The sequence below is a fragment of the Stenotrophomonas sp. YJH_SMC_19 genome, assembly GCF_059367915.1.
Window position 1 is genome coordinate 57672 of the sequence record NZ_JCAFRI010000001.1, and the last position, 57516, is coordinate 115187.

At 67.5% G+C, this 57516-nt stretch carries 47 protein-coding genes (2 of these 47 running past the window's edge); 22 read left to right on the forward strand and 25 right to left on the reverse strand.

Annotation, left to right across the window (positions count from 1 at the left end; all coding sequences use genetic code 11):
• On the reverse strand, positions 1-1541 hold the 5' portion of the coding sequence (locus AC5P5R_RS00250) for a serine hydrolase (protein WP_043034840.1). The gene continues 19 nt to the left of window position 1, outside the view; only the first 1541 of its 1560 coding nucleotides appear in the window; the start codon lies at positions 1539-1541; its stop codon lies beyond the left edge, outside the window.
• Between the two features lie 110 nt (positions 1542-1651).
• Between AC5P5R_RS00250 and AC5P5R_RS00255 the strand changes: the two genes are divergently transcribed.
• The 3 genes from AC5P5R_RS00255 to AC5P5R_RS00265 are packed head-to-tail and all read left to right on the forward strand — an operon-like array spanning position 1652 to position 3892.
• Positions 1652-2095 carry a VOC family protein gene (locus tag AC5P5R_RS00255; RefSeq protein WP_012479595.1) on the forward strand — a complete coding sequence of 148 codons (444 nt, stop codon included), beginning with the start codon at positions 1652-1654 and terminating at the stop codon, positions 2093-2095.
• Positions 2092-2910: a DUF72 domain-containing protein gene (locus AC5P5R_RS00260; protein ID WP_043034839.1), complete on the forward strand. Its 819-nt coding sequence runs from the start codon at positions 2092-2094 to the stop codon at positions 2908-2910. The genes AC5P5R_RS00255 and AC5P5R_RS00260 overlap by 4 nt, the downstream gene beginning before the upstream one ends.
• A 34-nt stretch (positions 2911-2944) precedes the next feature.
• Positions 2945-3892 carry a DMT family transporter gene (locus AC5P5R_RS00265; RefSeq protein WP_012479593.1) on the forward strand — a complete coding sequence of 316 codons (948 nt, stop codon included), beginning with the start codon at positions 2945-2947 and terminating at the stop codon, positions 3890-3892.
• Positions 3893-3937: 45 nt separating this feature from the next.
• Here AC5P5R_RS00265 and AC5P5R_RS00270 read toward each other — a convergent pair whose 3' ends face one another.
• The 6 genes from AC5P5R_RS00270 to AC5P5R_RS00295 all read right to left on the reverse strand — a co-directional run bounded on the left by AC5P5R_RS00270 (position 3938) and on the right by AC5P5R_RS00295 (position 13614).
• A complete protein-coding gene (locus AC5P5R_RS00270) occupies positions 3938-5098 on the reverse strand; it encodes an AAA family ATPase (RefSeq protein ID WP_024956273.1) in 1161 nt (386 codons plus the stop codon).
• A gap of 163 nt (positions 5099-5261) precedes the next feature.
• On the reverse strand, positions 5262-6332 hold the full coding sequence (locus AC5P5R_RS00275) for a sensor domain-containing diguanylate cyclase (RefSeq protein WP_012479591.1): 1071 nt from the start codon (positions 6330-6332) through the stop codon (positions 5262-5264).
• A 144-nt stretch (positions 6333-6476) separates the two neighbouring features.
• Positions 6477-7199: a pseudouridine synthase gene (locus AC5P5R_RS00280; RefSeq protein WP_005408708.1), complete on the reverse strand. Its 723-nt coding sequence runs from the start codon at positions 7197-7199 to the stop codon at positions 6477-6479.
• Between the two features lie 34 nt (positions 7200-7233).
• Entirely contained in the window at positions 7234-8898 is a 1665-nt protein-coding gene (locus AC5P5R_RS00285) for a sensor domain-containing diguanylate cyclase (RefSeq protein ID WP_012479590.1), read from the reverse strand.
• A 109-nt stretch (positions 8899-9007) separates the two neighbouring features.
• Positions 9008-11431 carry a putative bifunctional diguanylate cyclase/phosphodiesterase gene (locus AC5P5R_RS00290; RefSeq protein WP_005412713.1) on the reverse strand — a complete coding sequence of 808 codons (2424 nt, stop codon included), beginning with the start codon at positions 11429-11431 and terminating at the stop codon, positions 9008-9010.
• Positions 11432-11649: 218 nt separating this feature from the next.
• The gene (locus AC5P5R_RS00295) at positions 11650-13614 is read right to left on the reverse strand and encodes a DEAD/DEAH box helicase (RefSeq protein WP_012479589.1); all 1965 of its coding nucleotides are present in this window, start codon (positions 13612-13614) and stop codon (positions 11650-11652) included.
• 266 nt (positions 13615-13880) lie between these two features.
• Here AC5P5R_RS00295 and AC5P5R_RS00300 point away from each other — a divergent pair, with 266 nt between their 5' ends.
• Positions 13881-14102, forward strand: a complete 222-nt coding sequence (locus AC5P5R_RS00300; RefSeq protein WP_012479588.1) for an RNA-binding S4 domain-containing protein — start codon at positions 13881-13883, stop codon at positions 14100-14102.
• Positions 14103-14113: 11 nt separating this feature from the next.
• Here AC5P5R_RS00300 and ubiM read toward each other — a convergent pair whose 3' ends face one another.
• The 4 genes from ubiM to AC5P5R_RS00320 all read right to left on the reverse strand — a co-directional run bounded on the left by ubiM (position 14114) and on the right by AC5P5R_RS00320 (position 17540).
• A complete protein-coding gene (gene ubiM / locus AC5P5R_RS00305) occupies positions 14114-15292 on the reverse strand; it encodes a 5-demethoxyubiquinol-8 5-hydroxylase UbiM (RefSeq protein WP_012479587.1) in 1179 nt (392 codons plus the stop codon).
• Between the two features lie 79 nt (positions 15293-15371).
• Entirely contained in the window at positions 15372-15761 is a 390-nt protein-coding gene (locus tag AC5P5R_RS00310; RefSeq protein WP_005412709.1) for an MAPEG family protein, read from the reverse strand.
• Positions 15762-15772: 11 nt separating this feature from the next.
• Positions 15773-16318, reverse strand: coding sequence for a DUF4019 domain-containing protein (locus AC5P5R_RS00315; RefSeq protein WP_005408699.1), 546 nt, complete (start codon positions 16316-16318; stop codon positions 15773-15775).
• A 58-nt stretch (positions 16319-16376) separates the two neighbouring features.
• Complete coding sequence (locus tag AC5P5R_RS00320; RefSeq protein WP_049454703.1) at positions 16377-17540, reverse strand: COG3904 family protein; 1164 nt, start codon at positions 17538-17540, stop codon at positions 16377-16379.
• A 508-nt stretch (positions 17541-18048) separates the two neighbouring features.
• On the opposite strand from AC5P5R_RS00320, the gene AC5P5R_RS00325 reads away from it, so the two are divergent.
• From AC5P5R_RS00325 to AC5P5R_RS00335, 3 genes are all read left to right on the forward strand, one after another.
• The gene (locus tag AC5P5R_RS00325; protein ID WP_099523286.1) at positions 18049-19527 is read left to right on the forward strand and encodes a DNA-3-methyladenine glycosylase 2; all 1479 of its coding nucleotides are present in this window, start codon (positions 18049-18051) and stop codon (positions 19525-19527) included.
• Positions 19524-20015 (forward strand): methylated-DNA--[protein]-cysteine S-methyltransferase, encoded by a 492-nt coding sequence (locus tag AC5P5R_RS00330; protein ID WP_021202265.1) that lies wholly within the window; start codon positions 19524-19526, stop codon positions 20013-20015. Before AC5P5R_RS00325 ends, AC5P5R_RS00330 begins: the two co-directional genes overlap by 4 nt.
• A 427-nt stretch (positions 20016-20442) precedes the next feature.
• Positions 20443-21693, forward strand: coding sequence for an alkaline phosphatase family protein (locus tag AC5P5R_RS00335; protein ID WP_043035680.1), 1251 nt, complete (start codon positions 20443-20445; stop codon positions 21691-21693).
• A gap of 100 nt (positions 21694-21793) precedes the next feature.
• Here AC5P5R_RS00335 and AC5P5R_RS00340 read toward each other — a convergent pair whose 3' ends face one another.
• Both AC5P5R_RS00340 and AC5P5R_RS00345 read right to left on the reverse strand, forming a co-directional pair.
• Complete coding sequence (locus AC5P5R_RS00340; protein ID WP_004150462.1) at positions 21794-21973, reverse strand: 30S ribosomal protein THX; 180 nt, start codon at positions 21971-21973, stop codon at positions 21794-21796.
• A 110-nt stretch (positions 21974-22083) separates the two neighbouring features.
• Positions 22084-22497 (reverse strand): MerC domain-containing protein, encoded by a 414-nt coding sequence (locus AC5P5R_RS00345; protein WP_008264835.1) that lies wholly within the window; start codon positions 22495-22497, stop codon positions 22084-22086.
• A gap of 135 nt (positions 22498-22632) precedes the next feature.
• Here AC5P5R_RS00345 and AC5P5R_RS00350 point away from each other — a divergent pair, with 135 nt between their 5' ends.
• The 4 genes from AC5P5R_RS00350 to AC5P5R_RS00365 all read left to right on the forward strand — a co-directional run bounded on the left by AC5P5R_RS00350 (position 22633) and on the right by AC5P5R_RS00365 (position 28445).
• The gene (locus AC5P5R_RS00350) at positions 22633-24840 is read left to right on the forward strand and encodes a TonB-dependent receptor (protein WP_099497555.1); all 2208 of its coding nucleotides are present in this window, start codon (positions 22633-22635) and stop codon (positions 24838-24840) included.
• A 200-nt stretch (positions 24841-25040) separates the two neighbouring features.
• Positions 25041-25607, forward strand: a complete 567-nt coding sequence (locus AC5P5R_RS00355) for a TetR/AcrR family transcriptional regulator (protein WP_005408692.1) — start codon at positions 25041-25043, stop codon at positions 25605-25607.
• Entirely contained in the window at positions 25607-27280 is a 1674-nt protein-coding gene (locus tag AC5P5R_RS00360; protein WP_049407113.1) for an MFS transporter, read from the forward strand. The genes AC5P5R_RS00355 and AC5P5R_RS00360 overlap by 1 nt, the downstream gene beginning before the upstream one ends.
• A 10-nt stretch (positions 27281-27290) precedes the next feature.
• A complete protein-coding gene (locus tag AC5P5R_RS00365) occupies positions 27291-28445 on the forward strand; it encodes an HlyD family secretion protein (RefSeq protein ID WP_088429117.1) in 1155 nt (384 codons plus the stop codon).
• A 60-nt stretch (positions 28446-28505) separates the two neighbouring features.
• Here AC5P5R_RS00365 and AC5P5R_RS00370 read toward each other — a convergent pair whose 3' ends face one another.
• From AC5P5R_RS00370 to creB, 7 genes are all read right to left on the reverse strand, one after another.
• The gene (locus AC5P5R_RS00370) at positions 28506-28997 is read right to left on the reverse strand and encodes a Fur family transcriptional regulator (RefSeq protein WP_004150412.1); all 492 of its coding nucleotides are present in this window, start codon (positions 28995-28997) and stop codon (positions 28506-28508) included.
• A 34-nt stretch (positions 28998-29031) separates the two neighbouring features.
• Positions 29032-30435: a glutamate--tRNA ligase gene (gene gltX / locus AC5P5R_RS00375; RefSeq protein WP_065183071.1), complete on the reverse strand. Its 1404-nt coding sequence runs from the start codon at positions 30433-30435 to the stop codon at positions 29032-29034.
• A 153-nt stretch (positions 30436-30588) separates the two neighbouring features.
• Positions 30589-32166 carry a M20/M25/M40 family metallo-hydrolase gene (locus tag AC5P5R_RS00380; RefSeq protein ID WP_164281477.1) on the reverse strand — a complete coding sequence of 526 codons (1578 nt, stop codon included), beginning with the start codon at positions 32164-32166 and terminating at the stop codon, positions 30589-30591.
• 170 nt (positions 32167-32336) lie between these two features.
• Positions 32337-32747, reverse strand: coding sequence for a hypothetical protein (locus tag AC5P5R_RS00385; RefSeq protein WP_012479575.1), 411 nt, complete (start codon positions 32745-32747; stop codon positions 32337-32339).
• A 10-nt stretch (positions 32748-32757) separates the two neighbouring features.
• A complete protein-coding gene (creD, locus tag AC5P5R_RS00390; protein WP_043035686.1) occupies positions 32758-34077 on the reverse strand; it encodes a cell envelope integrity protein CreD in 1320 nt (439 codons plus the stop codon).
• A gap of 81 nt (positions 34078-34158) precedes the next feature.
• The gene (creC, locus tag AC5P5R_RS00395) at positions 34159-35619 is read right to left on the reverse strand and encodes a two-component system sensor histidine kinase CreC (RefSeq protein ID WP_164281476.1); all 1461 of its coding nucleotides are present in this window, start codon (positions 35617-35619) and stop codon (positions 34159-34161) included.
• A 3-nt stretch (positions 35620-35622) separates the two neighbouring features.
• The gene (gene creB / locus AC5P5R_RS00400; protein ID WP_080047689.1) at positions 35623-36348 is read right to left on the reverse strand and encodes a two-component system response regulator CreB; all 726 of its coding nucleotides are present in this window, start codon (positions 36346-36348) and stop codon (positions 35623-35625) included.
• Between the two features lie 35 nt (positions 36349-36383).
• Here creB and AC5P5R_RS00405 point away from each other — a divergent pair, with 35 nt between their 5' ends.
• From AC5P5R_RS00405 to AC5P5R_RS00420, 4 genes are all read left to right on the forward strand, one after another.
• Positions 36384-37241, forward strand: coding sequence for a 23S rRNA (adenine(2030)-N(6))-methyltransferase RlmJ (locus AC5P5R_RS00405; RefSeq protein ID WP_164281475.1), 858 nt, complete (start codon positions 36384-36386; stop codon positions 37239-37241).
• A 95-nt stretch (positions 37242-37336) separates the two neighbouring features.
• The gene (locus AC5P5R_RS00410; RefSeq protein WP_004150340.1) at positions 37337-37882 is read left to right on the forward strand and encodes a GNAT family N-acetyltransferase; all 546 of its coding nucleotides are present in this window, start codon (positions 37337-37339) and stop codon (positions 37880-37882) included.
• A 149-nt stretch (positions 37883-38031) separates the two neighbouring features.
• The gene (gene mfd / locus AC5P5R_RS00415) at positions 38032-41496 is read left to right on the forward strand and encodes a transcription-repair coupling factor (RefSeq protein WP_164281474.1); all 3465 of its coding nucleotides are present in this window, start codon (positions 38032-38034) and stop codon (positions 41494-41496) included.
• Positions 41497-41540: 44 nt separating this feature from the next.
• The gene (locus AC5P5R_RS00420) at positions 41541-42158 is read left to right on the forward strand and encodes an HD-GYP domain-containing protein (protein ID WP_033835529.1); all 618 of its coding nucleotides are present in this window, start codon (positions 41541-41543) and stop codon (positions 42156-42158) included.
• Between the two features lie 477 nt (positions 42159-42635).
• Here AC5P5R_RS00420 and AC5P5R_RS00425 read toward each other — a convergent pair whose 3' ends face one another.
• Positions 42636-44729, reverse strand: a complete 2094-nt coding sequence (locus AC5P5R_RS00425) for a M13 family metallopeptidase (protein ID WP_005412666.1) — start codon at positions 44727-44729, stop codon at positions 42636-42638.
• 161 nt (positions 44730-44890) lie between these two features.
• On the reverse strand, positions 44891-45640 hold the full coding sequence (gene gpmA / locus AC5P5R_RS00430) for a 2,3-diphosphoglycerate-dependent phosphoglycerate mutase (RefSeq protein WP_099497557.1): 750 nt from the start codon (positions 45638-45640) through the stop codon (positions 44891-44893).
• A gap of 94 nt (positions 45641-45734) precedes the next feature.
• Here gpmA and nfi point away from each other — a divergent pair, with 94 nt between their 5' ends.
• Positions 45735-46409 (forward strand): deoxyribonuclease V, encoded by a 675-nt coding sequence (gene nfi / locus AC5P5R_RS00435; RefSeq protein WP_049397958.1) that lies wholly within the window; start codon positions 45735-45737, stop codon positions 46407-46409.
• A 38-nt stretch (positions 46410-46447) separates the two neighbouring features.
• Here the strand turns inward: nfi and AC5P5R_RS00440 are convergent, their stop codons facing one another.
• On the reverse strand, positions 46448-47428 hold the full coding sequence (locus tag AC5P5R_RS00440; protein ID WP_164225464.1) for a cation diffusion facilitator family transporter: 981 nt from the start codon (positions 47426-47428) through the stop codon (positions 46448-46450).
• 221 nt (positions 47429-47649) lie between these two features.
• On the opposite strand from AC5P5R_RS00440, the gene AC5P5R_RS00445 reads away from it, so the two are divergent.
• Positions 47650-48576 carry a hypothetical protein gene (locus tag AC5P5R_RS00445; protein WP_005408676.1) on the forward strand — a complete coding sequence of 309 codons (927 nt, stop codon included), beginning with the start codon at positions 47650-47652 and terminating at the stop codon, positions 48574-48576.
• Between the two features lie 45 nt (positions 48577-48621).
• Here the strand turns inward: AC5P5R_RS00445 and AC5P5R_RS00450 are convergent, their stop codons facing one another.
• Positions 48622-50871 carry a TonB-dependent siderophore receptor gene (locus AC5P5R_RS00450; protein WP_049397963.1) on the reverse strand — a complete coding sequence of 750 codons (2250 nt, stop codon included), beginning with the start codon at positions 50869-50871 and terminating at the stop codon, positions 48622-48624.
• Between the two features lie 287 nt (positions 50872-51158).
• Between AC5P5R_RS00450 and AC5P5R_RS00455 the strand changes: the two genes are divergently transcribed.
• On the forward strand, positions 51159-52574 hold the full coding sequence (locus AC5P5R_RS00455) for a GGDEF domain-containing protein (RefSeq protein ID WP_100438057.1): 1416 nt from the start codon (positions 51159-51161) through the stop codon (positions 52572-52574).
• Positions 52575-52656: 82 nt separating this feature from the next.
• On the opposite strand, the gene AC5P5R_RS00460 is transcribed toward AC5P5R_RS00455, so the two are convergent.
• Positions 52657-53874: an MFS transporter gene (locus AC5P5R_RS00460; protein WP_423164505.1), complete on the reverse strand. Its 1218-nt coding sequence runs from the start codon at positions 53872-53874 to the stop codon at positions 52657-52659.
• 75 nt (positions 53875-53949) lie between these two features.
• Here AC5P5R_RS00460 and AC5P5R_RS00465 point away from each other — a divergent pair, with 75 nt between their 5' ends.
• The 4 genes from AC5P5R_RS00465 to AC5P5R_RS00480 form a co-directional block, all read left to right on the forward strand.
• The gene (locus tag AC5P5R_RS00465) at positions 53950-54399 is read left to right on the forward strand and encodes a winged helix-turn-helix transcriptional regulator (protein WP_062606841.1); all 450 of its coding nucleotides are present in this window, start codon (positions 53950-53952) and stop codon (positions 54397-54399) included.
• 73 nt (positions 54400-54472) lie between these two features.
• The gene (locus AC5P5R_RS00470) at positions 54473-55600 is read left to right on the forward strand and encodes a metallophosphoesterase (RefSeq protein ID WP_138927391.1); all 1128 of its coding nucleotides are present in this window, start codon (positions 54473-54475) and stop codon (positions 55598-55600) included.
• Between the two features lie 131 nt (positions 55601-55731).
• Positions 55732-56415 carry a response regulator gene (locus AC5P5R_RS00475; protein WP_005408670.1) on the forward strand — a complete coding sequence of 228 codons (684 nt, stop codon included), beginning with the start codon at positions 55732-55734 and terminating at the stop codon, positions 56413-56415.
• On the forward strand, positions 56412-57516 hold the 5' portion of the coding sequence (locus AC5P5R_RS00480; RefSeq protein ID WP_049446810.1) for a sensor histidine kinase. The gene runs 275 nt beyond the window's last position; 1105 of the gene's 1380 nt are visible here — the first part of the coding sequence; it begins with the start codon at positions 56412-56414; its stop codon lies off the right edge, out of view. Before AC5P5R_RS00475 ends, AC5P5R_RS00480 begins: the two co-directional genes overlap by 4 nt.

Below are 57516 nucleotides of genomic sequence, written 5' to 3' on the forward strand. Positions count from 1 at the left end.
AGCAGGTCCTGGAAATCGAAACTGAAATCGGTCAGGTCGGAAATCGGCTGCATGCGCACCTCGCGCACCTTGCCGTCCGGGTCCAGGCTGAAGTTCACGAACGCGTCGGCGTTGAGCGAACGGTCGTCCCAGCGCACGATGAAGGTGTCGTGCTGCCAGTGCTCCAGGCGTCCGCTCAGCTGCGCGGTCTTGGCAAAGCGCAGGCGCAGTCCCTTGCCCTCGGCACTGACCTGCATGTCGCCATACCAGCGGTCGCGGAACATGCCTGTGTAGCCGGCCAGCGCCAGCGACGGCCTGCTGCCCTTGTCGCGCGCGCTCTGGTGCTTGGCCCACGCCTCGTCGGCCTTGTCCTGTCCCTTGGCCACGGCCTTGGCATAGGCGTCCACCCAGTCATGCTTTTCACCGCCCAGGTAGGCATCGAGCACACTCAGGGTGATCGCATTGAACGCCGCGCCCACTTCCTGATTGGTCAGCACCACCACGCCCAGTTTCTCGCCCGGTACCAGGGTCAGCCGCGAAACCATGCCCGGCCAGCCACCGGTGTGCCAGACCAGCTTCTGCCCGCGGTAGTCGCTCAGGCTCCAGCCTTCGCCATAGCCGGCGAAGTTGGCCCGCGCCGGTGCCAGCTCCGGCACGCTCGGCGCCGGGATCGACTGCGGCGTGATCATCCGCCACATCTGCTGCTGGCTCTTCTCGGAGAACAACGGCGTGCCGTCGGCCAGTTTGCCTTCGGCCAGCTGCACCTGCATCCAGCGCGCCATGTCGTGCGCGCTGGAATAGATGCCGCCGGCGCCGGCATTGTTCGACCAGGTCAGCGGCGCGACGGTGCGCAGGTCCTTGAAATCGTACTTGGCGTGGCCGACCGCGGCCTTGTCGCCCGGCTTCAGGTGATCGGCGTTGTAGCGCGTGCCGGCCATGCCCACCTTGTCGAAGATGCGGGTCTGCAGGAACTGCTGGTAACTCATGCCGGAAACATGCTCGATCACCTGCTGGGCGACCGCGTACAGGATGTTGTCGTACGCATAGCCCTCGCGGAATCCACCCTTCAGCGGCACCTTGCCCAGCCGTTCCACCACTTCGGCATTGCTGTAGGAGGTGGTCGGCCAGAACAACAGGTCACCGGCGCCCAGGCTTAGTCCGCTGCGATGCGACAGCAAGTCGCGGATCGTCATCTGGCCGGTCACGAACGGATCGGACATGCGGAAAGACGGCAGGTGGTCGATCACCTTGTCGTCCATCTTCAGCTTGCCGTCCTCGGCCAGCAGGTTCAGCGAGGTGGCGGTGAACGCCTTGGTGTTGGACGCAATGGCAAACAGCGTATCGGCCTGCACCGGTTCCGGCTTGCCCTGCTCGCGCACGCCCCAGCCGCGCTCCAGCACCACCTCGCCATCCTTGACCACCGCCACCGCAATACCGGGCACGTCGAACTGCGCGCGCACGCGCTCGACGGTTGCATCCAGCTCCTGCAGCTGCGCCGGGGTGGCAGCGCTCGCCATGGTCGTGCACGCCAGCAGCACGGCTCCTCCAATCCAGGGTTTCATCCAGCACGATCTCCGAACAGGGGTGGCGGCCATGTGCAGGCCGTCACCGGGGTTTCGCGGGATGGTAACGTTCTGCGTTGCACCCTGCCCTGTGCCATAGGAGGGGTGTCATGGGCGAGAACGGCCAACCGAGCAGCGGCTCCACCATCATTCCGTGCCTGCGCTACCGCGATGCGCAGGCTGCCATCGACTGGCTGCAGCGCGCCTTCGGCTTCCATGCCCAGGCCGTCTACGCCGATGGCAATACGGTGTTCCATGCGCAGCTGACCTTCGGCACCGGCATGATCATGCTGGGCTCGGCCAGCAACCAGAGCGCGTGGAGCGAGCATGCGGCGATGCCTGATGAGGTCGGCGGCCGCCAGACGCAGAGTGCCTGCGTGATCGTCACCGATGCCGACGCGCACTACGCCCGGGCCAAGGCCGCCGGTGCCCGAATCGTCATCGACATCGCCGACCAGGACTACGGCGGTCGTGGCTATGCCTGCGCCGACCCGGAAGGCTACCTGTGGTGGTTCGGCAGCTACGACCCGTGGCGCGCGGACCACGGCCAGTGACCGCCGGAACGATCCGCTGCGGCATCGGTGGCTGGGTGTTTCCCGAATGGCGCGGCGGCGTTTTCTACCCCGTGGGCCTGCCGCAGCGTGAAGAACTGGCCCATGCCAGCCGTGCCCTGCGTTGCATCGAAATCAACGGCACCTTCTACCGCACGCCCACCGCCGCGCAGTGCGCGCAGTGGGCCGCACAGACGCCGGAAGGCTTCCGGTTTTCGATGAAGGCGCCACGCTACCTGGTGCAGCGCCGCGACCTGTCCAGCACGGTCGAGGCGGCCGCGCCCTTCCTGCAGGCGGCGACCGCGCTCGGTGACCGGCTGGGCCCGCTGCTGTGGCAGTTCGATCCACGGCATCCGGCCGACGCCGAAGCACTGGAACGGCTGGTGGCACAGCTGCCGAAGCAGCTGGACGGGGTGCCGCTGCAGCATGCGCTGGAGGTCCGCAACGCCGAGGCACATGGCCCGGCACTGGTCGACGCCGCCCGCCGCCATGGCGTGGCGCTGGTGATCGAGGACAGCGACGAGGCGCCATTGCACGGCGATGTCAGTGCCGGCTTCGTCTATGCGCGAATCAAGCGCAGCCAGGCCCGCTTGAACGAGGGCCTGCCGGCGCCCGTGCAGCAGCGCTGGGCCGAACGCGCACGCCGCTGGTCACGCGGTGAACCAGTGGATGACCTGCCCTGCCTGGCCGCGCCAGCTCCGGAAACCCCGCGCGAGGTCTACCTGCTGTGCATCGGCGCGGGCAAGGCACGCAACCCGGCGGCGGCGATGGCACTGCAGCGGCGGGTTGACCAGGGCAGCGATCCCACACGCGGGTAGCGCTGCGACGTTCGCCTTGCCTCACAATAGGCGGATGAGCACACCCGACACCCGCAAAGCGCTGTGGCAGATCCACTTCTGTGTCCTGCTGTGGGGCGTCACCGCCATCCTCGGCAAGCTGATCACCCTGCCCGCATTGCCGCTGGTGTGGTGGCGCATGCTGCTGGTGACGGCGATGCTGGCCCTGCTGCCGCGGGTCTGGCGCGGGCTGCGCACCCTGCCCCTGCGGCTGGTGGCCGGTTACGCCGGCATCGGTGCGCTGGTCGCCCTGCACTGGCTGACCTTCTACGGCGCGGTGAAACTGGCCAATGCCTCGGTGGCCGCCACCTGCATTGCACTGGCGCCGGTGTTCACCTCGATCATCGAACCCTGGGTCGCCAAGCGGCCGTTCCAGCTACGTGAACTGGCGTTCGGCCTGGCGGTGCTGCCGGGTGTTGCGCTGGTGGTCGGTGGCGTGCCCGATGGCATGCGCCTGGGTGTCTTGATCGGCGCGATATCGGCGCTGCTGGTGGCGGTGTTCGGCTCGCTCAACAAACGCATGGTCAGCCACGCCGATCCGCTCACGGTCACCGCACTGGAGCTGGGTGCCGGCACCCTCACCCTGACCCTGCTGGCACCGCTGATGCCCTACCTGCTGCCAGCACTGGCCAGCCCGCTGTGGGTGGTCCCGAATCTGCACGACGGCATCCTGCTGCTGGTGCTGGCCGGGTTCTGCACGCTGCTGCCGTTCGCCCTGGCCCTGGTCGCACTGCGCCACCTGAGCGCCTATACGGTGCAGTTGGTGACCAACCTGGAACCGGTCTATGCGGTGGTGCTGGCGGTGGTGCTGCTGCGCGAGCAGCACGAGGTCACGCCGTGGTTCTACCTGGGCGTGGCCATCATTGTCGGCGCGGTGTTCCTGCATCCGCTGCTGAACCGCCGCAAGCCGGTGCAGCACCCGGAAATCCTTGGCACGGCCGAAGCACGCAACATCGCCGATTGAATGCATCCGCGCATGGCGTGGATCTACCGGATCCGGATCGATGACTCAACGCTGCGGCCAATGCCAGGCCGGCGCATCCAGCAGGCCCTGCCCGCTCAGCAGCGTGCGGCCCTGTTCCTTGTGCAGATGCAGCGAGTGGCAGCCCGGCGCCTGCTCCAACGCCGCGATCAGCCGGCTGGCGTGTGACACCACCCACACCTGGCTGCGCGCACTGGCGGCGATGATCAGCCGCGCCAGCGCCGGCAGCAGGTCCGGATGCAGGCTGGTCTCCGGCTCGTTCAGCACCAGCAGCGGCGGTGGCCGCGGCGTGTGCAGTGCCGCGGCCAGCAGCAGGAATCGCAGGGTACCGTCAGACAATTCGGCCATCGACAACGGCCGCAGCAGCCCGGGCTGGTGGAATCGCAGGGCCAGTCGACCGTCCAGCTCTTCGAAGCCGACCGTGGCGCCGGGGAAGGCATCATCGACACTGCGTGCCAACGCAACCGGATCTCCGATCTCGAGAATGGTCACCCAGGCCGCCGCCAGATCCCGCCCGTCGTGATGCAGCACCGGCGTGCGCGTTGCCATCGCCGGTTGTCGCGCCGGGGCATCGGCGTCGCTGCGGAAATGATCGTAGAAGCGCCAGCGACGGATGTACTCACGCAGGGCGATGGTTTCCGGCATGCGCTGCGGATCGCCGACCTGGGTGAACAGGCTGTCGAACAGCGACAACCGGTCATCCACGAGATCCCAGCCGTGCGCATGGCGTTGCCGCACCATTGCCCCACGGCGATCGACCAGCAGGTTGGCGCTGCGCAGGAACGGCCCGGCCCAGATCGCCTCCGCCTTGATCTGCGGATCCAGCGCAAACGCGGAACGGCTGGGTGGCGGGTAGCCCAGGTCGATGGCATAGCCGAACTCGTCGGTGGTGAATCCCAGCTTCAGCCCCACTGACGCCTGCCGGGGTCCGCCCTGCAGCGGGATCTCGCCGGCCGCAACCCGGCGATCGATGGATTCGGGGCCGGCCCACAGCGCCGAACCAAGCCCGCCTTCGCGGGCCAGCACCGCCGCGACGCCGCCCTGGGCGGTTTCCGCCAGCAGGCGCAGCGCGCGGTACAGGCTGGATTTGCCACTGCCGTTGTCACCGGTGACCACGTTCAACGGCTGCAGCGGCAGTACCAGCCCGTGCAGCGAGCGATAGTGGGCGATGGCCAGGGTCTGCAGCATGGCTGGTGTCCGTGGAAACAGGGACGTCATGCTGGCCGGTTCTGATCGCAGGAGCTGCGACGCCAAGTGAAACGGGAAGAGCATCCACGCATGGCGTGGATCTACTGGAGCGGCATCGAATCATCCACGCGTCGCATGCGTTCAGCGCGCGAACCGCCGTGTTTCAGCCCGCCAGCTCCACCCGGTTGCGACCGTTGCCCTTGGCCCGGTACAGCGCCTTGTCGGCGCGCGCCAGCATCTCATCCACGCTTTCACCGGGCTGGTGCTGGGCCACACCAATGCTGATCGTGACCGGGAATCCCAGCGGCAGATCCGCCACGGCCAGGCGCAGGAACTCGCATTGCAGTTCGGCCGTGCGCAGATCAGTGCCCGGCATCACCGCCACGAACTCCTCCCCGCCATAGCGCGCGGCCATGCCACGGCCGGCAAAATGCGAACGCAGCAGCACACCCAGCTCAGCCAGTACCCGGTCGCCGGTGGCGTGGCCCTGGAAGTCATTGATGTGCTTGAAATGATCGATGTCCAGCAGGGCCACGCAGGCTACTCCCGGCTGCCCATCGATCTCCGCCACCGCCTCTTCCAGTGCCGCTGCCATCGCGCGGCGGTTGGGCAGGCCGGTCAGCGCATCGGTTCGGCTCTGTTCGGCCAGGTCGGCATTCTGCGCCAGCAGCACGTCCTGGTACTCCGACAGCAGGCGCTCGTAGTCATCGCGTTCCAGCATGTGCTTCTGGATGTCGAGCGCGAAACGACGCAGCTCCATCACCAGCATCACCTGCCGTGACAGCGCGGCCAGCGCCTCGGCCTTGTCGCTGGGCAGGTGCTGCGGCTGTGCATCGAACACGCACAGCGTACCCAGCGGCAGGCCATCGGAACTGATCAGCGGCGCACCGGCGTAGAAGCGGATGTGCGGGTCGCCGGTCACCACCGGGTTGTCGTGGAAGCGGATGTCCTGCAACGCATCCTCGACCACCATGATTTGGTGCGGCTGCAGGATGGCGTGGCCACACATCGATTCGCTGCGCAGGTTTTCCGCCGCGTCGATGCCCTGGATCGACTTGAACCATTGCCGTTCGACGTCAATCAGGGTCACCGCCGCCATCGAGGTACCGCAGACCGCCTTGGCGATCGCCACCAGGTCGTCGAATGACTTCTCGCGCTGCGAATCAAGGATCCGGTAGCGGTACAGCGCCTGGAGCCGAAGGGCTTCGTTGGCAGGCTTGTCGGGCTTGATCATGCAGCGTCACGTTCCGGCAGGTCACTGCAAAGTCTAGCTGATGCCGGCGCGTAAACCGCACAACGGGTAGTGCCGGCCGCTGGCCGGCATCCCGCGCTCTCTCGATGCCTGGAGCAGCCGGCCAGCGGCCGGCACTACCGCGCGTTACCAGTCCAGCTGCTTCGGCAGCAGGCCCTGCAGTTCCTGCTCGGTCAGGTTGCGCCACTGGCCCGGCTTCAGCGCGCCGATCTTGATGTTGTCGATGCGCACGCGGCGCAGCTGGGTCACGCGATAGCCGAATTCGGCGGCCATCAGGCGGATCTGCCGGTTCAGGCCCTGCTGCAGGGTGATACGGAAGCCGAACTTGGCGATGCGCGAGGTCTTGCACGGCAGCGTCATCTGGTCGTGGATGCGCACGCCGCGCGCCATGCCGCGCAGGAACTCATCGGTGACCGGCTTGTTCACCGCCACCAGATATTCCTTCTGGTGGCCGTTTTCGGCGCGCAGGATCTGGTTGACGATGTCGCCGTTGCTGGTCATCAGGATCAACCCCTCGGATTCCTTGTCCAGGCGGCCGATCGGGAAGATGCGCTGTTCGTGGCCGACGAAGTCGACGATGTTGCCCTTGACCGAAGTTTCGGTCGTGCAGGTGACGCCTACCGGCTTGTTCAGTGCGATGTAGACGTGGCGGCGGGCGCCGGGCTTGCGTGCCACGCGGGCGCGCAGCGGCTGGCCGTCGACCAGCACCTGGTCTTCCTCGCCCACCACCGCGCCGGTACCGGCCGGATGGCCGTTGACGGTAACGCGGCGCGCGGCGATCAGGCGATCGGCCTCGCGGCGGGAGCAGAAGCCGGTGTCGGCGATATGTTTGTTGAGTCGGGTGGTCATCGGCCCATTATCCGGCATCGCCGCCCGCTGCGCTTCATGCCAGGGCGGGCGGATCGAGCTCCTCGCCGTCGAAGACCCGGTTGCGGCCCGCCCGCTTTGCCACGTACATGGCATGGTCGGCGCGCCGCAGCAGCCCGGCCAGATCGTCTTCGCCCGGTCGCCACTGCGCCAGGCCGATGCTGGCGGTCACCTCCAGCCCCGGCACCTGCAGGGCCTGGCCAGCCTCGGTGATGCGCTGGCGCAGGCGGTCCAGCCGTGCCGACGCCGCCTCGCGCGGCATGCCGGGCATCAGCAGCAGGAACTCTTCGCCGCCCATCCGCACCACTTCGTCCTGGCTGCGCACCGCCGCGCGCAGGGCACGCGCCACCGCCACCAGCACCTGGTCGCCCACTGCGTGGCCGTGGCGGTCGTTGATGTCCTTGAACAGGTCGATGTCGAGGAAGCCGATCACCAACGGGCCGCGCTCACGGTCCACCCGTTCCAGATGGCGGGCCAGCTGCTGCAGTCCGGCGCGACGGTTGGGAAGCCCGGTCAGGCCATCGGTCTCGGCCAGCTGGCGAAGTTCATCACGCTGCTGGCGCAGCCGGCCCAGCCGCTGGTTCAACGCATACGCGGCCATCATCAACAGCCAGGTCACCGCCAGCTGCAGCGCCTCCACCCGGTATTCCAGCAGCCACGCCGCACCACAGGCATCGGCGATGATCAGTACCAGCATCGGTGCCAGCGCGGCCAGACCCGCCTGTGCCCAACGGTCGCCGCGCCAGCGTGCCCAGACGCCGACCATCAGTGCCAGGCCACATCCAGACAGATAGGACACCTGCAAGCCCTTCGCGACCCAGGCCAGATGCTCCCAGCGCAGCCACGGCACCAGCACGGCCAGCGCCATCAGGGTCCACAACACCGCCAGCTGGGCCGGGCGCGATCGAGGCAGCACGCGGTCGCCTCCGTTCAGCCGCCACAGCGCCGGCAGCACCAGTGCCTGGGTCGCAGCGGTCAGCGCCAGCAGCCACCAGGCGCCGTGCTCGCCCACCGGCAGCCAGGGTTCCGGATAACCGCTGAGCCCGCCGAGGATGGCCTGCCACAGCACCATCACGGTGGTGCCGGCGATGTAGACCAGGAAACTGCGGTCCCGGGTGGTCAGGAAGGCCATCAACGCCGACAGCGCCAGCGCGATCGCCACCGCGATGCAGGCCGCGCGCACCAGCAGGCGGGCGGTGTCGTTCTGCTGCACCGGGCTGGGCGCGCCCAGCCGCAGGGTCGGCACCCAACGTGCCTTCAGCGGTGTCTGCCAGGAGACCAGGAACGGCTCATGGCTGCCGGCCGGCGGCACGGCCACCAGGCCGATGCCAGCCCGGAAACGTGAATCGCGGGTGCGCGCATCGTGCATGTTGCCGCAGATCTCGCGGTCGCCATGCTGGACGCGCACTTCACCGGCAAAGACGTTGAACACGTCCAGCGCCTGCGGTTGGCCTGACCAGCCCTGCGGCGGAGCCGGTACCAGCACCTGCTGGCGGGCGCCGGACAGCATCTGCGGCGTGCATGCGCGGTGCGGCGTCGGCTCGTCGGTAGCGCCGCCGACCAGGAGATAATCATGGCCCGACACGGCCTCTGCAGCCTGAAGCGGCCACGGCAACGCCAACCACACCATCAGGACGGCCAGCACCGATCCTGTTCCATACCGCCACTGCCTGCCGCCCACGCCACGTCCTGTTCCTGCTTACGTCCGCGCCCACTGCGCGCCGCCCCTGGCGCGCATTATCGCAGCCGGGCACGCCACGCATGTGTAGACCAAAGTCGGCGCCCGCGGTTCAGCCAGCCGCCGGCGGCCCCTTCACCGCGACCAGCCGTACCGGGCGCAGATCGACCAGGGTCAGCCGCTCCAGCGGCTGCGGCCGTTCGATGGCATAGCCCTGCAGCCCCTGCACGCCAAGCCGGGTCAGCGCACCGGCAACCTCGGCGGTCTCCACCCACTCGGCCACCACTTCCATCTGCAGCTCGCGCCCGAGCTCGCTGATCGCGCGCACCGTGGCGTGGCTGACCGGGTCGGTATCCATGTCGCGCACGAAGGCGCCGTCGATCTTCAGGATGTCCGCCGGCAACTGGCGCAGGTAGCCGAAGGAAGACAGGCCGGAGCCGAAGTCATCCAGCGCCATCCGGCACCCCCGTGCCTTCACCGCATCGATGAAGGCGCGGGCCTGGCTGAGGTTGCTGATCGCCGCGGTCTCGGTGATCTCGAAGCACAACTTGGAGGCCAGCGCGCGGTTGCGCTCGAGCAGGTCGCAGACGAAGGCGAGGAATCCCGGCTCGGCGATCGACTGCGCGGACACGTTGACGTTGCACAGGCCCAGCTGTCGCACGTGCGCCGGGCACACCTGCAGGTGGCGGAACAGCAGCCCGAGCACGTGCCGGTCCAGCGCCACTGCCATGCCATAGCGCTCCACCGCCGGCATGAACTGGCCGGGCAGATGCAGGCTGCCATCGGTACCACGCATGCGCACCAGCACCTCGTAGTGCAGGTAGGACGGATCGCCCACGCGGGCGATGCGCTGTGCATACAGCAGCATGCGATTCTCGGCCATCGCCAGGCTGACGCCCTGCAGGCGCTCGGCCTCCTGCCGCCGCTCCTCCAGCGCCATGCGGTTCTCATTGAAGCAGTGCACGCGGTTGCGCCCGGCCTGCTTGGCGGCATAGCAGGCGCTGTCGGCGGCACTCATCAACCAGTTCACGTCCGGCGCATCTGCACTGACCTCGACCACGCCGATGCTGCAGCTCAGCTGCGGGCTGCCCTCGCTGATCGGAAACGTGGCCTGGCCCAGGTTGCGGATCACCCGCTGCAGCACCCGCTTGGCTTCGTCCTGCCCGGCATGGGCGAGGAACACGGCGAACTCGTCGGCGCCCAGGCGGCCGACCCAGTCACCGTCACGCACGGCCGCCACCAGATAGTCGGCGAAACTGCGCAGCATCTGGTCACCGGCGGCATGGCCGAAGCTGTCGTTGACCAGCTTGAAGTGGTCCAGGTTGATGTAGCACAGCGCATGCGTACCGCCATCACTGCGTACCTGCAGCAGCGCACGCTCCAGCAGCCGCTCGATCTCGCGGCGGTTGATCAGGCCGGTCAGCGGATCGTGGCTGGCGTGATGCTCGATCTCACGTGCCAATGCATGGTTCTGGCTGACATCCTCGATGATCGCAAACACCGACAGGCCGCCTCCCGCGCTGCGCACGCCGGTGCCACTCCAGCGCCCCCACACCAGGCTGCCATCGCGGCGGCAGAAGCGCAGTTCACTCGGCCGCAGCTGCCGGTCCCAGTCGATGCGGCCGACGCCATCGATGACCAGTTCGCCTTCCATCAACAGATCGCCGAGCGACATCTGCAGCAGCACGTCGCGTCGGTAGTCGAGGATGTCGGCCATCGCCTGGTTGGCTTCGATCACCTTGCCGTCGGTGTCGAGCTTGAGCATGCCGACATTGGCCTGGTAGAAGGCCGCACGGAAGCGGCTTTCATGCTCGGTCAGGTCCTTGCCGACGCGGCGCGCGAGGGCCACCGCCATCAGGCTGATCGCCAGCACCGACAACCCGCCGACCACAAGCGTGGCGATCCGTACCATCGTGGCCATGCGCAGCAACGCTTGCGAAAATGCCTGCGCCTGCACCTGCAGCCGCCGGTCCAGATCACGCAGTTGTTGCAGGTACCGATCGCGGTCCGCCGCTGGCAGCACGCCTTGGGCGTGCCCCGACTGCAGCTCGGCAACCAGCCGCTGCACGGCCAACAGATCATCGTCGGTCTGTCGCCACAGCGTGGTTGCTTCCCGGAATGCACCGATGTCGCGTGCATAGCGGAACGAGAACACCAGGCGCGGGATATCGGCGCGCGCGTTGCCACCCTGCAGGAAGCCCTGCCTGGCCTTTTCCTCGTCCGGTACCGCCTGTTCCAGCGCCAGCCGGGCCTGCAGATCGCCCAATGGAATCCGCAGCGCCTGGCGCGCGTCATCCAGGTCCTGGGCATGGCCACGCGCCAGGTAGCGGCTCAGCGCAGCGGTTGCATCCTGCTGCCCTCGTGACCAGTACCCCTGGCCGGCAATCCAGGCCGTCGAGGCTGCCTGCAGTTCCTGGATCAACGCGGACAACGCGACCAACCCGATCGCCATGCCCGTCAACAACGCAAAGCGCAATCCCAGCCCACGGGTCATCGGCACCCGCCGGCTCTGCTGGTCCGTGCCACTTCTACCCATCCCGGATCCCCCCGAATGTGCTGCGGTGACAACCTGCCTTGGAACCGGCCCAGCCTATGACCGGCAATGTGTGGGCCATGCGAAAAAGGGGACGGAGGGGATTAAGTCGTTTTCGGCATAAGCGCATGGCCTGCCATTTACGACTTAATCCCCTCCGTCCCCTTTTCCTGTACGCCAGCCCGGGGGCTGGCGTTGTTATGGACGGCTGCGGGTGCGGCTTAGAAGCTGCGCGGGCCGCGCGGCTTGAAGCCGTCACGACGCGGCGGCCGGCTGTCGCGGTCACCGCCGCGGTCGCCACCATGGCCACCATGGCCACCCGGACCACCCGGGCCACCACGACGCGGACCACCCGGGCCGCCCGGGCCGCCCGGGCCACGCTTGTCGAAGCGCGGCTTGAACGGACGCGGGGCCGGGTTGGTGTCTTCACCCGGAGCCAGCGCACGCATCTGCAGCTGCTGGCCGGACACCCACACCTTCTGCAGGTGCGACAGCACGTCCGGCGGCATCTGTGCCGGCAGGTCCAGCAGCGAGAAGTCGTCGTGGATGTCGATGCGGCCGATGAAGCGGCTTTCCAGGCCCGCTTCGTTGGCGATGGCGCCGACGATGTTGGCCGGCTTCACGCCATGCTGGTGGCCCACCGAAATGCGGTAGGTCTCCATACCCTGCTCCGGTGCTCCACGCGGCGGAACCTCACGGCGCGGACGCTGCTCGAAACCACCTTCGGCGTCGTCGCGACGCGGGCCACGCTCGAAGCGCGGACCACGCTCGTTGCGGTCGAAGCGATCGCCACGCTCCGGACGGTCGCCACGGTCGAAACGCTCGCGCGGGGCGCGCTCTTCACGCGGGGCACGCACCGGCGGCTGCAGCAGGAACGGGGTGTCACCCTGCAGCATCTTGGCCAGCGCGGCGGCGATCTCGATGGCCGGCACGTTCTGCTCGTTCTCGAAGCGCTCCAGCAGCTGGCGGTAGAAGTCCAGGCCGCCGGCACCGAGGGTTTCGGTGATGCGCGTGGTGAACTTGTTGATGCGGTTGTCGTTGACCGCTTCCACGCTCGGCAGCTGCATCTCTTCGATCGGCTGGCGGGTGGCGCGCTCGATCTGGCGCAGCATGCCCTTCTCGCGCGGGGTGGCGAACAGGATCGCCTCGCCGCTGCGGCCGGCACGGCCGGTACGGCCGATGCGGTGCACGTAGCTTTCGGTGTCGTACGGAATGTCGTAGTTCAGCACGTGGCTGATGCGCTCCACGTCCAGGCCGCGCGCAGCCACGTCGGTGGCAACCAGGATGTCCAGCTTGCCTTCCTTCAGCATGGCGATGGTGCGCTCACGCTGGGCCTGCTGCATGTCGCCGTTGATGGCGGCAGCGGCCAGGCCACGGGCCTGCAGCTTGCTGGCCAGTTCTTCGGTGCCGGCCTTGGTGCGCGCGAAGATGATCATCGCGTCGAACGGCTCGACTTCCAGGATGCGGGTCAGCGCATCCAGCTTGTGCATGCCGCTCACCCACCAGTAACGCTGGCGGATGTTGGCCGAGGTGGTGGTCTTGGCCGCGATGGTCACTTCCACCGGGTCCTGCAGGTAGGTCTGCGCGATGCGGCGGATCTGCGGCGGCATGGTGGCCGAGAACAGGGCCACCTGGCGCTGCTCCGGCAGCTTCTTCAGCACCGCTTCGACGTCGTCGATGAAGCCCATGCGCAGCATTTCATCGGCTTCGTCCAGCACCAGGGTCTTCAGCTCGGACAGGTCCAGGGTGCTGCGGTCGAGGTGGTCGATCACGCGACCGGGGGTACCGACCACGATATGCACGCCACGGCGCAGCGCCGACAGCTGCTGCCCGTAAGGCTGGCCGCCGTACACCGGCAGCACGCGGAAGCCCGGGATCTTGGACGAGTAGGACTGGAACGCCTCGGCGACCTGGATGGCCAGTTCGCGGGTCGGCGCCAGGATCAGGGCCTGCGGCTTGATCTGCTGCAGGTCGATGTTGGACAGTACCGGCAGCGCGAACGCGGCGGTCTTGCCGGTACCGGTCTGGGCCTGGCCCAGCACGTCGCGGCCTTCCAGCATCGCCGGGATGGTGGCGGCCTGGATCGGCGACGGGGTTTCGTAGCCGATGGCGGTGACCGCCTGCATCACGGGCTCGGACAGGCCGAGCTGCGCGAACTGCAGCGGCGCTTGGGAATCTTGGGACATGGGGAACTCCGAAGGCACTGCCGTCTTCCTGGCAGTGCGATAAAAAAGGGATGGTCCGCGCTTTGGGCGCCCTTCTTATCGCGTGCCCTGGCGCTGCTCGGTCGGAGGAGATTTCACTCGCTCAGAGCGGGATGATACCGCATTGATGCTGAACGAGGCGTACAGCTTTCCGTGCGCGTGCCGTCATGCCCCGTGCTGGCGCACAATACGCGCCCTCTTCCCGGCCCGGCCGCTGGCCTGCGCCCTCTTCCCAGGAACCCCGCTCCATGCAGATTCTCGAATTCGACCTCGACGGTGACTACGTCGAACTCAAGCAGCTGCTCAAGCTGGCCGACCTGGTCACCAGTGGCGGCGAGGCCAAGATGGTCATCAGTGACGGCCAGGTGCGGGTCGATGGCGAAGTCGAACTGCGCAAGGCCTGCAAGATCCGCGCAGGCCAGGTGGTCGAGTTCGCCGACAGCCAGATCCGGGTGCTGGCCGCCGGCTGATGTGAGGCTGTTCAGGCTACGCGCTGGGTCAGGTGCGAGGCAATCAGCTGCCTGAACGGTGCCACGCCCTGCGCCAGGCGCAGGCCGGCCGCCCGCAGCAGTCGCGCCGGGCGGCGATCGTCGGTGTACAGGCTGGCGATCGCATTGGTGGCCTCGTACAGCGGCCGCGACGCCAGCCGGTGACCCCGTTGGTAGCTGGCCAGCATGCCGGCGGCGGCAATGTCGGCACCGCGACGCTGCTGCGCGACGATGCCCTGCGCCAGCCGCTGTGCGCTGGCCAGGCCCAGGTTGAAGCCATGCGCGGTGACCGGGTGCATGCCGACGGCGGCATCGCCGATCAGCGCCGAACGCTCGCCAACAAAACGGTGCGCGTACACACCTACCAGCGGATACGCCTGCGGCGTGGCCACCGGCTGCATCCGACCCAGCCGATGTTCGAAGCAAGCACTGATGGCCTCGCCGAAGGCCACCTCGTCCATCGCCAGCAGCGCGTCGATCTGCCGCGGCGGCAGCGTGATCACCGCCGAGGCCTGGCCCTCGTTGAGCGGCAGCAGCGCCATCGTGCGGCCGTAGCCGAACCATTCCCAGGCAGTGTGGCGATGGTCGCGCTCGACCTGCATGCGGCACACCAGCATCGACTTGCCGAAGTCGCGCATCTGCGCACCGATGCCGAGCATGCGGCGGGTGGCGGAGAAGCGGCTGTCAGCGGCCGCCAGCAGCCGCGCATGCAGTTGGCTGCCGTCATCGAGTTTGACCACATGGCCCTGTGCATCGGCTTGCACGCCTTGCACCTTGCGCCCGTCGAACAGTTCCACGCCGTCCTGGCCCTGCACCGCATCCCATGCGGCACGGCGGATCAGATGGTTGGGTACCAGCCAGCCCAGCGGTTGGCCGTCGACTTGGGTGCTGGCGAAGGTCAGCGCGAACGGCGAGCCGCCGTTCATCACCTTGGCATCGCGCAGTTCAGCGACTTCGGCCTGCGGCAGGCGCTGCCACAGCCCCAGCTGCTCCATGCTCTGCCGCGAGGCATGGGTCAACGCGATCTCCCTGCCATCGAAGGCGGCCTCGGCCAGGGCCTGGCGCGGCTGCACTTCGACCAGCCCGACCTGCAGCCCGCTGCCGGCCAGCGCGCGCGCGAAGCACAGACCTGCCGGTCCGGCGCCGACCACCACCACGTCCATCCTGCGCATGCGCGCCTCCTGCCGTTGATTCAGTCCGCGCCAGCATAGCGCCGCGCACCTGAGCGGCCTTGATCTGGATCAGGCCGACTTACAGAAGTGCGAACACCAGCGCCAGGATCGACAGCAGCGACACCAGCCACACCAGGCTGCGCACGTAGGGCACGCCTGCGGCGTACAGGGGCAGATAGACCACACGCGCCCAGAAGTAGGCCTGCGCCGCCAGTGCAGTGGTGTCGTTGCCGCGACCGGCCACGACCACCGCGATGGCGGCGGCGGCGAAGAACGGGAACGTCTCCAGGAAATTGGCCTGCGCACGCTGCAGGCGCCCGGCCAGTGGGCTGACCGGCTTTGCGTCGCCATCGCGTGCCGAGGCATTCCACTTCATCCCGCGCTCGCGGGTGACCACGGTGGAGGTGGCGAAGATGTAAACGAAGCCGAGCAGGACCGACCAGGCCAGCATCGTCAATTCAGTTGCCATCATTCATCTCCTCAGGGTGCCGACGCACGCAGGCTGTAACCGGCCAGGCGCCACACCTGGTCCTCGTCGAAACGGAACGAGACCAGCTCGCGCACCGGCTGCGCGCTGTTGGCGAAACGGGTCGGGAAACTGACGTTGATGTACAGCCCTTCCGGCACCGCGGCACCTGCGCTGTACTTGACCCGGGTGATGGTGGGCTGGCCACGCCCGGCCAGCGCACCCAGGCGCGTGCGCTCGGTGGTCAACTGGCTGACGAATGCGGCCTTCGGCACCGCACGACGCGCGACGGCGGAGGCGCCATCCCACAGTTCGCCGGCGCGGTTGGCATCGACCAGCTGTGCGGCTTTCAGTGCAGCAGCGCCCATCTCGGCATCCTGTTTCTGCACCTGGGCCTGCTGTGCAGCGGTCAACGCCGGGGCACCGGCGGTGGCTGGCTTCGCAGCCGCTGGCGAGGCCGGGGCCGGGCGTGCCGGAGCCGGTGCCGGCGTGGCCGGCGCAGGTGCCTGCGCCAATGCGGTCAGGGGCAGCAGGGACAGCAGCAGGAGCACGCGCTTCATGGACACCGCCGGTTTTCTGGAGAGAACCGCAGTCTACGCCAGCGCGGTGACTATGCCGTCAGCGTGCCGGGGCGTTGCCCTCCACCGCTGCCGCATCAGCCTGCGCGGCGGGCGCGGCGGTGTTCACTGGCGCCTGTTCGGCCACCGGTGGCGGCTCCGACGGTGCCGGTGGCAGCGTTGCCACATCGATCTCCGACAGTGGGCTTTCTTCCGGGCACACCGCATCCGGGAAACCGAAGCGCTGCTTCAGTGCCTGGCCGCAGCTGTTGATCGATTCCATGTCGGCGCCTTCGCGCTTGCACTGCTGGTCGAAGGCAATCAGGAACGCGTCCTTGCGTTGCACGAAGTCGTCACCACAGGCCCGCATCTGCTTGATCCGTTCCAGATCGTCCTGCACCGCGTTGGTGCCGTCCAGGCCGTACTGGCGCAGCTCATCCTGCGTCAGCAGGCGCAGGCTGCGGTTGGGCACGGTCATCATCAGATCGGCCACACCCACCGCCACGCCGTTGCGCTGCAGGTAGTCCTTCACGTTGTCGTAGACCTCGTGCAGCTCGCGATTGAGTTCCGCGCGCGAGGTGGCCTTCGAGCTGATCCGCATCATGCGGTGGATGCCGACCTTGCCCGACAGCAGGCGGTTGTCACCGGCAGCCAGCACGAACACGCAGGCACTGTGGCAGATCGAGCCCTCGCGCACCCAGATCGTCCAGCCCGATTCACCGATGCTGTCGCCGGCGACAATCGCCGATTCCACCTGGCCTCCGCTGGAATCCAGGTCGAGGATGCGCTTGTGGATCTTCTGTTCGTCAGCGACCACGGCCAGTCGCCACATCATCTCGGCAAAGCCCGGATTGATCTTGCCGGCGTAACGCACGCGCATCAGGCCACGTTCGGCGCACGGCGTCAGCGCCTGGGTGATCTGTTCGCGCTGCAGGCCCTCCAGCTCGACGCCATCGCCCGCCTCACCGGCGTACTCGGTACTGCAGCTGACCCAGGCGCGGCCATTCTCCAACTGCGCCTGCGGCCACGGCCGATCCGCCCGGCTGCGCGGCGGCGCCGGCGGTGGCGGTGCGTCAGCCGCATTGATCGACACCATGTTCTCGCCATCGCTGGCCGGCGCGCGCGCGGCCTTGTCGGCGGCGGTGACATTGCCCGGATTCTCCAGCTGGCTGCAGCCCGCCAGGGCCAGGCACAACAGGGGCAACCAGCGGAGTTTGGCGGACATCGGGCAACCAGTCTTCACGTGAGCAAGAGCCACAGTCTACCCGTCCGGGACGCGCATTCAGCGCGTGGCACTGAACCCCTTCTGACCCTTGGGAAAAGCGTGTCGACCAAGGTCGACACCTACCAACAGCCGCGCAGAACGCCGTCCCGACAGGTCGCAGGAACCTGTCGAAGGCGGGGTGGGTCCGGTTGCAGGGGCGTGAGCGCCATGGATGGCGCGACCGAGCTTACATGGGTGAGGGCGCTTTGCTTGCGAAGCACTGCTTCGCAAGCGCCCGAACGCACAGCCGCCAGCGGCGGCCGGGCCCCGGAGGGGTACTTGCAGCGTCCCCTGCAACCGGACCCACCCCGCCTCCCCACAGGAAACCAGCTTCTGCCGTTGCCGTTGCCGTTGCCGGCCAGCGGCCTGCACTACCGCGGGTGCCGGGCGCAGCCCTGCCAGATCCCCCTTCAGCATCCATGTCCGAATGTGGCGAGTATCGCCGTCGCCAGAGGCCTAGACTGGCGCCATGGACACCGCCCTCGCCCTCGACACCGCCGCCTGCGACCGCGCCCGCCTGGCCCGTGACGCACGCTTCGACGGCGTTTTCTTCACCGCCGTGCGCAGCACCGGCATCTATTGCCGCCCCGTCTGCCCGGCGCCGCCGCCGAAGCCACGCAACATCACCTACTATCCGACCGCTGCCGCGGCCGCTGCTGCCGGCTACAGGCCGTGCCTGCGCTGCCGCCCCGAACTGGCACCGCAGGCCCAGCAGGCACTGGCCGGGCAAACCGTGCAGCGCGCCCTCGCCATCATCCACGGCGGCTTCCTGCAGGAGCAGCCCGTTGCAGACCTCGCGCAGAAGATCGGCCTCAGCGCGCGCCAGCTGCAGCGCCTGTTCGTCGAACATCTTGGCGCAACACCCGGACAGATCCATGCCACCCACCGCCTGCTGCTGGCCAAGCAACTGCTGACCGAAACCACGCTGCCGGTGACCGATGTTGCGCTGGCCGCCGGCTACAACAGTCTGCGCCGCTTCAATACCGCCTTCCTGCAGGGCTGCGGCATGGCACCGACGGCGCTGCGTCGCCAGCACCAGCCGCTGGCCGCCGATGACGGCGGCCTGGTACTGCGGCTCGTGTACCGCCCACCGTTGGACTTCCCGCGCATGCTGGCCTTCCTGCGCAAGCGCAGCCTGCCTGGCATCGAACTGATCGGCGAAGACAGCTACCAGCGCGTGCTCGGCACACCCGAGCGCCCCACCCTGCTGCGCGTCACCGCCGACCCGAAGCGCCCGGAACTGCGTCTGCAGCTGGGTGCGGTCGACCCGCGCCTGATCCCCGACATCGTGCGCCGTGTGCGTCGTGTGTTCGATCTGGACGCCGACCTGCAACAGGTCCATGCCGCCCTGGGCGAGGAACCGCTGCTGGCACGCGGCATCGCCGAACGCCCGGGGCTACGCGTTCCGGGCGGCTGGGATGGCTTCGAGGTCGGCGTACGCGCCGTGCTCGGCCAGCAGGTCAGCGTCGCCGCCGCCACTACCTTTGCGCGGCGTCTGGTGGATGCGTATGGGGCGCATCTGCCGGGCATGCCGTTCGAGTTCAATCGCCAGTTCCCAGCGCCCGAGGTGCTGGCCGAGGCGCCGCTGGAATCGATCGGCCTGCCGCGCAGCCGCGCCGCCACGGTGCGTGCGCTGGCCGCTGCATGTGCCAGCGGCCAGCTCGACTTCGGACCCGGGCAGGCCCTGGAAGACTTTGTTGCGCGCTGCGTGGCATTGCCCGGCATCGGCCCGTGGACCGCGCAGTACATCGCCCTGCGCGGGCTCGGCCAGCCCGACGCCTTCCCCGCCGGCGACCTGGTGCTGCAGCAGGTGCTCGGCCACGCACAGGGCCAGCGCCTGAGCGAACGTGCAACTGAAGCGCGCTCGCAACCGTGGCGCCCGTGGCGCGCCTACGCCGTGCTGCACCTGTGGCACCTGTCCGGCACGTTCGTTGGAGAACCGACATGACCCTGTTGTTTGATCGCTTCGACAGCCCCATCGGCGTGCTGACCATCGCCGGTGACGAACGTGGCCTGTCACACGTGCTTTTCCCCGAAAACCGCCATCCGGCACGCGGACGCGATGACTGGCACTACGCACCGGATGCGCTGCCGGAAGCGCGCGAACAGCTGCTGCAGTTCCTGCACGGCGAACGCAGCAGCTTCGACCTTGTGCTGGCGCCACGTGGCACGCCGTTCCAGCTGCGGGTGTGGCAGGCGCTGGCACTGATTCCGTTCGGCCAGACCTGGAGTTACCTGCAGCTGGCGCAGCACCTTGGCCAGCCCAGTGCGACCCGCGCGGTCGGCGCGGCCAACGGGCGCAATCCGCTGCCGATCATCCTGCCCTGCCATCGCGTGATCGGCAGCAACGGCGCATTGACCGGTTTCGGCGGCGGACTGGAAACCAAGGCGGCACTGCTACGGCTGGAACAACGCCAGGCCCCGCTGTTCGCCTGAGAGGGCTGGCCGGGCTGCGCCCGGCACCCGCAGAGGCTAGAGCAACAGCAACAGCAACAGCGGGCTTCCTGGGGGGAGGCAGGGTGGGTCCGGTTGCAGGGGACGCTGCAAGTACGTCCCTGTAAGCTCGGTCGCGCCATCCATGGCGCTCACGCCCCTGCAACCGGACCCACCCAGCCTTCGACAGGTTCCGGCGATCTGTCCGGACGTCATTCTGCGCAACTGTTGGTAGGTGTCGACCTTGGTCGACACGGTAGATCCACGCCATGCGTGGATGGAAGCATCAGGAATTATGTCTGGAGAAAAGCCCCCTTCCTGTTGAAGGGGGCGCGCCGACAGGCGCGGCGATAAGGAAAAATGCGCGGACACGGGGCGCGATAGCGCGCCGTGTCTTGGGCGCGTCATTGCGCGGGCTTATCATGCGTGGATGACTTCCGTACGCCTGACCTGCGCGCTGGCGCTGCTGCTGCCATTGGCCGCCTGCACCACCGCGCCCGCCCCTTCCGCCTCCGTTCCCGGTTCCGCCGCTGCGGCTTCGCCTCCGAAGCTGCTGCTGATCTCCATCGACGGCCTGCGCGCCGATGCGCTGGACCGTGGGCTCACTCCGAACCTGCAGCGACTGATCGACGGCGGCGTGCGTGCACGCTGGATGACGCCGTCCTATCCGTCGCTGACCTTCCCCAACCACTACACCATCGTCACCGGCCTGCGTCCGGACCACCACGGCATCGTCAACAACAGCATGGACGATGCAACCCTGGGCCGTTTCGAACTGAGCAACCGCGACGCGGTCACCACCAGCGGCTGGTGGGGTGGCGAACCGATCTGGGTCAGTGCCGAGAACGCTGGCGTACGTTCGGCCACCACGGCGTGGCCGGGCAGTGAGTCTGAAATCCGCGGCGTGCGCCCCAGCAAGTGGCGCGTATACGACGGCAAGGAACCGCTGGAGCAGCGGGCCGGCATCGTGCTCGACTGGCTGGCACAGACCGATGCTGATGCACCGCGCCTCACCACGCTGTACATGGAACACGTGGACAAGGCCGGCCACAACTACGGCCCCGGGTCGAAGCAGTACGCCGACGCCATCGTGCGCGCCGACCAGATCGTCGGCCAGGTGCTCGACGGGCTGCAGCAGCGCGATCTGGCCAAGACCACCAACGTGATCGTCGTGTCCGACCACGGCATGGCCAGCGTCGCCGACGGCAACGTGATCGCGACCGAGTCGATGGCCGACCCGGCCATTGCACGCAATATCAGCCAAGGCCAGTCGGTGGGTTTTGCGCCGGTCGCCGGCCGCGAAGCGGAAGCCGAACGCGCCCTGCTCGGACGCCACGCGCACTACGAATGCTGGAAGAAGGAGAACCTGCCGGCACGCTGGCACTACGGCACGCATCCGCGGGTTCCGGCCATCGTCTGTGTCATGGATGAAGGCTGGGATGCCCTGCATCAGGAGAAGATCGCCAAGCGTGCGAAGCAGGATCGAGGTTCGCATGGCTACGACAACGCACTGCCTTCCATGCGCGCAGTGTTCGTGGCCGGCGGCCCGTCGTTCCGCCAGGGCCTGGTGATCGATGGCTTCGACAACGTCGATGTCTATCCGCTGCTGGCCCACCTGCTGCTGGTACCGGCCGCGCCGAACGATGGCAATCCGGAAACGCTGAAGAAGACACTGCGCTGATGCGGTTGTAGAGCCGAACCCACGCTCGGCTCACCGGGCAGGCATAAAAAAACGCGGCGCCAGGCGCCGCGTTTTTCATTGAACCGGTCGTTCGACCGGATCAGGCCTTGGCGACGGCCTTCTTCGCCACAGCCTTCTTCGCCGGAGCCTTGGCCACGGTCTTCTTGGCAACCGGAGCGGCGGCGCCTACGGCGACCTTGCTGGCGGTGTGCGAACGGGCGTTGCCATAGCTGGCGTTGTAGCGCTTGCCCTTGGCGGTCTTGCGGTCACCCTTACCCATGTCTTCAACTCCTCAAATGTGAAATCTGGTTACCCCGTACTGACACGGGTTCGGCGGGGCCGCCTTGCTGGGCGCCCCCGCGCACGATCGAAAATCCTATCACGGAGCGCCTAGTGCGCGCAGCTGGCGTCGTGCACGTGACCGTGGTTGAGGCGCAGGTTGACCAGATGGGCCACACCCACCAGCAGGCCACCGATGGTCATCACCACCGCGTGCGGCACCGCATTGTGGTGCAGCGGGTCATACAGCACGCCGGCCCACAATGCGACCAGGCCGGGAATCAGGAAGCCCAGCGCACGCAGCGCACCGTGCCGGCGGTAGCCCCAGACCAGGCTGAACAACCCCAGCAGGGTCACGAACACCACCAGCGCCTGTTCCACGCCGTCGCTCAGCCAGAACGACAGACCCAATGAAGGCGCTGCGGCCAGCAGCACCGGGATCACCGCGCAGTGCACCGCGCACAGCATCGAACCAGTGGCGCCGAAACGGTCGAGCAGGTGGCGCAGGCGTGAGGACAGGGACATGACTTCCAGCAGGGTCGGCGAATCGTTATGGAATAATATAACATCCCTCTCCGACCCGCACGGTTTCCCTCCCCCTGTCCCATCGACTGGATTCGTGCGCCCCGCGATTGATACATTGTAACAAAGGACCCGTCCATGCCCGCCCACACCCCTCGGCTCAAGCCGCATTCCCTGGCCCTGGCGCTCGCCGCCCTGCTGCCGTCCGTCGCCTTTGCAGCCGGCCAGGACACCGCCCATCGTGACCGCCACCTGACCGAGCTGTCGTCGGTGCAGGTCACCGCGTCGCCATTGCAGGGTGATGCCGAATCCCTGGCGCGCCCGGTGGAGGTGCTGGCCGGTGAACGCCTGGACGAGCAGAAGGCCGGCACCCTCGGCGATACCGTGGCCAAGCTGCCCGGCGTGCAGAGCACCTTCTTCGGCCCCGGCGTCGGCCGCCCGATCATCCGTGGCCAGGAAGGCCCGCGCGTGGCCGTGCTGTCCAACGGCATGGGCAACATGGATGCGTCCACGGTCAGCGCCGACCACGCCACCAGCATCGAACCGTTCCTGGCCGATCAGATCGAAGTACTGAAGGGCCCGGCCACGCTGCTGTTCGGCAGCGGCGCCATTGGTGGTGCGGTCAATGTGGTCGACGGGCGCATCGCGCGCGAGCTGCCTGAGCGGCCGCTCAGCGGTCGTGCCGAACTGCGCGGCAATTCGGTGAACAACGAGCGCAGCGGCATGTTCCGCCTCGATGGCGTCAGCGGCAACGTCGTGCTCCATGTGGATGGCCTGGTCCGCAATGGCGACGACTACCGCATTCCCGGCTACGCGGTGATCGACAGCCTGGAAGACCACCACGACGACCACGATCATGATCATGCGGGCGAGGAAGGCGAAGAGCCGCGCCGCGGCCGCCTCGACAACAGCTCGATCCGCACCCGCGCCGGTGGCGTCGGCGCAACGTGGCTGGGCGACGGCGGCTACTTCGGCGTATCGGCCAGTACCTACCGCACCAACTACGGCATTCCCAATGGCGCGCACGTGCACGCCGATGGTGACGATCATGGCCATGACCACGGTCACGACCATGGCGACGAAGAGGAAGGCGGCGACGAGCACGACGTGCGCATCGACATGGTGCAGAACCGCTTCGAGACCAAGGCCGGCATCTACAACCCGGTCTCGTTCCTGAAGAACATCAACGCACGCGTGGCCTACACCGACTACGAACACGTGGAGCTGGAAGCCGGTACGCCGTCGACCCGCTTCACCAACCGCGGCATCGAAGCGCGCCTGGAAGCGGTGCAGCAGCAGATCGGCGGCTGGGACGGCGCCTTCGGCCTGCAGTTCGGCAACAGTGATTTCGGTGCCAAGGGCGAAGAGGCGTTCGTTCCGGATACCGGCACCAAGAACATCGGCCTGTTCGTGCTGCAGGAAAAGCAGTTCGGCCCGTTCAAGCTGGAACTGGGCGGCCGCCACGATCAGGTCAAGCTGGACCCGAGCGGTGACTACCGCCGCCGCACGTTCGGCGCCACCAACCTGTCTGCCGCTGGCATCTGGAAGCTCAACGATGCCGTTGACCTGCGCATCGGCGTGGACAGCTCCGAGCGAGCACCGACCAACGAAGAGCTGTATGCCGCCGGCGCGCACATCGCCACCCGTTCGCTGGAAATCGGCGACGCCAACCTGAAGACCGAGCGCGGCCAGCGCGTGGAACTGGGTATCCACACCCACAGCGAGCACCTGGACTTCTCCGCGTCGGTTTACCAGACCAGGTTCAAGGACTTCATCTACCTGGCCGACACCGGCATCACCGAGGGCCTGCCGGTGCGCACCTGGACGCAGCAGGATGCGGTGTTCCGCGGTGCCGAGGCCGAAGCGCTGGTGCACCTGTTCGAGGGCGGCGCCGGTGACTGGGATCTGCGCCTGTTCGGCGACTACGTGAAGGCCAAGCTGGATGGCAGCGGCAGCCGCAACCTGGTCATCGCCGTGCCGCATGGCGACCACAACCACAACTACACGGTGGAACTGGCCAACACTGGCTATCTGCCGCGTATCGCACCGGCCCGCGTCGGCGCCGACCTGCGCTGGTCGAAGGACGGCTGGCGCGCTTCGGTCGGTGCGGTCCGCTACAGCCGCCAGAAGGACGTCGCCCAGAACGAAGCCCCGAGCGACGGCTACACCCTGGTCGACGCGCACCTGGCCTACCGCTGGGATCGCAACGCCAGCAACAGCTACGAGGTGTTCCTGGATGGCAGCAACCTGACCAACCGCGAAGTGCGCCCGCATACCTCGCTGCTGCGCGACTACTCGCCGCTGCCAGGCCGTGGTGTCGCATTCGGCATCCGCGCGTTCTTCTGATCGCGCACGGGGGGGTCGGAGTCCTTTTCGAAGGAAAGGGCTCTGACCCCCACGCCATTCCGCGGGGGCCTTCGGGCCCCCGTTTTCATTTCGACCCACTCCATCACGCATCCGTCACAAAGATGTGCGTACCACAACAAGCGGACAATCCCGTCACCCAATGTCTCGCCAATCGGACACTTTTGTCCGAAAATAATTCCATGACTGCCCAACGTGCCGATGCTGCTGCCCGCCGTGCCCTCATCCTCGATGCCGCCGATCATGTGTTCGGCCAACATGGTGTCACCGCCCCGCTGGACCTGGTGGTCGAACGCGCCCAGGTAGGCCGCGCCACCCTGTACCGCAATTTCCCCGACCGCACCGCGCTGATCCAGGCGCTGCTGCAGCGCACGGTCGACCGCATCCGGCGCCAGGTCGAGCAGCTCGGTGACCGCGACGACGCCCTGTTCGAGGTGTTCGAGGGCATGGCCCAGCGCATCATTGATTCGCCGGCATTGGCCGATTACTGGCGTGCGGTCGATTCGGACGTGCCGTCCATGCGCGCCGCGCGCGAGACCGTGCGCGACCTGCTGGAGGAACCGATCGCGCGCGCCAAGGCCGCCGGGCTGTGCCGTGCCGACCTGGAAAAGACGGATATTTCACTGATCTCGGGCATGCTGGGTGCGGCCCTGCGCGGCAAGACCCGCGACGAGCGCGCCCAGTTGGCCGGGCGCGCCCTGCAGCTGCTGCGCGGGGGTCTCCAGGGAGCAACCAGCGAGGCTCGCTGATGGTCCAGCCGTATCTGAAGCCGGTTCCGGATTGGGAGGAGCACGAAAAGCCGACCATGCCCGGTTCGGCATCGATGCCCTGGCACCCGCCGTATCGGCGCGCGGCCTATGCGCTGGTATCACTGCTGGTGGCGATCACCGGCGGCCTCGGCAATGCGCTGGTTACCGCCAACCTGCCGTTCCTGCAAGGCCAGCTGGCACTGACCCCGACCCAGGGCAGCTGGCTGGTGGCGGCCTATGCCATGGTGAATGTCACCGCCAACCTGTTGGCCTTCAAGTTCCGCCAGCAGTACGGCATCCGCCTGTTCGCCGAGATCGGGCTGGGCCTGTACGCAGCGCTGGCGGTACTGCACCTGTTCGTCGGCAGCTTCGAGACCACGATGCTGACCCGCGCCGCCAGCGGCTTCGCGGGTGCGGCCTGTTCGACACTGGGCACGCTATACATGCTGCAGGCGCTGCCGCGCCGCTTTACCGGCAACCTGCTGGTGGTCGGCGTCGGCCTCTCGCAGCTGGCGGTGCCGATCGCCTGGATCGTTTCACCAGGCCTGGTCGATACCGGCCAATGGCATCAGCTCTACTCATTCGAAGCCGGGCTGGCACTGTGCGCGTTCGCGGCAGTGGTGGTGCTGAAGCTGCCGCCCGGCATCCAGGTGAAGGCCTTCGAACCGCTGGACTTCCTCACCTTTGCCCTGCTCGCACCGGCCGTCGCGCTGCTGGTGATCGTGCTGGCGCAGGGCTACACCCGCTGGTGGCTTAACACGCCGTGGCTGGGCTGGGCCCTAGTCGCCTCGATCGTGCTGTCCACCACCGCCTTCGTCATCGAGCACTACCGGCGCAATCCGCTGCTGCAGACACGCTGGCTGGCCAGCCTGCCCGTACTGCATTTCATCGTCGGCGCCTTCCTGATCCGCTTCCTGACCACCGAGCAGTCCTACGGCGTGGTCAACCTGATGCGCACGCTCGGCATGGGCCCTGATCAGTTGCGGCCGCTGTTCGTGGTGATTCTTGCCGGCGTGATCACCGGTATCGCCGGCACTGCACTGACCTTCGGGCCCAAACGGCTGATCCCGCAGCTGCTGATGGCGATCCTGCTGCTGGGCGCCGCCGCGTTCTTCGACCAGCACCGCACCAGCATGGATCGGCCGCACGACTTCTACGCCAGCCAGTTCCTGGCCTCGGTCGGTGCCGGCATGTTCATGGGCCCGTTGATCATGCTCGGCATTTCCGCCGCGCTGAAACAGGGCGTGGACCACATGATCACCTTCCTGGTGACGCTGTCGATCACGCAGACGCTGGGCGGCCTGGCCGGCTCGGCCGTGCTGGGGACCTTCCAGCTGCATCGCGAGCAGCTGTATTCCAGCGCGCTGACCAGCCAGCTCGACCCGGCCGACCCGGTGGTGGCACAGCGCCTGCGCATCCAACAGCAGCTGTACGTCGCCCAGATCACCGATCCGGTGCTGCGCAGCGCGCAGGGCAGCGCGCAGTTGGCGCAGACGACGCGCCGCGAAGCCAACGTACGCGGCTTCAATGATGTGTTCACGCTGAGCGGTTGGTTGGCCATCGGCTTCCTGTGCTGGTTGCTGCTGCTGTCGCTGCGCACCGCCGTGCTCAAGCAATGGCGCAAGCGCCACCCCACTTCCCCCGCTGTGGCCACGCCGGCCGCGCCCCGCTGAGTTCTCGACCATGCCTCCCGTCCCGCCCCGACCCGACGACGCCGACAACGTAACCCCACCGCCGCCGACCGACGCGGCGCCTGCCCCTACGCCGGTAGAACCCGCTGTCGCGCCGAAGTACCTCAAGCCCAGCGCGCGCAGCGTGGTGGTGATGGTGGTGGTGGCCCTGCTGGGCATTGCGCTGATCCTGCGCGCCTGGCACCTGTGGCCGTTCACCAGCAGCGTGATGGTGACCGACAACGCGTATGTACGCGGACAGATCACGGTGATGGCGCCACAGGTCAACGGCTATGTAACCGAGGTGCTGGTGAAGGACTTCCAGCACGTGAAGGAAGGCGAGCCGCTGCTGCGCATCGATGACCGCATCTATGCGCAGCGGGTCGCCCAGGCGCAGGCGACGCTGGACAGCGCACGCGCGGCCCTGGCCAACTCGGACCAGTCGCAGGCGCAGAACCGTGCGCAGATTGCCTCCGCCCGCGCCACGTTGTCGGCCGGGCAGGCGGAGCTGCAACGCTCACGCAACGAGACCAAGCGCTACGAGGAACTGGCTGCGCAGCAGCTGGTGTCGATCAACGATCGCGACAAGTTCCGCACCGCGCAGGCCTCGGCGCAGGCCAGCGTGCAGCAGTCGCAGGCGCAGATCCGCATCGCCGAGGAGACCCTGGTATCGACCCAGGTAGCGCGCAAGAGCCTGGAGGCCCAGGTGGAGAGCGCGCAGGCGCAGCTGGAACTGGCGCGCATCGATCTGGCCAACACGGTGATCCACGCGCCGCGCGACGGCCAGATCAGCGAAGCCAGCGTACGCGTGGGCCAGTACGTCGCCGCCGGTTCGCAGCTGCTGTTCCTGGTACCTGACACGCTGTGGGTGGTGGCCAACTACAAGGAAGGCCAGACCTGGGGGATGGCGATCGGCCAGCCGGCCACGTTCTCGGTGGACGCGTTCCAAGGCCAGGTGCTGCGGGGCCGCGTGCAGGAGATCGCGCCCGCCACCGGGTCGGAATTCAGCGTGCTGCGCCCGGACAATGCCAGCGGCAACTTCACCAAGGTGGTGCAGCGGCTGCCGGTGCGGATATCGATCAACAAAGGCCAGAAGCTGGCCGCGCAGCTGCGCCCCGGCATGTCGGTGATCGTGCGGGTGGATACCCGGTCCAAGCCGATGGACTAGGACGCAGGCCCTGTCGCACCGTTTCCAAAATGCCGGCCAGCGGCCGGCACTACCGTTGCGTTAGCCGGCGCAGCGCGCGCAGAGGCCATGCACTTCCAGGGTCTGCGCCTGCGGTTGGAAACCCAGCTCCTTGGCACGCTTCTCCAGCTGGGTGACGATCTCGCGGTCTTCCAGCTCCACCGCGCTGTGGCAGCTGTTGCAGATCAGGAACGGCACCGAATGCGCGGCGCTGCTGGGATGGTGGCAGGCCACGAAGGCATTCACCGATTCCAGCTTGTGCACGAAGCCATTGGCCATCAGGAAGTCGAGGGCGCGGTACACGGTGGGCGGGGCGTCAGCACCCACGCCCTTGCCGTTGCGCACCCACTCCAGCAGCTCGTAGGCCTTGACCGGCTTGCCGGCCTCGGCGATCAGCTTCAGTACGTTGGCGCGGATCGGGGTCAGGCGCAGCCCGCGTTCGCGCGAGACGCGCTCGACCACCGCCACGAAGTCCGATGCGTCGTGGACGTGGTGGTGCGGGGCGGTACAGGCGGTGGCGGTCTTGGCGGGCATGCGTGTTCTCCGGTTCGGGCCTGGCAAGGATGCCTCAGGCCGTTGCTACCTTGGTGATGGCCACATCAATGCGTTTCAAGGCCTGCTCGCGGCCGGCCAGGTAAACGGTATGGGAAATGTCAGGACTGACCTGGGTGCCGGTGATGGCCACGCGCAGCGGCTGGGCAACCTTGCCCATGCCGATTTCCAGCGCTGCGGCCGCGTCGTGCAGGGCGACGCCCACCGACTCGGCGGTCCATTCCGGCAGGGCGGCCAGCAGCTCGCGGGCCTTGCCCAGCGCCACCTCGGCACCGGCCTTGAAGTGCTTGGCCACCGCTGCTTCGTCGTACTCGGTCAGCGGCTGGTACCAGACCACGGCCTTCTCGGCCATTTCCTTCAGGGTCTGCACGCGTTCACGCAGGGCGATCACCACGTCCTCCGGGGCCGGGCCAGCGGCCACGTCCAGGCCCAGCTTCTGCAGCTGGTAGACCAGGTGCGGCACGATCGCGGCCACGTCCTCGGTCTTCAGGAAATGCTGGTTGACCCAGCCCAGCTTGGCCATGTCCAGGCGCGAGGCCTTGGAATTGCAGTCCTTCACGTCGAACAGGTTGATCAGTTCCTGGCGGCTGAACAGCTCCTGGTCACCGTGCGACCAGCCCAGGCGGGCCAGGTAGCTCAGCAGCGCGTCCGGCAGGTAGCCGGCGTCCTTGTACTGCATCACGTCGGCCGCGCCGGTGCGCTTGGACAGCTTGGCGCCCTGCTCGTCCAGGATCATCGGCATGTGGCCGAACTTCGGCACCGGGGCCCCGATGCCTTCGTACAGGTTGATCTGGCGCGGGGTGTTGTTGATGTGGTCGTCGCCGCGGATGACCTCGGTGATGCCCATGTCCCAGTCGTCCACCACCACCGCGAAGTTGTAGGTGGGGTAGCCGTCCGGGCGGAAGATGACCATGTCATCCAGCTCGCTGTTGGCGATCTCGATACGGCCCTTGATCAGGTCGTCGAACACCACCGTGCCTTCCAGCGGGTTCTTGAAGCGGATGACGCGGTTCGGATCATCCCTGCGCGGCAGGCCCAGGTCACGCGCGGCACCGTTGTAGCGCGGCTTCTCCTGCCTGGCCATGGCGGCCTCGCGCATCGCGTCAAGCTCTTCGCGGGTCTCGTATGCGTAATACGCCTTGCCGTCGGCCACCAGCTGTTCGGCCACTTCCAGGTAACGGGCGACGCGGTCGGTCTGGTAGATCGGGCCTTCGTCATAGTCCAGGCCCAGCCACTCCATCGCCTCCAGGATCGCGTCGATCGCGCCCTGGGTGCTGCGTTCACGGTCGGTGTCCTCGATGCGCAGCACGAACTCGCCGCCACGGTGGCGGGCCTCCAGCCAGCAGTACAGCGCAGTGCGGGCACCACCGATGTGCAGGTAGCCGGTGGGACTGGGGGCGAAGCGGGTGCGGCAGGTCATGGACGGCTCGAGGAACGGGAATCCCCCGATTTTACCAGCCCTCCGCCCCCGACGGAAAAAGGGGACGGAGGGGATTAAGTCGCGCTTGCCCAGCCTGAGGCGCTGCAACCGGGAAACGGAGGGGAGAAACGACTTAATCCCCTCCGTCCCCTTTTAGGGTTCCACCTTGCGCGGGAACGGCTGCTCGCGCATCGCGGCGTTGTAGGCGAACGAGGCGACGATGGCTGCGGCCTGCTTGAGGTCCTCCGGTTCGGCGTGGTCCCAGGTGTCCAGGTGGCTGTGGTGGACATTGGTGAAGTAGTCCAGCCGGTCCTGGATGAACTGGAAGCCCGGCAGGCCGATGCGGTCGAAGCTGATGTGGTCGGTGCTGCCGGTGTTGCGGGTGGCCACGGTGGTGGCGCCCACGTCATGGAACGGCGCCAGCCAGGCTTCGAAGATCGGCATCGCCGCCAGGTTTTCCTGCGCATAGATGCCGCGGAAGCGGCCCGAGCCGTTGTCCATGTTGAAGTAGACCTGGAACTTGCCGTAATCGCGGGTCTTCTGCAGCGCGCCGGTGGGCTCGCGCAGCGAGGCCGGCAGCGCCTTCTGCGCCGGGTCGGTGGGTTCCGGGAAACGACCGAAGTGCTTGGCCACATAGGCCTGCGAGCCGATCAGGCCCTGTTCCTCACCGCTCCACAGCGCCACGCGGATGGTGCGCCTGGGCTTGGCGCCGGTGGCCTTGAGGATGCGCATCGCCTCCATCATCACCGCCACGCCAGCCGCGTTGTCGGCCGCACCGGTACCGCTGTGCCAGGAATCCAGGTGCGCGCCGATCATCACCACTTCATCGGGCTTGCTGCTGCCACGGATCTCGGCCAGCGTGTTGTAACCGGGCTGGTCGGCCTCATCGGTGAAGCGTGCTGCCACATCCACGCGCAGGCGCACCGTCTGCTTGGCCTCCAGCGCGCGCACCAGCGGATTGAAGTGCTCGCTGATCATCGCCAGCTCGGGGATGCCCACCGATTCACCGGCCTTGCGCGAACCACCACCGGCAACCCGGATGATGCCGTTGTCCCAGCTGCTGATGCTGATCGAGGCCAGCGCGCCCTCTTCCACGAAGAACGCATTGACCTTGGTCGCCAGCTGCTGGCGTTCCTGGTACTCCTTGACCCGCTTGGCACGCTCGGCGGTGGCGTCCTTGTCCTTGGGCAGGGTGAACTCCTGCAGGCCTTCCAGCGAGGTGGCGTCGTGGCGATGCGAATCCGCCTCGGTGCCGCGCTTGTACTCGCGCGCCTCGCCCAGCAGCACGATCTTGCCGCGCAGCTTGCCGCGGTACTTCTCGATGTCTTCGGGCTTCTTGATCTCGACCTGGACCAGCTCGCCTTCAACCGGCCCCTTGGTGCCCGGCGTCCAGGCCTTGGGCAGTGCATGCAGCGGCTGCACGCGGTCGCCCAGCATCTCCACGCTCGCCGAAGTGAACTCCCAGCCGCGCCCGAAGTCGTCGAAGGCCTCGTCGTGGACGTTGTCCAGCTTCCATTCGTTGAACTTGCCACGGGTCCACGCATTGGCGCGCCCCATCGCCGGCGAGTTGGTCAGGCGCGGGCCGATGCGCTCGGTGAGATAGCTGAAAGTGTCCATCACCTGCGAACGGTGGAAGGCCTCCTGGCGGATGCGGCTGACCATGTCCAGGTCCACCGTCTCGCGCTGCTGCGCTCCTGCGTTGCCACCCATCGCCAGCGCTGCGGCCAGCATGCCCCACTTCAACACATCGCACCCCTGCCCTTCGGCTCGATCATCAACTCGTCGAGTCTAGCCAGCGGGGGCGCGGGGATACCGTCCCATCGGTCATGGGCGGGATGGAAGCGTGCGAACCAAGGTTCGCACCCACAGGAGAGTGGTTGGTTCGCACCTGCCACGCCACATCACCCACTCCATCCCAGCCACAACTGCGCCCGTTCCGGCAGCAGCAGCAACCAGTGCCGCCGGTCGATGCTGCTGCAGCCGTACACCGCCGCGTGTGCCGGCCAGTCATCCGGAAGGCCACCGATACCGATCTCGGCCAGCGCCTCCGCCCCGGCCTTCCATGGCCGGTAGCGCGGCACCCGGCCAGCCACCGCGCCGCGTCCCTGCCGCGCGCCCTGCAGCCAGCGCAATCCCTGCCCCTGCAATCCTTCGCAGGTCACCGCCGCCAGCTGGAAGCGGACCAGGCCGGGGGCGATCCGTGCCCCCGGCAGGGCCGCCAGCACGCCATGTGCCTGCAGCAGCGCATCCACTTCCAGCAGGGCCGGAATGCCCTGCCGTGCCCGTTGCCGCAATCCCTGGCGCCAGCCCATGGCCTGCTCCTTACTTCAGTTCCGCGCCGAGCGCGTACCAGTCGACCCGGCGGGTCACCCACATCGCCAGCGCCAGGATCACGAACAGCAGCAGCGACCCCATCAACAGCGCGTTGTTCTCCGACACCAGCAGGCCATACAGCGCGCCGTACAGCACGGTCAGCAGCGCAGCGAAGCCGAGGCCGCGCTTCCAGTGGCCCAGCACATTGGCCAGGTACACCGCCTGCAGGCCAATACAGGCCACGGCCGATACCAGGTAGGCCTTCCAGAACGCGATGTGCTCGGACAGGCTGATCAGCAGCAGGAAGAAGATCGCCAGCGCCAGGCCCACCATCAGGTACTGCAACGGGTGGATGCGCAGCGACTTGATCAGCTCGAACAGGATGAAGCCGACGAAGGTGAGCAGCACGAACAGCACGCCGTATTTCGAGGCACGGTCGGCCTGGGTGTAGGTATCGACCGGATCGACCAGCGACACCGTCACCGCCTGCGATTCGACCGCACCATCATTGCGCAGCTGGCGCTGGGCATCGGAGGCCAGCGAGGACACCGCCCAGCGTGCATCGAAGCCCTGCGCATCGACGCGTCGCTCATTGGGCAGGAACGCACCGCTGAACGACGGATGCGGCCAGCTCGAACGCAGCGCGATGTGGGTGTCATCGCCCACCGGCACCACCGACAGCATGCGGCTGCCATCCAGGCGCAGCTCCAGTTCAACCGTGCTGGCAGCCAGCGTGCCGCCCTGATCCGCAGCGAAACCGGCCACCGGTGCGTGCAGGCCTCGCCCCACCTCGCTGGCCGCGCCAACGCCCGGCAGCAACCGCAGCTGCTTGCCATCCACGCGCAGGTTCGGCGTACCCACCAGGCCCCGCACATCGGATACACCAACCGCGACATACGGCTGGCCGTAACTGCGGCCGGCCTTCACCGGATAGTCGTCTGCGGCGAAGGTCGCCTTCATCTGGCCGTTCCAGCTGTACACCGGCACCTTGAACAGGCCCACTTCGCGCTGGCTCGGCAGCATCTCGCCGCCCACCTCCAGCGACGCCGGCATCTGCAGCCAGTGCCCCTCGGTGACCTGTATCTCGGTCTTCTTGACGCCCAGCGGGTCGACCAGTTCAACCTGCTTGCGTTCCACCCATGGCACCACCCGCACCGGGCCCACCAGCTGCTGTGCACCGGCGCGGCTGTCGGCCACCCGCGAGAACGCCTCGTCGCGGTATGCGCTGCGTTCGTTGATGACCCCGCGGATCATGGTCAGCGGCACCAGCAGCAGCAGGGTCAGCCCGCCGACAATGGCGAACCTCAGCAGCATCTTCAGGGATTTCATGGTCCATCCTCGTTGGAGAGGGCTGCAGGATGGACCGCTGGGGTGAGCAGGGTTTGTGGCGAATTTGAAGCGAGTGTGAAGTCAGCGGCGCGGGCGCTGGCCCGGCGCACCCGATGGCAGCCACAGGCTGGCCACGGTGCCGCCGCCCTCGCGGACGTCGACACTGGCGCGTCCATCGTGCAGGCGCGCGACTTCCTGCACGAATGGCAGGCCCAGGCCGGAACTGCGCCGCCCGCTGCCGGGCCGCGCCAGCGAATAGAAGCGTTCGAACACCCGCTCGCGCGCATAGTCCGGGATGCCGGCGCCGCGGTCGGCCACCTGCAGGCGCACGCCCTGCCCGTCCACCTCGGCCTGCAGCGCGATCTCCGCGCCGGAGGGCGAGAAGGCAATCGCGTTGTCGATCAGGTTGTGCAGCGCCTGCCGCAGCAGGTAGCCGTCGCCCTGCACCCGCAGGTCGGGCACGTTGCCGATGTGGACCCGCACGCCGGCCGCCTGCGCGCGCACCTGCGCGGCCGCGGCCGCATCGGCCAGCAATGCCTGCAGCGCGATCGGATCGCGGGTCTGCAGCCAGCCGTGCTGTTCCACTTCGGCCAGCGCCAGCAGCTTGTCGATGGTCTCGGTCAGCCGTTCCTGCTGGTCGACAATGCTGCGCGCGAAATGCACGCGGTCCGCTTCGGGCAGCGGCTCCTGCAGCAGTTCGGCGGCACCGCGGATCGCCGCCAGCGGGCTCTTCATCTCATGCGTCAGCGACTGCACGTACTGCTCGACGTAGGCCTTGCCTTCGAGCTTGCGGCGCATCGTTTCCAGCGCCTGGCCGAGATCGCCGATCTCGTCGCGACGGCGCCGTGGTGGTGGCACCGGTTCGCCCGCGCTGACCGCGCGTGCATAGCGGCTGAGCTGGCCGAGGCCAGTGGTCAGCCACATCGTCACCAGCACGCCGACCAGCGCCGACAATCCGATGAGCCAGGCACCGCGCTCGATGATGGCGCGCTGGCTGGCGGCGATGAACGGATCGATGCTGCGGTTGGGCTGGGCCAGGCTGAGCACGCCGATCAGGGTGCGGCCATCGGCCGGGTCGTATACCGGCGCCGCCACATGCATCACCGTATCGCCTTCCTCGCCCGGAATCTCGGGGCTGGAACGGGCACCGTATTCGCCACGCAGGGTGCGGTAGACATCATTCCAGCGCGAATTGTCGCGGCCAAGGTCACGGCCCAGCGAGTCGTAGATGACGGTGCCTTTGGCATCGGTGATGGTCACCCGGTAATCCAGCGAGCGCTTCGGGAACCGCCAGACCATTGCCTTCAGGTCGCGCTGCCGTGCCTTGGCCAGGTTGCGGGTGAAACTGCCGCTGCGGATGGTGCCGTCCTTGACGTCGGCGGCGGCCATCTCGGCCAGCACGTTGGCCGCATCGACCAGGGTCGATTCCATCGCCTGGCGCACACCCGGCTTCACTTCGTTGACGAACACGCGCATCACGAAGAAGGCCGCGATGCCGGTGATCAGGAAGAAGCCCAGGAACAGCTTCAGCACCAGGCGCATCGGCTAGACCTCCAGCGCGTAGCCAAGGCCACGGTGGGTGCGGATCGGGTCGTCGCTGGCACCGGCCGCGCGCAGCTTGGCACGCAGCGTCTTTACATGGGTATCGACGGTGCGGTCGGCACTGTCGGCGCTGCTGTCCCAGCCACGGTCCATCAGCTGGGCACGGCTGAGGATGGCACCGGGTCGCTGCAGCAGCGCCTCCAGCAGCGCGTACTCGTAGCGGGTCAGGTCCAGTGCCTGGCCACGGAAGCGGATGCGCCGGCCTTCGCGGTCGATGGCGAACGCGCCATGTTCCTGCCAGCCTGCATCGGCGCTGGGCGCTGCGATGACCGGCGCCGCACGGCGCAGGCGTGCACGCACCCGCGCCACCAGCTCGCGCGGCGAGAACGGCTTGGTCATGTAGTCGTCGGCGCCCAGTTCCAGGCCGAGCACCCGGTCCACTTCATCGTTGCGGGCGGTCAGGAAGATCACCGGCAGCTGCGCCACCGGCCCGGGCTGCGCGCGCAGCCGTCGGCAGACCTCGAAGCCGCCCAGGTCGGGCAATCCCACGTCCAGCACCACCACGTCGATATCCCCGGCCTGCAGCCGCTGCAGCGCCTCCCCGCCCAGCAGGCAGTGGCTGGCGGCATAGCCCTCGCTGCGCAGCGCATAGAGCACGGTTTCGGCGATGGCGGCTTCGTCCTCGACTACCAGGACATGGGCAACGGGAGCTGTCATGGCGCGCAGCATAGCCGCTGCGGCCGCCGCCCCGTACACTGCCGCCCATGAACTATCGCCACGCCTTCCATGCCGGCAACCACGCCGATGTGCTCAAGCACATCGTCCAGCTGGCCCTGATCGACAGCTTCAAGCGCAAGGACAGCCCGTTCTTCGTGCTCGACACCCACGGCGGTGCCGGCCGCTACCTGCTGGCCAGCGAAGAGAGCCGCAAGACCCTCGAGGCCGAATCCGGGATCATGCGGCTGATGGCCCAGCCCAAGCTGCCGGAGGTGGTCGAGCGCTACCTGAAGGCGGTCCAGGCCGACAACCCGGTGGGCGCGCTGACCAACTACCCGGGCTCGCCGCTGCTGAGCGCACAGGCGATGCGTGCCCAGGACCGCATGGCGGTCTGCGAGCTGCAGGAAGCCGAAACGGCCACGCTGAAGGCCCTGTTTGCCCATGACAGCCGCGTCGATGTGCGCGCTGGCGATGGCTATGCCCTGCTGCGCTCGCTGCTGCCGCCGAAGTTCAACGGCAGCAAGATCGGTCGTGGCCTGGTGCTGATCGATCCGCCGTACGAGGCGCAGGACGCCGAATACCAGAACATCCTGGCTGCCCTGGCCGAGACCCTGGCACGCTGGCCGCAGGCCACCTGTGCGGTCTGGTTCCCGATCAAGCAGCGCCGCACCATCCTGCATTTCCTGCGCAAGGCCACTGCCCTGCCGGTCAAGTCGGCGATGACGATCGAGTTCCTGGTGCGCCCGGACGACTCGCCGCTGCGCCTCAACGGCAGCGGCATGCTGCTGCTCAACCCGCCGTGGCAGTTCGACCGGGTGGTCGGCCCGGCCCTGCCGGCGCTGCGCCAGCACCTGGGCGAACCGGGGGCCAGCACCCGCCTGAATTGGCTCAAAGCCCCCGAATAACGGCCTTCACGAGGCTGTACCGCCGTGAGCCTTTCGTTCACGGAATGCAGCCCCGGTGATGCCACAATCGATGGACCACCAAGGAATCACCCGGTATGGCCACTCGCAACCGCATGCCGCCCTGGCATGAGATCTTCAAGGCTCCCAGCGGCCACGAGCTGCTGATCCGCCCCATCCGCCCGGAAGACGGCGCACCGCTGCAAGCGGCGTTCAGCCTGTTCGGGCCGGAAGAAATCCGTGATCGTTTCCTGCAGGCGGTGACCGAGCTGTCACCGGAAACCACCCAGCGCCTGACCCACCCCAATCCCAAGACCGAGATCACCCTGGTCGCAGCCGAATCCCTGCCCGCTGGCGAAGCGGTGGTCGGCGCGGTCGCCCGGGCCTCGATCATCCCCGGTACCCGTGAAGCCGAGTACGCGATCCTGATCAGCCGCTTCCTCATTGGCCAGGGCCTGGGCCGGCAGCTGATGCGCAAGCTGGTGAAGTGGGGCCGCGGCAAGTACCTCGACCGCCTGTACGGCGACGTTGCCGCCGAGAACGAGCCGATGAAGCAGCTGGCCGCCTCACTGGGCTTCAAGCCGGTGCCGCACCCGACCGGTGCCGAAGGCCTGGTGCGGATGGTGCTGGAGCTGGACAACTGACGGATGCGCCGGGCCCTGCCCGGCCATGCCTCCCGGTAGTGCCGGCCGCTGGCCGGCATTGTGTTCCCCCAACGGCACGTGAGGCCGTCGGCAAACGGCCGGCACGACCCACCGGGCTTCGATCGGGCTTCTGCTAAAATCCGGGGTCCATGTCGCGTACCTCATACCCCGCCCCGCCGCTGCCGCGCGCCGGCCAGCTCCGCGCCTGGTGGCGCGCCCCCGCCTCGCCGACCGCCCTGGCCTGGTACCTGGCCCAGGCCGCGCGTGCGCATGACGCCCCGCTGCTGGTGATCGCCCGTGACAACCACGGTGCCAACCAGCTCGAAGCCGACCTGCAGACCCTGCTTGGCGGTGACCCGGCCCTGCCGGTGGTCGCCTTCCCGGACTGGGAAACCCTGCCGTACGACCGCTTCAGCCCGCATCCGGACATCATCTCGCAGCGCTTGTCCGCCCTGCACCGCCTGCCGGCGCTGAAGCGCGGCCTGGTGATCGTGCCGGTGCAGACCCTGCTGCAGCAGCTGGCCCCGCGCAGCTATGTGATCGGTGGCAGCTTTGACCTGAAAGTCGGCCAGCGCCTGGACCTGGAAGCCGAGAAGCGTCGCCTGGAAAGCGCCGGCTACCGCAACGTGCCGCAGGTGATGGACCCAGGTGACTTCGCGGTGCGCGGCGGCCTGCTCGACGTGTTCCCGATGGGCGCCGACGAGCCGCTGCGGGTAGAACTACTGGACGAGGACATCGACTCGATCCGTGCCTTCGATCCGGAAAGCCAGCGTTCGCTGGACAAGGTCGAGGCGGTGCACATGCTGCCCGGCCGCGAAGTGCCGATGGACGAGGCCAGCATCGCACGCGTGCTGGCCACGCTGCGCGAGCGTTTCGATGTGGATACCCGGCGCAGTTCGCTGTACCAGGATCTGAAGTCCGGGCTGGCCCCGGCCGGCGTCGAGTACTACCTGCCGCTGTTCTTCGAACGCACCGCAACCCTGTTCGACTACCTGCCCGACGGCAGCCTGCCGGTGGTCTGTACCGGTGCGTATGAAGCGTCCGTCGCGTTCTGGGCGCAGACCGCGGACCGCTATGAGCAGCGCCGCCATGATGTGGAGCGCCCGCTGCTGCCGCCTTCGGCGTTGTACCTGTCGCCGGAGCTGCTGCGCGAGCGCCTGAACGATGCCCCGCGCATCGAGGTGTGGTCGGCTGACCACGCGCGCATCGCCGATGCCCACGCGCTGGGTGACCAGCCGCTGCCGCCGCTGCCGGTGGCCGCGCGCGAGGCCCCCGCTGGCGACGCGCTGAAATCCTTCCTCGGCCACTATCCGGGCCGGGTACTGATCGCCGCCGATTCGCCCGGGCGTCGCGAGGCCCTGCTGGAAGTGCTGCAGGCCGCCGAGCTGAAGCCGCCGGTGGTGGCCGACCTGCCCAGCTTCCTCGCCGACGATGCGCGCTTCGCGATCGCGGTGGCACCGCTGGAAGATGGCTTCGCACTGGACGATCCGCGCATCGCGGTGCTGACCGAGCGCCAGCTGTTCCCCGAGCGCGCCGGCAGCAGCCGCCGCACGCGCCGTGCCGGCCGCGAGCCGGAAGCGATCATCCGCGACCTCGGCGAACTGACCGAGGGTGCACCGATCGTGCACGAGGACCATGGCGTCGGCCGCTACCGTGGCCTGATCGCGATGGACGTCGGCGGCATGCCCGGCGAGTTCCTCGAAATCGAATACGCCAAGGGCGACCGCCTGTATGTGCCGGTCGCCCAGCTGCACCTGATCAGCCGCTACTCCGGCGCTTCAGCGGAAACCGCGCCGCTGCATTCGCTCGGTGGCGAGCAGTGGAGCAAGGCCAAGCGCAAGGCCGCCGAAAAGGTTCGCGACGTCGCTGCCGAACTGCTGGAGATCCAGGCCCGTCGCCAGGCGCGTGCCGGCCTGGCACTGCAGGTGGACCGTGCGATGTACGAGCCGTTCGCAGCCGGATTCCCGTTCGAGGAAACCCCCGATCAGCTGGCCGCCATCGACGCCACCCTGCGCGACCTCGCCAGCAGCCAGCCGATGGACCGTGTGGTCTGCGGCGACGTCGGCTTCGGCAAGACCGAGGTGGCGGTGCGTGCGGCATTCGCCGCCGCCAGTGCCGGCAAGCAGGTGGCCGTGCTGGTGCCGACCACGCTGCTGGCCGAACAGCATTACCGCAACTTCCGCGACCGCTTCGCCGATTACCCGCTGAAGGTCGAGGTGCTGTCGCGCTTCAAGAGCACCAAGGAGATCAAGGCCGAGCTGGAAAAGGTCGCCGCCGGCACCATCGACGTCATCGTCGGCACCCATCGCCTGCTGCAGCCCGACGTGAAGTTCAAGGACCTGGGCATGGTCATCGTCGACGAAGAGCAGCGTTTCGGCGTGCGCCAGAAGGAAGCCCTGAAGGCGCTGCGCGCCAACGTGCACCTGCTGACCCTGACCGCCACGCCGATCCCGCGCACCTTGAACATGGCCATGGCCGGCCTGCGTGACCTGTCGATCATCGCCACGCCGCCGCCGAACCGGCTGGCGGTGCAGACCTTCATCACCCAGTGGGACAACGCGCTGCTGCGCGAAGCCTTCCAGCGCGAGCTGGCACGTGGCGGCCAGCTGTACTTCCTGCACAACGACGTGGAAAGCATCGGCCGCATGCAGCGCGAGCTGTCCGAGCTGGTGCCGGAAGCGCGCATCGGCATCGCCCACGGGCAGATGCCCGAGCGCGAGCTGGAAAAGGTGATGCTGGACTTCCAGAAGCAGCGCTTCAACGTGCTGCTGTCGACCACGATCATCGAATCGGGCATCGACATCCCCAACGCCAACACCATCATCATCAACCGCGCCGACCGCTTCGGCCTGGCCCAGCTGCACCAGCTGCGTGGCCGCGTGGGCCGTTCGCACCACCGTGCCTACGCCTACCTGATCACCCCCGACCGCCGCGCGATCACCCCCGACGCTGAGAAGCGCCTGGAAGCGATCGCCTCGATGGACGAGTTGGGCGCCGGCTTCACCCTGGCCACGCACGATCTGGAGATCCGCGGTGCCGGCGAACTGCTCGGCGAGGACCAGAGCGGGCAGATGGCCGAGGTCGGCTTCAGCCTGTACACCGAGCTTCTGGAGCGCGCGGTACGCAGCATCAAGCAGGGCAAGCTGCCCGACCTGGATGCCGGCGAGGAAGTGCGTGGTGCCGAGGTCGAGCTGCATGTGCCGGCATTGATCCCGGAAGACTACCTGCCGGACGTGCATACCCGCCTGACCCTGTACAAGCGTATTTCCAGCGCGCGCGACAGCGATGCGCTGCGCGAACTGCAGGTGGAGATGATCGATCGCTTCGGCCTGCTGCCGGATGCGGCCAAGCACCTGTTCGCCATCGCCGAGCTGAAGCTGAAGGCCAATACGCTGGGCATCCGCAAGCTGGACCTGGGCGAAAACGGTGGCCGCATCGTGTTCGAGTCCAAGCCGAACATCGATCCGATGGCGGTGATCCAGCTGATCCAGAAACAGCCAAACCTCTATGCCATGGAAGGGCCCGACAAGCTTCGCATCAAGCATCCGCTGCCGTTGCCGGAGGACCGCTTCAACGCGGCCCGCGCCCTTCTGACCACCCTCGCCCCGGGTTGATCGCCCCCGAATACCCCGCACCGGTCCCCACCCGGTGCGGGCGGATGACCATGTTTCCTGACGCCGTACCCGCCCCCGACCTGCTGCATGCACAGGCCTGCCTGATCGATGCCCTCTCGATGTCGCTGCAGATGCGCGACGCTTACACCCGCCACCATTGCGACCGCGTTGGCCTGCTCGCGCAGCGCCTGGCCACGCACTGCGATCTGGATGACGATGCCAGTGCGCAGATCGGCCTGGCAGCGCGCTTCCATGACATCGGCAAGATCGGCATTCCCGATGAGGTGCTGCTGGCCCCGCGCCGGCATACCGACGAGGAGCGCGCGATCATGCGCGAGCATCCGGTGCGCGGTGAGCATATCTTCCTGGCCACCGGCCGCAGCGATGCGGCACCGGTTGCGCGGCTGATCCGCGCCCATCACGAGGCGTTCGATGGCAGTGGCTATCCCGATGGGCTGCGCGGCGAGAGCATTCCGTTGGGCTCACGCATCGTCACCGTTGCGGATGCCTATGACGCGATGACCAGCGTGCGTCCCTACCGTGCCGCGATGGAACACGAGACGGCTCTGCGCATCATCGACGAGCAATCCGGTGGCCTGATCGATCCTTACGTTCTGCAACGCTTCCATCGCCTGCTGGCGCAGGAACCTGAGCTGGCCTGAGATCTTCCCGCACGTGAAACGACCCGGCGGTAGAGTCGACTGTTAGTCGACCGCTCTTCGGATCGAGAAAATCCCGCGCTGCGCGCGATAGTCGACTGACAGTCGACTCTACCAAGCGGATTCCGTCGAACCGGTTGGTCGACTCCCGGCACGTGAAACGACCCGCCGGTAGAGTCGACTGTTAGTCGACTGCCCTTGGTCCAGATCGAGAAAATCCCGCGCTGCGCGCGATAGTCGACCAACGGTCGACTCTACCAAGCGGATTCCGTCGAACCGGTTGGTCGACTCCCGGCACGTGAAACGACCCGGCGGTAGAGTCGACTGTTAGTCGACTGCTCTTCGGATCGAGAAAATCCCGCGCTGCGCGCGATAGTCGACTGACAGTCGACTCTACCCGTCCCCTCATCGCTGTCGGCCTGAAAAACAAAAGGCCCGGCGCTCGCCGGGCCTTTCGCATCACGCATCACGGGTGATCGGTTACCAGATCACCACGCGCTTGTCGTCGGCACGCACCATCGCGTCGCCTGCCTTGCACTGGAACGCCGCAGCGAAGGACGGCATGTTCGACGGTGCACCGTTGGCTCGGAAGTTGGCCGGCGCATGCGGGTCGGTGTTCAGGCGTACGCGCAGCTCACCGTCGGTGAAGTTGCGGCGCCACACGGTGGCCCAGTTCATGAAGAAGCGCTGGTCCTGGCTGTGGCCATCCACTTCCACATTCGCCTTCGGGTCTTCCTTCAGCGCCATCTGCAGTGCGTCGTAGGCCACGGTCAGGCCACCCAGGTCGCCGATGTTCTCGCCCAGGGTCAGCTTGCCCTTCACGAACACGCCCGGCACCGACTCGTAGCCATCGAACTGTGCAACCAGCTGGTCGGTACGCTCGGTGAAGGCCTTGCGGTCGGCGTCGGTCCACCAGTTGTCGAAATTGCCGTTGGCGGCGAACTGGCTGCCCGAGTCGTCGTAGCCGTGCATCATTTCGTGGCCGATGACCGCACCGATGCCGCCGTAGTTCAGCGCCGGATCGGCCTTGGCGTCGAAGAACGGCGCCTGCAGGATCGCCGCCGGGAACACGATCTCGTTCTTGGTGGCGTTGTAGTAGGCGTTGACCGTCTGCGGGGTCATGCCCCACTCGGTCTTGTCCACCGGCTTGCCGATCTTGTCCAACATGTAGCGGTAGTTGAACGCACGCGCTGCCTGCATGTTGCCCAGGTAGCTGTCGCCGTTGGTCTGCAGGCCCGCCCAGTCACGCCACTTGTCCGGGTAACCGATCTTCGGGGTGAAGCTGGCCCACTTTTCCAGCGCCTTCTTCTTGGTTTCTTCGCCCATCCACGGCAGCTGCTCCAGGCGCGCCTTCAGCGCCTGCGACAGGTTCTCCACCAGGTGCTGCATGGCCACCTTCGACTCGGCCGGGAACACGGCGTCGACGTACAGCTGGCCAAGGGCTTCACCCATGCCACCGTTGACCGACTCCAGCACGCGCTTCCAGCGCGGCTGCATTTCCTGCTGGCCGCGCAGGGTCTTGCCATAGAACTCGAAGTTGGCCTTCTCGAACTGGCTGCTCAGGTACGGCGAGGCGTCGTCGATGGTGTGGAAGCGCAGGTAGGCCTGCCAGGTGCTGGCCGGCACATCGGCCAGCATCTTGTCCATTTCACCGAAGAAGCCCGGCTGGGCCAGCGAGAACTTCTGTGCGGCCGGCACCTTCAGGGTGTCGAACAGCGCGGTCCAGCTGAAGTTCGGGGTCAGCTTGTCGGCGTCTGCGGCGCTGAGCGGGTTGTAGCGCTTGGCCGGGTCACGCATTTCGATGCGCGACATCGAGGCCTTGGCCAGGCGGGTCTCAAAGGCCATCACGGCCTTGGCCTGCTCGGCGGCCTGCGCGGCGTCCACGCCGGACAGAGTCAGCACCTGCGCGATGTAGGCCACGTAGGCGTCGCGGATCTTGGCCTGCGCATCGTCGAAGTAGTAGCCCTTCTCCGGCAGGCCCAGGCCGCCCTGGCCGACGTAGGCGATGACGTTGGCCGAATCCTTGTAATCAGCATTGGCAAACAGCGAGAACAGCACGCCCTTGCCCTCGGCCTGGCTGTCGCGCAGGTACTGAGTGATGGCGGCGGTATCGTTCAGCGCGGTGATCTTGTCCAGCTGCGGCTGCAGCGGCGCGAGGCCGGCGGATTCGATCTTGGCTTCGTCATTGCCGGTCTTCCAGATGTCACCGATCTTGGCTTCCACCGAGCCGGCCTTGGCCTGGCTGGCGGCGGCCTGCTGCACCAGCGCGTGCTGCACTTCCAGCGAGCGCTCGCGCAGGATCTCGAAGCTGCCCCAGGTGGTCTGGTCACCCGGCACCGGGTTGGCCTTCAGCCACTTGCTGTTGACGAAGCCATTGAGGTCGGTACAGGCCGAGATGGCCGGATCGAGGTCGGCGCTGTTGAGCGAGATCAGCGGCGTCTTGATCTGCGACAGGTCGAAGGCCGGCTTGGCGTCGGCACCGGCCGCCGGTGCGGTTTCGTTCTTGCCACAGGCCGCCAGCGAGGCAGCGATGGCGATGGTCAGGCCCAGCGGGACCAGGTTGCGGACGTTCATGAGGCTCTCCTGCGGGTAATTTCACAGGGTAGCCGGGGAGGCCCACGACAGGGACCGGCCAAAGGTCACAGGGGGAACGCCCGTGGTCGCAAGCGGATGTGTGCAGACCGTTGGTCCGCACACACCCAGCAGAAGAATACTCACCAACGGTGGGTATCTACTTATTTCGCCTTGCCCTGGTTGGCCACGGCTTCAGCAGCCTTGCGCGCCGCTTCCGGGTCGCCCAGGTAGCGGAACGACTGCACCGTCAGGTCGTCGTTCAGTTCGAACAGCAGCGGGATGCCGGTCGGGATGTTCAGCTCGAGGATTTCCTCGCGCGAGACATTGTTGAGGTACTTGTACATCGCGCGCAGCGAGTTGCCGTGGGCGGTGACCAGCACGGTCTTGCCGTCCTTCAGCTGCGGCGCGATCGCGTCGTGCCAGTACGGCAGCACGCGATCCAGGGTGGTGGCCAGCGATTCGGTGCCCGGCAGCGCGTTGCGGTCCAGGCCGGCGTAGCGGCGGTCATGGATCGGGTGGCCCGGATCTTCCAGCTCCATCGGCGGCGGCGGGATGTCGTACGAACGGCGCCACACCTTGACCTGCTCCTCGCCGTGCTTGGCGGCGGTCTCGGCCTTGTCCAGGCCCTGCAGGCCGCCGTAGTGACGCTCGTTGAGGCGCCAGGACTTGTTCACCGGCAGCCAGTCCTGCTCCAGCTCGGCCAGTGCACCCTGCAGGGTGTGGATGGCGCGCTTGAGAACGGAGGTGTGGGCGACGTCGAACTGCAGGCCTTCCTCACGCATCAGACGACCGGCGGCGGCCGCTTCCCGGCGCCCCTGCTCGGTCAGGTCGACATCGACCCAGCCGGTGAAGCGGTTGTCCAGGTTCCACTGGCTCTGGCCATGGCGCAACAGTACGAGTTTACGGGTCACTGCAGGGTCTCCAACGCGAGGAAAGGCAGGCCGCCATTGTAGCCCCGGCCGCCACTCACCGGGCCGTGGCGCCACCCATGCGATGCTGTGGCCAATGAATACGGTGATCGACCCCGGGCGCTGGGAAGGCAGCGTCGCCGCGGCCCGCGCGCAGCAGCTCCAGCTGGCCGGCCGCGTGGAGCGCCAGGACCGCCTGCCCAACGACGTGCGCTGGCTGGCCGGGCTGGATGTGGGCTTTGAGGACAACGGTGCCACCACCCGCGCCGCAGCGGTCCTGCTGGATGCGAAGACATTGCAGCCCGTGGCGCAGGAAATAGCGCGCATTCCCACGGTGATGCCGTACATTCCCGGCCTGCTCAGCTTCCGCGAGCTGCCAGCGTTGTTGGCCGCGCTGGCACTGCTGCCGCGGGCGCCGGATCTGGTGTTCGTCGATGGCCACGGCATCAGCCATCCGCGCAGACTGGGCGTGGCCGCGCATCTGGGCGTGGTCACCGACCTGCCGAGCATCGGCGTGGCCAAGTCGAAACTGGTGGGCCGGTTCGTCGAACCAGGTGCCGAAGCAGGCGCGCATACGCCATTGATGGACGGTGACGAGCAGCTCGGCTGGGTGCTGCGCAGCAAGGTGCGCTGCAAGCCGCTGTTCGTGGCCGGCGGCCATCGGGTCAGTGCCGATACCGCGCTGGACTGGGTGCAGCGCACCCTGCGCGGTTACCGGCTGCCGGAGCCGACCCGGCTGGCGGATCGGCTGGCCTCGCGACGGGACGAATGACCGCACCGGGCATTCCCCGGTGCGGCTTTCATTTTCATTCAATGATGCACGTGGCCGCGATGGCCCTGTGCGTCCTCGCCGTGGTCGTGCCCCTCATGGCCCTCATGCTCGCCGCCCTTCACCGGCGCCGGCTCACCACAGGCTTCGCCGCAGTGGTCCGCTTCAAGCTGCAGTGTCACGTGCTCGATGCCGAAGTCATCGTGCAGGCGCCCGCTCAGCTCACGGCGCAGCGCATCGGCATCGGTGCCGTCGCGCATCACGACATGCGCGGTCAGCGCCGGCGTGCTGGAGGCCAGCGCCCACACGTGCAGGTCATGCACGTCCATTACCGCGGCATGGCTGGACAGGCTGTCGCGCACCTTGGCCACGTCCATGCCCTTGGGCACGCCTTCCAGCAGCACGTTGATCGCCTCGCGCATCAGCACCCAGGTGCGCGGCAATACCCACAGGCCGATCAGCACCGCCAGGATCGGATCGATCGGCTTCCAGCCGGTGAAGTGGATCAGCACCGCACCGGCAATCACCGCCACCGAGCCGAGCATGTCCGCCCATACTTCCAGGTAGGCGCCCTTCACGTTGAGGCTCTCGCCGCTGCCGGCCTGCAGCAGGCGCATCGAGATCAGGTTGATGACCAGGCCGGCCGAGGCGATCACCAGCATGCCGGTGGAGGCGATCTCCTGCGGCTTGCTGAAGCGCCCGACGGCTTCCCACAGGATGTAGCCGGCAACCACGAACAGCATCGCGCCGTTGATCATCGCGCCCAGCGCTTCCAGGCGCGCATAGCCGTAGGTGCGGCGCGCATCCGGCGGGCGCCGGCTCAGCCGCACCGCGACCAGCGCGATCATCAGGGCCAGCGCGTCGGTGGCCATGTGTGCTGCGTCGGACAACAGCGCCAGGCTGTTGGTCCAGAACGCGCCCACCACTTCGACGAGGAGGAAGGTGGAGGTCAGGCCGAGCGCCCACCACAGGGGTTTCTCGTGGCGGATCTCGGATGGCAGGTGATCGTGGTCGTGGCCCATGGCAACAGCTCCTTTGCGATGGAGGCAGGCTACGCCGGCGGCCGTGGGGAAACTATCACGGTGTTTATAACATTGCAGACTGCACGTCGCGGCTCGCCGCAGCTTGCGCCCGTGCCGGGCCACACTATGATGACCACATCCCCTCTGGATGGGGAACGGGCAGCCAGACCGCTTCGGCGTTGCGGCCCGCAATGGACACCCAAGCACAAGGAATCCGGAACATGTGGACTACCAAGACCCCCTGGGTCGCCGTCGCCGTGGCCTGCGCGCTGGGCACGGCCGCAAGCGCCTCGGCCAAGACCTGCCAGCAGAATTTCCAGGCGGTAGGCGATCCCCGCAATGGCCAGTTCTTCACCTCCGAAGTCACCCTCCCCGGCCTGAAGCCCCGCAGCGCCCTGGGCCAGCTGCGCAAGGCAGCGCTTGATGAGGGCAACAACTTCGTCAGCGGAGATGTCATCACCGAGACCGAAGGCCAGATGTACGTGCTGCAGACCGACACCAAGATGCCGCTGGTCAGCATCATCACCGCCTCCAATGGCGGCAACGTGGTGGTTGGCACCAAGCTGTCACGCGGGCAGACCGCCAAGGAAGAGGACGCACGCAGCGCGCTGTGTGGCTGGCTGGACAAGCTCAAGACCGGCCCGGAAGGCGAGGCGATCGCAGAAGCCGTGCGTGTCTCCAGCGGTTTCGACAAGCCGATCCAGGCCACTGCGGTCGGCATGTCCACCGAAATGGGCAAGGACGCCAAGCGGCTGCAGCGGGAAATCAACACCGCACCGCTCAGGGCACTGTTCTCCGGCACCAGCACCCCGCCGGATACCGATGCGATGTACCAGCCGTTGCTCGTCAAGTATTTCGGCCGTCGTTTCATCATCGATGGCCAGGTCTACACCGCCCAGCCCAACCGCTTTGCCAAGACCTTCGAGGTGGGCTATCTGGTCACCAAGATGAAGGGCATCGGTGGCATCGGCGGGCGCCAGTCGAACGACGACAACAACGCCAACTTCACCGTGCACTGTGCGCTCGCGCCGGATCAGATGGCGCTGGGCGCCACCCTGCGCGAGAACGACTGGGTGAAACTGGAAGGCGTGGTCGACAAGATGGACACCGGTGGCGTCCACCTGCGCGATTGCCGGCAGGTGAAGTAGCCTTCAGGCTGCGCCGGGGAACGCCCCGGCGCAGGCCTCATCGGGTCAGAACCCGAAGCGCAGGCTGGCCCAGTACGCGCGGCCCGGCTCGTTGTAGGTCGCCGCGCCGGCATCGCTGCTGTTGGCCTCGCGGAACAGGCGCTTGTCGGCCAGGTTGTTCACGCCGAAGCCGAAGCTGACCGTCTCGGTCACCTTGTAGCGCGCGCTCACGCCCCAGATGTTGTACGCACCGCGATCCTGCAGTGCGATCGATGGGTCACAGCTGCCGGTGCAGCGCGGATCATTGTTGATGTTGGTGGTGGCCGGCTTCTGCTTGCCGTAGAACGTGCCGGTCAGCAGCAGCGACAGCTTGTCGGTGGCCTGCCAGTCCAGCATCGTGTTGACGGTGTACTTCGGAATCACCGACAGCGGCTGGCCGGTGCGCTTGTTCTCGTTCTCCACCATGTAGGTGAAGTTGTTGCTCCACTTCAGGCGGTTGCCCTGCTCGCCCAGCAGCGGGATCACCAGGTTGCCTTCCAGCCCCTGCACGATCGCCTTCGGCGCGTTCTCCCAGCGGAAGATCCGGCCCCTGGTGTCGGCAGTCAGGCCGATCTGGGTGTAGCCGGCCTGGATCTTGTCCTTGTAGTCGTTATGGAAGTACGTCAACGAGGCCTGCCAGCCGCTCTGCGGTGCCCACTCGATGCCGAGTTCCTTGTTCAGGCTGGTTTCCGCCTTCAGGTCCGCATTGCCGCGCATGTAGCAGCCGGCGCCCAGGCTCGGCAGTGCATTCGGGCAGCCATTGCCACGGGTGTAATACAGATAGTCCGGATTCGACTGGTACAGGTTCGGCGCCTTGAACGCCCGGGCGATGCCGCCCTTCACCACCCAGTCGCCGTTGATGCGGAACTGCGCGTTGAGGCTGGGGCTGGTGTTGTTGCCGAACTGGCTGTGGTGGTCGAAGCGCAGGCCCGGGGTAACGATCCAGCGCTCACCCAGGTAGATGTTGTCTTCGACGAACACGGCGGTGGTCTGCGCATCGGCCTTGCCCCGCGCACGATCGCCCGACAGCCCCGGGATGCCGCCGCCGCTGCTGCTGGACTGGCTCATCGAGTACGGGTCGGTCAGGCGGCTGTCCAGGTATTCAAAGCCAAGCGTCCAGATGTTCTCGGCACCACCCAGCGTGGTCGGGAAGCTCACTTCGCCGTCCAACTGGTAGTTGCGCAGTCGCGAGGTCGACCAGTCGGTGCCGTTGAAGCTGCCTTCCGGGCCACCGGCCAGGCCTTCGTTGATGCGTGAGTTGTTCACCGCCTCCACCGCAGCTGTCACCCGCGAGGTCACGTCGCCCCAGCGGCCACGATGGGTGATCGCGCCGGTGTTGCGGTACATGCGGTTGGTCTCCGCTTCGCCCTCGGCCAGTGCCGCCAGGTCAACGCCGGTCGAGGTACCGGTGGTGCTGACCGCGCGATCACCAGCGTAGATGTTGCCCTGGCGGCTGGTGCCGGCTTCGAACTCCACCACCTGGTTGGCGGTCACGTCCCAGCGCAGCAGCGCGTTGACATCGCGGTTCTTGACGCCCTCGCGGCCGGCCGGCGGCACCGCGTTGGGGTTGGTAGCGTACTGGCGGTTGAGCTCCAGCGAGTCCGCGTCGGTCTTGTTGAGATTGCCGTACAGGCGGAACGACAGGGTGTCGGTCATCGGCCCACTCAGCTGCAGGCCGACGCGTTCGCTGCCACCTTCGGCGCTGTGTTCGGGCACCAGCCCATACAGGTCCACCGCACCGGTCAGGTCGCCGGTCGGGCGCTTGGTGATGATGTTGACCACGCCGCCGGAGGCACCGGAGCCATAGCGTGCCGCCGCCGGGCCGCGCAGCACTTCGATGCGCTCGATCATTTCCGCCGGCACCCAGTTGGTGTCACCGCGGGTATTGCGCTCGCCGCTGCGCCCCATGCGCACGGCATCGCGTGCGCCGATGCGCTTGCCATCGACCAGGATCAGGGTGTTTTCCGGGCCCATGCCACGCAGGTCGATCTGGCGGTTGTTGCCGTACTGGCCCGAGGCGCTGTTGCCGGTCAGGTTGACGCCCGGCATGGTCCGCAACAGCTCGGCGATGTCGTTGGCTGGCGGCCGCCGGGCGATATCCTCGGCGGTGATGGTCGAGGTACCCAGTGCCTGGCGCGCGATCTGCGAGGCGGTGACGTGCACCGTGTCGATATCGGTGGCGTCGGTTTCGGCCTGGGCGGTCAGGGCGCTGCCCGCCAGCAGGGCGGCGACGGCAAGCGCCAGCGGGCGCGGTGAATGGACAACGGCAGGAGACATGATCAGGACCTTCTGGCAGGGCTGCGGGGCCTCTGGCAAAGGGCTTGAGGCAACGACGAGGGGGGAGGCGGAGCCGTCCTGCAGGCACCTGCAGCCCGCTCCGTGCGCGCATTCTCCCATCAATGCGAGTGATTCTCAAATGCGTTCACTCATTGCCGCAGCGGCGTCGATGTGCTTTGCGCACCGTGCAAGCCTGCACCGCGCGTAAACTGGCCGGCTACCCCGCCATCAACCGTATGCCGCCGCGGCCGATACCCGTGGTTTGCCGTACGCAGTCAGAGATCGACGTGGAACCACCCCAACTGGACGATGCCAGCCAGCCGCTGGCCGAGGCCTGGCAGCAATGCCTGCTACAGGCCGGCCCTGCCGCCACCGCGCTGCTCAAGGCCGCTGCCACCGATGCCCCACCCGCGCTGGCCCAGCGCTTTTACGAAGTGCTGCTGCAGGACGGGCGCGCACGCCGCTTCCTGTCCCACGACCAGGTCAAGCAGCGCCTGCAGCCGGCCATGCAGCGCTGGCTGGTACAGCTGCTGACCACCGACGCCGCTGGCATCGCCACCACGGTCGCCTCGCAGCGGGTGATCGGCGACGTACACGCACGGGTCGGCATCCCGGTCGACCTGGTCACCCGCGGTGCGCGCGTGCTCAAGCACGAGCTGTTCGTGCGCCTGCGCGACGACGCGCCCGACAGCGCGACCGCGTTCGCCGCCATCGCCTGCCTCAGCGCGATCATGGACATCGCCATGGAAGGCATGACCCTGGCCTACACCCATGCGCGCGAGCGCTCCACCCGTGCCGACGCCGCCTACCGGCTGTTCTCGCTGGTACAGAACGTCGGTACCGAACGCGAGCGCCAGCGCGCATTGCTGCTGGACTGGGAGAACGCCCTGCTCTACGCACTCGCCGGCCACGTGCAGGCCAGCGACAACGCCAGCCTGGCCACCTCGGAGTTCGGCCTGTGGTTCACCCACAAGGGCATCCCCAGCTTCGGCGAAAGCAGCGAAACGCAGCAGGTGGGCCAGTTGATGGCCCGCATTGACGGCCACCTGCAGCGCGCGAGTGGCGATGCTCCGGCGCAGCGACTGGCGGTGCTGCCGGCCATCCGCGAGGACCTGGCCGCCATCCGCACCCTGATGACGCTGCTGTTCGAGCGCATCGGCGAACTGGATGCCGGCAGCGACGCGCTGACCAACCTGCTCAACCGCCGCTTCCTGCCCACCGTGCTGCGCAGGGAAATCGAGCTGGCCACGCGCAACCGCACACCGTTCTCGCTGCTGCTGCTCGACCTGGATCATTTCAAGGCAATCAACGACGGCCATGGCCACGATGCCGGCGACCGTGCGTTGCAGCACGTGGCCGGCCTGCTCGGCCAGCTCACGCGTGGCAGCGACTACCTGTTCCGCTATGGCGGCGAAGAATTCGTGGTGGTGCTGGTGGCGGCCAGCGAATCACAGGCGACCGTGATCGCCGAGAGCCTGCGCCGGCAGATCGCGCAATCGCCCGTTGCGCTGGCCAATGGCCAGGTGCTGGAGCTGACCGCCAGCATCGGCGTGGCCGGTCACGATGGTCATCCGGACTACGAGCGGTTGATGGCACGTGCCGACGCCGCGATGTACGAGGCCAAGCGCAGCGGCCGCAACCGCGTGGTGGTCGCCAGCGCGGACCTGCAGGAAGCCCCAGGGCGGCGTGCACTGCAGCGATGACGGCAGGACAGGTAGAGTCGACCGCTGGTCGACTATCGCGCGCAGCGCGGGATTTTTCGCCGTCGGAACGAAGAGCAGTCGACTAACAGTCGACTCTACCGGTTTGCGCGCCAGCCGATGCATTGAACGCCACCACCCGCCATGCTCCCCACCACAGCAGCGCCAGCAACGCGATGCCAGCCCCCAGCAGGCACACAGCGGGCCAGCCATGCCGCACCTGCATCCAGGGCCCCGCCGCCGCTCCCGCACCGCTGCCCACCGCATAGAACAGCATGTACAACGCCACCAGGCGCCCATGCTGTTCTGCCGGTGCACGCAGCAACGATGCCTGGTTCGAGACATGCAGTGCCTGGCCGCCCAGGTCGAGCACGACCACACCCAGCAACAGCAAGGACAGCGAATGCGGCAGGCCCAGCAGCGGCCACCACGCGACCAGCATCAACAACAGCGCGCCGAGGCTGACCCGATGCGCGAAACCACGGTCCATCCAGTGTCCGACCCGCGCCGCCATCAGCGCACCGACCACGCCGGCCAGGCCGAGCGCGCCGATGGCTGCGGTTGACCAGTGCAGCGGCGGTGCCGACAGCGGCAAGGGTGCCGCCGCCCAGAACACATTGAGGCCGGCAAACAGCAGCAATGCCAGCGGCCCGCGCTCGCGCAGCGTTCGATCGCGGCGCAGCATGCCCAGCATCGAGCCCAGCAGCTCGCGCCAGCGTGGAGGGACCGACGGCACCGGTACTGCGGGCAGGCGCCGCCACAGCAGCGCCGCCAACGCTGCCATCACCACCGCTGACAGCAGGTAGACCCTCTGCCAGCCAAAGGCCGCCGCCACCGTACCGGACACCACGCGCGCCAGCAGCAGGCCGATGAACACGCCGCCCTGCACCACACCGACCAAGCGACCGCGCTGCTCGGGCGGTGCCAGCATGGCGGTATAGGCAATCAGGCCCTGGGTCAGCGCGGTGCCCAGCAAGCCTGCCAGCAGCATGCCCGACAACAGCCAGCTCGCCGTGCGTGACGCCGCCAGCCACAACAGGGCCAGCACCAGCGCGATCAACTGCAGCCGCAGCAGGCGTCGCCGGTCGCCGCGGTCTGCCAGCGGCAGCAGGCCAAGCAATGCCAGCACGCTGCCGGCCTGGGTGGCAGCCAGCACTGCGCCGGCCACCGCCCGGTCCAGCGCAAAGGCGCGTGCAAGCTGATCCAGCAGCGGCTGCGCGTAGTAGACGTTGGCGACGCTGGCGCCGGCGGCAGCCGCAAGCAGGACCAGCAGCGGGCGGGGAAGCGATGTGGCACTCATCATATGGTTGCAATTTGAAACCAGATGCAGGCTATCGCCATTGGTTTTAAACTGCAACCACATTCGGAGATGCCCAGCATGCACGCCGACAGCCCCTGCCCTGTAGCCCGCAGTGCCGACCTGCTCGGTGACCGCTGGGCATTGCTGGTGATCCGCGACGCGTTCGACGGCATCACCCGCTTCGGTGATTTCCAGCGCAGCCTCGGCGCGGCGCGCAACATCCTCAGCGACCGCCTGCGCCGGCTGGTCGAGGCCGGCATCCTGCAGCTGCAGCCAGCCTCCGATGGATCGGCCTACCAGGAGTACGTGCTCACCGCCGCAGGCCTGGAACTGTTCCCGCTGCTGGTCGCACTGCGCCAGTGGGGAGAGCGCCATCGCTTCGGTGCAGGCGAAGCCCATTCGCAGCTGATCGAATTGGCGACGCGGCGGCCGCTGCCCTACATGCAGCCGCGCGGGCGCGATGGCCAGCCGCTTCAGCCCACTGCCACCCGCGTGCGCAAGCTCAAGGGCGACGGGCGCGACACCTGATCCGCCCATTCGCGCACACCGACGGACGCCCGCGCCGGTTAGCATCGGATGTTTCCGCCGCTGGATGCCGCCGATGTCGCGCTGTCGCCCTTCCCTGCTGACCGCCCTGCTGTTGCCGCTGCTGGCCTGCGCCACAGCAACCACGCAGGCCCGTGAGGTTGCCGCGCCCGCCGACCACGAGCAGGCCGATGGCCCCTATGTGTTCCGCCAGGGCAACCAGCTGCAGGCCAGTTGGATCTGCGACGACAAGGTCGAGTCGCACACACTTGCCACGCAGGCCGCAGGCGCCGACATCGCCCCGCGTTGCGGCTACGAACACAGCGTGCACGTGGCCGCCCCGAATGCTCCGTCGGTCTCCGTGCTGCCGGCCGTGCCGCGCATCGTGGCGCTGTCCGACATCCACGGCCAGTACGGGCTGCTGGTGCGCCTGCTGCGTGCCCACAAGGTCATCGACGCACAGGACCGCTGGGCGCTGGGCAAGGACACCCTGGTCATCGCCGGCGATGTGTTCGACCGCGGCCCGCAGGTAACCGAAGCCTTCTGGCTGCTGTACGGCCTGCAGCAGCAGGCGGCCGCCGCCGGCGGCGCAGTGCACTTCGTGCTCGGCAATCACGAAACCATGGTGCTGTACGACGACCTGCGCTACGTCAACCCGAAGTACCTGCGCAGCGCCCAGCTGCTCGGCCGCAGCTACCCGCAACTGTATGGCGCCGACTCGGTGATCGGCCAGTGGCTGCGCACCCGCCCGGTGCTGCTGAAGATCGGCGATACCCTGTTCCTGCACGGCGGCATCTCGCCCGAGGCGGTGCAGCTGGCACTGGACCCGGCACGCACCAACGCGGCCTATCAGGCCTCGCTGGGCCTGCCCAAGGCCGAAGTGAAGGCCGACCCGGCTACCGCACCGCTGTATGACGGCAAGACCAGCCCGATCTGGTACCGCGGCTACTTCGATGGCCGCCTCGACACCGCAGGAGTGCAGAAGGTGCTCGACCGCCTGCAGCTCGCGCGCATCGTGGTCGGCCACACTTCGATGCCGCACGTCAGCAGCTTCCATGGCGACCGCGTGATCGCCATCGACAGCAGCATCAAGAACGGCGAGAACGGCGAACTGCTGTTCATCGAGGGTGGCAAGCTCAGCCGTGGCCTGCTGGATGGTTCGCGGGTGCCGCTGGCGCTCGGTGAGCCGGGCCTGCAGGACTGAATGGAGAGACAGCGCGACGGTGCCGGGAGGTGCCGGCGCGCTCCACCTGCAGCCGGTTTGCGGCTACCCTCGGCAGCCGAGAGGCCCACCCCGTCCATCCGGTGGGCCTGACCGTTACAGGAGCCCCGCGCATGCGCGTTCTGATTGCTGAAGACGACCCGGATATCGCCTCCGGCCTGTGCGCCTCGCTGCGCCGGCAGGGGCACGTGGTCGACCACGTCGACAACGGTGCGCACGCCGATGCTGCACTGGGCTCGACGCAGTACGCGCTGCTGGTACTGGACCTGGGGCTGCCGCAGCTGGATGGCCGCGACGTGCTGCAGCGCCTGCGCCAGCGCGGTGATGGCCTCGCAGTGCTGGTGGTGACCGCCCGTGACGGCCTGGCCGAGCGCGTGCGTGTGCTCGACCTGGGTGCCGATGACTACCTGGTCAAGCCGTTCGCGCTGGACGAGTTCGAAGCGCGCGTGCGCGCCCAGCTGCGCCGGGTCACCAGCAATGGCAACCCGGACCTGCGCATCGGCCGCCTTCGCATCGACCTGGCCGGGCATCGGGTGTGGATCGATGACCAGTCGCTGGAACTGACCGCACGCGAGTTCGGCCTGCTGTCGGCACTGGCAGTGCGCGCCGAGCGCATCGTGTCACGCGCGCAGTTGGTGGAAGCGCTGTGCGACTGGGGCCAGGACCTGACCGACAACGGCCTGGACATCGCCCTGCACCGCCTGCGCCGCAAGCTGCAGCCCGGCGGCATGGGCATCCGCACCGTGCGCGGGCTGGGCTACATGCTGGAAGACGCGCAGGACGACAGCACCCCGTGATCAGTGGACCGCCCAGCCTGCGCCGGCGCCTGCTCGCCTTCCTGGCGCTGCCGATGCTGGGCCTGCTCACCTTCAACACGATCCTGGCCTACTACGTTGCGCTGGACTATTCCAACCGCATCCACGACCGCAACCTGATCGACGACACGCATTCGTTCGCGCAGATGCTGAGCACCATGCCGGTGACCAGCGACCTGTCTCCGCAGGCGCGCTTCCTGATCGAGTACGACCCCGACGGCCATCGTTACTTCAACGTCGACAGCAGCCGCATGGGTACGCTCAGCGGCAATGCCGACTTCAGCCCGTATGCCCCTTCTCAGGACTGCACCGGCGTGCATCCGGCCCTGTACGACGGCAACCTCAATGGCCAGCAGGTGCGCATGGCCACGGTCTGCACGCAGGCGATGAACGATCCGCAGGACCAGCTGGCGGTGACGGTGGCCGAGAGCATGGCCGACCGCCGACAGCGTGCGCGCGAGATCCTGATGATCATCATCCCGCTGATGACCATGCTGGCGCTGGGCACTGCCGCGCTGGTCTGGTTCGGCGTGACCTACGGCCTGCGCATCCTGACCCCGCTGAGGACCCGCCTGGCGCAGCGCCGCGGCGAACTGGCACCGATCTCCGATGCCGACGTGCCGGAGGAGATCCAGCCACTGATCAGCACCATCGACGATCTGTTTGCCCGCCAGGCGGAAATGATCACCCTGCAGAACCGCTTCATCGCCGATGCCGCGCACCAGCTGCGTTCGCCGCTGGCGGGCATGGCCCTGCACGTGGACCAGGCGCTGGCACACGGTGACCCCGATACGGTGCGCGAGGCACTGCAGCACATCCGCCGGCTCAACCAGCGCACGGCCCGGGTCAGCACCCAGCTGCTGGCGCTGAGCCGGGCGCAGACCGTGCCCGATACCGTGGAGGCACTGGATCTGTGCGAGCTGGTGCCGCAGTGGGTCGGCACGCGCGTTCCGGAGGCGATCCGTGATGGAATCGACCTGGGCTACCGCGGCAGCCCCCATCCGCTGCGTGTACTCGGCAACGGCGCCATGCTGCAGGAAGCGCTGGACAACCTGATCGACAACGCCCTGCGTTATGCCGGCC

Bases quoted from the DNA above. Each gene is read 5' to 3' on its own strand.
- AC5P5R_RS00265 (WP_012479593.1), top strand. From the start codon at position 2,945: ATGAGCACACCCGACACCCGCAAAGCGCTGTGGCAGATCCACTTCTGT.
- AC5P5R_RS00360 (WP_049407113.1), top strand. From the start codon at position 25,607: ATGGTCCAGCCGTATCTGAAGCCGGTTCCGGATTGGGAGGAGCACGAA.
- gltX (WP_065183071.1), bottom strand. From the start codon at position 30,435: ATGACCTGCCGCACCCGCTTCGCCCCCAGTCCCACCGGCTACCTGCAC.
- AC5P5R_RS00370 (WP_004150412.1), bottom strand. From the start codon at position 28,997: ATGCCCGCCAAGACCGCCACCGCCTGTACCGCCCCGCACCACCACGTC.
- AC5P5R_RS00270 (WP_024956273.1), bottom strand. From the start codon at position 5,098: ATGCTGCAGACCCTGGCCATCGCCCACTATCGCTCGCTGCACGGGCTG.
- AC5P5R_RS00300 (WP_012479588.1), top strand. From the start codon at position 13,881: ATGCAGATTCTCGAATTCGACCTCGACGGTGACTACGTCGAACTCAAG.
- ubiM (WP_012479587.1), bottom strand. From the start codon at position 15,292: ATGCGCAGGATGGACGTGGTGGTGGTCGGCGCCGGACCGGCAGGTCTG.
- AC5P5R_RS00355 (WP_005408692.1), top strand. From the start codon at position 25,041: ATGACTGCCCAACGTGCCGATGCTGCTGCCCGCCGTGCCCTCATCCTC.
- AC5P5R_RS00425 (WP_005412666.1), bottom strand. From the start codon at position 44,729: ATGAACGTCCGCAACCTGGTCCCGCTGGGCCTGACCATCGCCATCGCT.
- AC5P5R_RS00405 (WP_164281475.1), top strand. From the start codon at position 36,384: ATGAACTATCGCCACGCCTTCCATGCCGGCAACCACGCCGATGTGCTC.
- AC5P5R_RS00380 (WP_164281477.1), bottom strand. From the start codon at position 32,166: ATGCTGGCCGCAGCGCTGGCGATGGGTGGCAACGCAGGAGCGCAGCAG.
- AC5P5R_RS00420 (WP_033835529.1), top strand. From the start codon at position 41,541: ATGACCATGTTTCCTGACGCCGTACCCGCCCCCGACCTGCTGCATGCA.
- AC5P5R_RS00255 (WP_012479595.1), top strand. From the start codon at position 1,652: ATGGGCGAGAACGGCCAACCGAGCAGCGGCTCCACCATCATTCCGTGC.
- AC5P5R_RS00445 (WP_005408676.1), top strand. From the start codon at position 47,650: ATGTGGACTACCAAGACCCCCTGGGTCGCCGTCGCCGTGGCCTGCGCG.
- AC5P5R_RS00460 (WP_423164505.1), bottom strand. From the start codon at position 53,874: ATGATGAGTGCCACATCGCTTCCCCGCCCGCTGCTGGTCCTGCTTGCG.
- AC5P5R_RS00335 (WP_043035680.1), top strand. From the start codon at position 20,443: ATGACTTCCGTACGCCTGACCTGCGCGCTGGCGCTGCTGCTGCCATTG.
- AC5P5R_RS00465 (WP_062606841.1), top strand. From the start codon at position 53,950: ATGCACGCCGACAGCCCCTGCCCTGTAGCCCGCAGTGCCGACCTGCTC.
- AC5P5R_RS00315 (WP_005408699.1), bottom strand. From the start codon at position 16,318: ATGAAGCGCGTGCTCCTGCTGCTGTCCCTGCTGCCCCTGACCGCATTG.
- creC (WP_164281476.1), bottom strand. From the start codon at position 35,619: ATGCGCCTGGTGCTGAAGCTGTTCCTGGGCTTCTTCCTGATCACCGGC.
- creD (WP_043035686.1), bottom strand. From the start codon at position 34,077: ATGAAATCCCTGAAGATGCTGCTGAGGTTCGCCATTGTCGGCGGGCTG.
- AC5P5R_RS00470 (WP_138927391.1), top strand. From the start codon at position 54,473: ATGTCGCGCTGTCGCCCTTCCCTGCTGACCGCCCTGCTGTTGCCGCTG.
- AC5P5R_RS00325 (WP_099523286.1), top strand. From the start codon at position 18,049: ATGGACACCGCCCTCGCCCTCGACACCGCCGCCTGCGACCGCGCCCGC.
- AC5P5R_RS00440 (WP_164225464.1), bottom strand. From the start codon at position 47,428: ATGGGCCACGACCACGATCACCTGCCATCCGAGATCCGCCACGAGAAA.
- AC5P5R_RS00450 (WP_049397963.1), bottom strand. From the start codon at position 50,871: ATGTCTCCTGCCGTTGTCCATTCACCGCGCCCGCTGGCGCTTGCCGTC.
- AC5P5R_RS00280 (WP_005408708.1), bottom strand. From the start codon at position 7,199: ATGACCACCCGACTCAACAAACATATCGCCGACACCGGCTTCTGCTCC.
- AC5P5R_RS00475 (WP_005408670.1), top strand. From the start codon at position 55,732: ATGCGCGTTCTGATTGCTGAAGACGACCCGGATATCGCCTCCGGCCTG.
- AC5P5R_RS00340 (WP_004150462.1), bottom strand. From the start codon at position 21,973: ATGGGTAAGGGTGACCGCAAGACCGCCAAGGGCAAGCGCTACAACGCC.
- nfi (WP_049397958.1), top strand. From the start codon at position 45,735: ATGAATACGGTGATCGACCCCGGGCGCTGGGAAGGCAGCGTCGCCGCG.
- creB (WP_080047689.1), bottom strand. From the start codon at position 36,348: ATGCTGCGCGCCATGACAGCTCCCGTTGCCCATGTCCTGGTAGTCGAG.
- AC5P5R_RS00385 (WP_012479575.1), bottom strand. From the start codon at position 32,747: ATGGGCTGGCGCCAGGGATTGCGGCAACGGGCACGGCAGGGCATTCCG.
- AC5P5R_RS00310 (WP_005412709.1), bottom strand. From the start codon at position 15,761: ATGGCAACTGAATTGACGATGCTGGCCTGGTCGGTCCTGCTCGGCTTC.
- AC5P5R_RS00295 (WP_012479589.1), bottom strand. From the start codon at position 13,614: ATGTCCCAAGATTCCCAAGCGCCGCTGCAGTTCGCGCAGCTCGGCCTG.
- AC5P5R_RS00345 (WP_008264835.1), bottom strand. From the start codon at position 22,497: ATGTCCCTGTCCTCACGCCTGCGCCACCTGCTCGACCGTTTCGGCGCC.
- AC5P5R_RS00410 (WP_004150340.1), top strand. From the start codon at position 37,337: ATGGCCACTCGCAACCGCATGCCGCCCTGGCATGAGATCTTCAAGGCT.
- AC5P5R_RS00275 (WP_012479591.1), bottom strand. From the start codon at position 6,332: ATGATCAAGCCCGACAAGCCTGCCAACGAAGCCCTTCGGCTCCAGGCG.
- mfd (WP_164281474.1), top strand. From the start codon at position 38,032: ATGTCGCGTACCTCATACCCCGCCCCGCCGCTGCCGCGCGCCGGCCAG.
- AC5P5R_RS00290 (WP_005412713.1), bottom strand. From the start codon at position 11,431: ATGGGTAGAAGTGGCACGGACCAGCAGAGCCGGCGGGTGCCGATGACC.
- AC5P5R_RS00365 (WP_088429117.1), top strand. From the start codon at position 27,291: ATGCCTCCCGTCCCGCCCCGACCCGACGACGCCGACAACGTAACCCCA.
- AC5P5R_RS00320 (WP_049454703.1), bottom strand. From the start codon at position 17,540: ATGTCCGCCAAACTCCGCTGGTTGCCCCTGTTGTGCCTGGCCCTGGCG.
- AC5P5R_RS00350 (WP_099497555.1), top strand. From the start codon at position 22,633: ATGCCCGCCCACACCCCTCGGCTCAAGCCGCATTCCCTGGCCCTGGCG.
- AC5P5R_RS00330 (WP_021202265.1), top strand. From the start codon at position 19,524: ATGACCCTGTTGTTTGATCGCTTCGACAGCCCCATCGGCGTGCTGACC.